The following is a 56458-nucleotide window of genomic DNA, read 5'->3' on the forward strand; positions in this document are numbered from 1 at the left end:
GGGTTCACAAAACTGGCATCAACACGAAAGATGACATCATCTTCCGAAATCAACCAAAGGAATCCCAGACACAACCAACCCAACCACCCGACGGGCAACCAGGCCAGCCATGCCACAGGGACAAAAATTTGGCATTGACTAACAAGCACACTGTTGAGTTCTCAAACAACCGACACACACCAACTCAGCACCACCCGACCGGGCAGAACCTCGCTTGGGGCAACTTCTCTAATCTACCAGATCCTCGGTGTCCCTTCCAACTCGGTGTTCCGAGCTCGGAGGGCCGGCCGTGGAGCCAGCAGCCTCGAACATCCTCAGGGCGCGCGAAGCACCCTGTCGATCTTCGAGGGGACCGCCCGGGGGACCAGCCACCGTCTCGGATGATCGAGACCCGGTGTCCGTTCCTCCCTGCCGGGCGAACGTCGAGAACACTACACGCGCTCCGCGGGAGTGCCAAATCCGCTCCGTGCCGCCCTCGCGGGACCCGACGCAGGAGGGGCCGGCACCGCTCGACGCGGCCCGGCCCCTCCTGTCCCTCGCCCTCCGGATCAGCCGGCGACGGCGACCCCGAGCGTCTTCTTGCCCCGGCGCAGCAGCGCGAACCGTCCGTGCAGCAGGTCGTCCGCCGCGAGCGTCGCGTCCTCACCGGTGACCTTGACGTTGTTGACGTACGCGCCGCCCTCCGCGACCGCCCGGCGTGCCGCCCCCTTCGACGCGACGAGGCCCGACGCCACCAAGAGGTCGACGACCGGGTCGCCGACCTGCGCCGTCGCGCGCGGCAGCTCGGCGACCGCCGCCTCGAGCGTGCGCTCGTCGAGGCCGTCGAGCTCGCCACGCCCGAAGAGCGCCTGGCTCGCCGCGATGACCGCGTCGGTCGCCGCCGCCCCGTGCACGAGCGTCGTCACGTCGGCGGCGAGCGTGCGCTGCGCCTCCCGTGCCCCCGGCCGCTCCCGGACCGCGGCCTCGAGCTCCGCGATCTCCTCGCGCGAGCGGAAGGTGAAGATCTTCAGGAACCGCACGACGTCGTCGTCCGCCGCGTTGAGCCAGAACTGGTAGAACGCGTACGGGCTCATCATGTCGGCGTCGAGCCAGACCGCACCGCCCTCGGTCTTGCCGAACTTCGTGCCGTCGGCCTTCGTGATGAGCGGCGTCGTCATGACGTGTACCGACGCGCCCTCCGTCCGACGGATGAGGTCGACGCCCGAGAGCAGGTTGCCCCACTGGTCGTTCCCGCCCGTCTGCAGCGTGACCCCGTGGCGCAGGTACAGCTCGTGGAAGTCGATGCCCTGGAGGATCTGGTAGCTGAACTCCGTGAAGCTGATGCCCTCGTCCGAGCTCAGGCGGCGCGCCACCGTGTCCTTGGCGAGCATCGTGCCGAGGCGGTAGTGCTTGCCCACGTCGCGCAGGAAGTCGATCGCCGACATCTCCGAGATCCAGTCGAGATTGTTGACGACGCGCGCCGCGTTCTCCCCCTCGAAGTCCAGGAAGCGCGAGACCTGGCCGCGCAGGCGCTCGGTCCAGTCGGCGACCGTCTCCTTCGAGTTGAGCACCCGCTCCCCCGACTGGCGCGGGTCGCCGATCATGCCCGTCGCGCCGCCCACGAGCGCGATCGGCCGGTGGCCGGCGAGCTGGAGGTGGCGCAGCAGGAGGAGCTGGACCAGGTGCCCGTGGTGCAGGCTCGGCGCCGTCGGGTCGAAGCCGCAGTAATAGGTGATCGGGCCCTCGGCCAGCGCGGCGCGCAGCGCGGCCTCGTCGGTGGACTGCGCCACCAGGCCCCGCCATTGCAGCTCGTCGAGAACGTCGCTCACTTCTGCTCCTTCGTCGAGTGCCCGCCGTGCGGGCACGAGGGTGCGGCCCCGTCCGGGCCGCGGGTCCTAGTCTGCCGTGCCGGACGCCGTCGCCCCGCCACCGCCCATGTCGCGGGCGGCGCCGGGCCGTGACGCCGCGGGTCGACCGCCGACCGCCCCGGCTCAGCGGGACCGCGCGCTCACGCGGCGGTAGGCGGACACCGTCGGGTCCCCCGCGAGCCAGTAGCGCCAGGGGAACAGCTCGCCGTCCCCGCCGTCGCCCGACACGCCCACGCGCGGTCCCGTGGCGATCGGCGGCCGGTGCGGCCCGTCCGTCGCCCGGTGCAGCACGAGATCGCCGTCCGGGTCCGTCAGCTCCGCGCCGTAGTGGCGCAGGTCGAGGTCGAGCGCGACCGCGAGACGCGCCGGGCCGCGCGCGATCTGACGGTCCGAGTCGCACCGGCCCGCGGCGACCCGGCGGGACCGGGCGAGCCCGACGCCGTCGGTCACCTCCCCGGCCCTCAGCAGGACGGCGGACGCGCGGCCCACCGGCCCGCACACGACGTTGACGCAGTGGTGCAGACCCAGGTGGCGGTAGACGTAGAGGCGGCCCGGCTCGCCGAACATGGCACGGTTGCGCTCCGTGCGCCCGCGGAACGCGTGGGAGCCCGGGTCGCGCTCGCCGTCGTACGCCTCGACCTCGGTGATCCGCAGCGTGACGTCGCCGTCGGCGCTGCGCCGCGTGAGCAGGGCGCCCAGGAGGTCGCGCGCGACCTCGTGCACGTCACGCGCGTACCAGCCGCGCGCCGGGGCGTCCCACGGCCCGACGACGCGCCCGCCCCCGGCCTCGCTCGTCCCCGTCGGCGCATCCGCCGCAGCGTCCGTCGCAGTGCTCGTCACCATGTCTGCCGCACTGTCCGTCCAGGCCTCCGCCGGCATGCCACCACCTCCCGTCCCGGGCAATCTACGCCTCGCCGCCCACGCCCGTGCGGGGCGCGGTCGGGTCCGGGCCGGGCGCCGTCCGCCCCGTGCGTACGAGGCGTCCCCACCCGTCGAGGACGACGTCCGCGCGCTCGCGCGTGGCGTTGCGGCGGTAGTGCTCGCGCTCCGCGGCCATCCACGCGAGCCAGTGGTCGCGCTGGTCCTCGCCGTCCCGGTCGAGACCGCGCCGGAGCCGGACGTCGTCCGGCGCCTCGACCCACACGCGCAGCGCCGCGACCTCGTCGGCCTCGCGCCGCCCCGCCCCGCAGCCCTCGACCACGAGGTACGGCGCGGCCGGGACGTCGTGCCACTCGGCGAAGCGGTCGAGGTGCCAGTCGTACCGGCGGTACCGCCCGGCACGGCCCGCGGCGAGCGGCGTCAGCACCCACGCGTCGAGCCGCGCCCAGGCGGGCTCGAGCCCGCGCCAGCCCTCGTAGAGGTCGTCCATGTGGAGCACCTGGGCGGGCAGCGCGTCCCCGAGCTGGGCGGCGAGCGTCGTCTTGCCCGAGCCCGCGGGCCCGTCCACCACGACGAGGCGCGTGCCCGACGCCGTCCGCTCCCCCGCGGCGACCGCGCCCGGGCCGGGCGGGCCGAGGCGCGGGACGGCGTCGCGCACCCGGCGGACGAGCTTGGCGAGGACGTCCGGACCGACGCTCACGCCCGCGCCGCCGGGCACGCGTGCCGCACCACGAGCCGGGGCACCGTCAGTCCTGGGCCCAGAAGCGGTACTCGGCCGAGCGCTCCTTCGCGGCCTCGAGCTGCTCGGCGACCCGCACCGGGGCGGTGCCGCCCACGGCGTCGCGCGACGCGAGCGAGCCCTCGACGCTCAGCACGTCGCGCACGCCCGGCGTGAGGTGCTCGGAGATGGACGCGAGGTCGTCGTCCGAGAGGTCCCACAGCTCGATGCCGCGCTCCTCGCACGCGCGCACGCACGCCCCCGCGACCTCGTGCGCGACGCGGAACGGCACGCCCTCGCGCACGAGCCACTCGGCGACGTCCGTCGCGAGCGAGAACCCCTGCGGCGCGAGCGACGCCATCCGGTCGGTGTCGAACTCGAGGGTCGCGACCATGCCGGAGAACGCGGGCAGGAGCACCTCGAGCGTGTCGACCTGGTCGAACACCGGCTCCTTGTCCTCCTGGAGGTCGCGGTTGTACGCGAGCGGCAGGCCCTTGAGCGTCGCGAGCAGGCCCGTCAGGTCGCCGATGAGGCGGCCCGCCTTGCCGCGCGCGAGCTCGGCGACGTCGGGGTTCTTCTTCTGCGGCATGATGCTCGACCCCGTGGAGTAGGAGTCGTGCAGGCGCACGAAGCCGAACTCCTTCGTCGCCCAGAGGACGACCTCCTCCGCGAGGCGCGAGAGGTCGACCCCGAGCATCGCGGCGACGAACGCGAACTCGGCGACGACGTCGCGCGACGCGGTGCCGTCGATCGAGTTCTCGACCGGGCCGTCGAACCCGAGCTCGGCGGCGACCGCCGCCGGGTCCAGGCCCAGCGACGAGCCCGCGAGCGCCCCCGACCCGTACGGCGAGCGCGCGGCGCGCACGTCCCAGTCGATGAGCCGGTCGACGTCGCGCAGCAGCGGCCACGCGTGGGCGAGCAGGTGGTGCGCGAGGAGCACCGGCTGGGCGTGCTGGAGGTGCGTGCGGCCGGGCATGGCCGCGCCCGGGTGCGCGGCGGCCTGCTCGATCAGCGCGTCGACGACGTCGAGCACGAGGCGCGCGATCGTGCGCGCCTCGTCGCGCAGGTACATGCGCGTGAGCGTCGCGATCTGGTCGTTGCGCGACCGGCCCGCGCGGAGCTTGCCCCCGAGCTCGGGCCCGGCCCGCTCGATGAGCCCGCGCTCCAGCGCGGTGTGCACGTCCTCGTCGTCGTCGGCCGCGACGAACGCGCCCGACGCGACGTCCTCGCGCAGGCGCTCGAGCGCGGCGAGCATGCCGTCGAGCTCGTCGTCGTCGAGCAGGCCGGCCGCGTGCAGGACCTTCGCGTGGGCCTTCGAGCCCGCGACGTCCTGGCCCGCGAGGCGCCAGTCGAAGTGCGTGGACTTGCTCAGCGCGGCCAGCGCGTCGGCGGGGCCGCCCGCGAACCGGCCGCCCCACAGGCTGACGCGCGCCGTCTCGGTCGGCTCGACGGCGGTGCCGTCCTGGTCGTCGTGCGTGCTCACAGCGCTCCCGTCCCGAGGTCCACACCGTTGCCGAACTTCTCGTCGCGCGCGGCGGCGAGCTTCGCGGTGAGACCGTAGATCTCGATGAATCCCTTGGCCTGCGACTGGTCGAACGAGTCGCCCTCGTCGTACGTCGCGAGGTTGAAGTCGTAGAGGCTCGCGTCCGAGCGCCGGCCCGTGACGGTCGCGCGCCCGCCGTGCAGCACGAGGCGCACGTCGCCGGACACGTAGCGCTGGGTGTCGTCGACGAACACGTCGAGCGAGCGCTTGAGCGGGCTGAACCACATGCCGTCGTAGACGAGCTCGGTCCAGCGCTGCTCGACGCCGCGCTTGAAGCGGGCCTGCTCGCGCTCGAGCGTGACGTTCTCGAGCTCCTGGTGCGCGGCGATGAGGGCGATCGCGCCCGGCGCCTCGTAGACCTCGCGCGACTTGATGCCCACCAGCCGGTCCTCGACGATGTCGATCCGCCCGACGCCCTGGGCGCCCGCGCGGCGGTTCATCTCCTGGATCGCCTGCAGCGGGGTCACCGCGACGCCGTCGAGCGCGGCCGGGACGCCCTGCTCGAACGTCACGACGACCTCGTCCGCGACGGGCGGGAACGTGGGGTCGTCGGTGTAGTTGTAGACGTCCTTGGTCGGCGCGTTCCAGATGTCCTCGAGGAAGCCGGTCTCGACCGCGCGCCCCCACACGTTCTGGTCGATCGAGAACGGGTTGTGCTTCGTCGTGGCGATGGGCAGCGCGTGCTTCTCCGCGTACTCGATGGCCTTCTCACGCGTCAGCGCGAGGTCGCGCACGGGGGCGATCGTCTTGAGCTCGGGCGCGAGGGACGTCGTCGCGACCTCGAAGCGCACCTGGTCGTTGCCCTTGCCCGTGCACCCGTGCGCGACGGTCGTCGCGCCGAACTGGCGCGCCGCGCGCACGAGGTGCTTGACGATGACGGGGCGCGACAGCGCCGAGACGAGCGGGTACCGGTCGAGGTACAGGGCGTTCGCGCGCAGCGCGGGCATGCAGTACTCCGCCGCGAACTCGTCGCGCGCGTCGGCGACGTACGCCTCGACGGCGCCGCAGTCCAGGGCACGCTGCCGGATGACCTCGAGGTCCTCCCCGCCCTGGCCGACGTCGACCGCGACGGCGACGACCTCGGCGCCCGTGGCCTCGGCGATCCAGCCGATGGCCACCGACGTGTCCAGGCCGCCCGAGTAGGCGAGCACGACGCGTTCAGTCATGACGGTCTCTTTCTGTGACGTGCGGGTGGGGTCCGGGGTCCAGTCTCGCAGGGCGCTGCGGCCGCGCGGGGCGTGGGCCGACGGCGGTCAGTCCGGCGTGCCGGGGACGGGCCCGCCGTGGGGTCCGGAGAGCTCGAGGAAGCGCCGGGCGAGGTCCGCACCGCCGTCGGGGTCGCGCGCGATGACGAGGATCGTGTCGTCGCCCGCGATGCAGCCGAGCACGTGCGGGAGCACGGAGTGGTCGATCGCCGACGCGAGGTAGTTCGCGGCGCCGGGGGGCGTGCGCAGCACGACGAGGTTCGCGGACGCCTCGGCGGACACGAGCATCTCCGAGCACAGGCGCGCGAGCCGGGCCGCGAGGTACTCGGGCGACTCCGCGGTCTGCACGCTGCGGTCCCCGCCCTCCCCCGGCACCGCGTAGACGAGCGCGCCCGAGGCGCCGCGCACCTTCTCCGCGCGCAGTTCGATGAGGTCGCGCGAGAGCGTCGCCTGCGTCACCGACAGGCCCTCGCGCTCGAGCTCGCGCGCGAGCTCCGCCTGGGAGTGGATCTCGGTGCGGCGCACGATCTCGGCGATGCGCGCGTGGCGCGCCGTCTTCGTCGTCGCCGTGCGGGCCTCGGTCACGACCGCTCCAGGAGGAACGTGAGCAGCGCCTTCTGCGCGTGCAGCCGGTTCTCCGCCTCGTCCCACACCGCCGAGCGGGGGCCGTCGATCACCTCGGCGGTGATCTCCTTGCCCCGGTACGCGGGCAGGCAGTGCAGCACGATGGCGTCGGGCTGCGCGTGCGCGAGGAGCTCGTCGTTCACCTGGTACGGCACGAAGGGCAGGGCGCGGTCCTCGGCCTCCGCCTCGTCGCCCATGGACACCCACGTGTCGGTCGCGACGACGTCCGCCCCCGCGACGGCCTCGACCGGGTCGGACGTGACGAGCACCGAGCCGCCGGTCTCGGCCGCGATCCGCTCGGCGTCGGCCACGAAGACCGGGTGCGGCGGGTACCCGTCCGGCGTGCCGACCCGCACGTGCAGGCCCGCGGTCGCGCCGCCGAGCAGGTAGGAGTGCGCCATGTTGTTCGCGCCGTCGCCGACGTACGCGAGCGTCTGGCCCGCGAGCGCCCCCGTCCCGCCGCGGAGCTGGGCGATCGTCAGGAGGTCCGCGAGGATCTGGCACGGGTGGAAGTCGTCGGTGAGCGCGTTGACGACCGGGACCCGGCTGATCGCCGCCATCTCCTCGATCCGGTCCTGGCCGAACGTGCGCCACACGATCGCGGACGCCTGCCGGTCGAGGACGCGCGTGACGTCCGCGACGGACTCGCGCACCCCGACCTGGGCGAGCCGGCCGTCCACGACGACCGGGAAGCCGCCGAGCTCGGCGATGCCCGTCGCGAACGAGAGCTGCGTGCGCAGCGTCGGCTTGTCGAACAGGACGGCGACGCCCTGCGGTCCGGCGAGCGGCTGGCGGAACGTGCGGTCGTCGCGGAACGCGAGGCCGATCTCGAGGACCTGACGCTGCTCGGCGGGCGTGAGGTCGTCGTCGCGCAGGAAGTGCCGGGGGGCCATCAGGAGCTCCTCGTCGTGGGGTCGGTCGTGGGGGCGGACGTGGTGCTCGTCGTGGGGGCGGTGGGTGCGCCGGCCGGGGCGGCGGCGTCGGGGACCGCGACCGCGGCGAAGAACGCGACGACGTCGCGCGCCTGGTCGGGCGTGAGGACGAGCGGCGGCGCGAGCCGGATCGCGTCGGGCGCGACGGCGTTGACGACGAAGCCCGCGTCGAGCGCCGTGCGCGCGACGTCGGCCGCGACGGGCCGCGTGAGCTGCACGGCGAGCAGGAGCCCGCGGCCCCGCACGCCCGCGACGAGCGGGTTCCCGGCCCCGGCGATGCCCTCGCGCAGGAGCGCCCCGACGGCCCGCACGTTCTCGAGGAGCCCGTCGCGCTCGATCACCCCGAGCGTCGCGAGCGCCGCCGCGGCCGCGACGGGGTTGCCGCCGAACGTCGTCCCGTGCTGGCCGCGGCCGAGCAGCGTCGCCGCCCGCTCGCCGTACGCGACCACCGCGCCGACGGGGAACCCGCCGCCGAGGCCCTTGGCGAGCGTGACGACGTCGGGCACGACGCCGCCGCCCACCTCCGGCTGCTGGTAGGCGAACCACGAGCCGGTGCGCCCGACGCCGGTCTGCACCTCGTCGAGGACGAGCAGCGCACCGTGGCGCGCGGTGAGCTCGCGCGCGGCGACGAGGTAGCCCGGCGAGAGCGCGCGCACGCCCGCCTCGCCCTGCACGGGCTCGACGACGAGCGCGGCGACCTCGCCGCGGGCCGCCACCGCCGCGGGCGAGAAGGCCTCCTCGAGCGCGGCGACGTCGTCGAACGCGACGAACTCGACGCCGCCCGGGAGCGGCTCGAACGGCTCGCGGTACGCGGCCTTCGAGGTCAGCGCGAGCGCGCCCATCGTCCGCCCGTGGAAGCCGCCCTGGAGCGCGAGGACCCGCGTCCGACCCGTCCGGCGCGTCATCTTGAACGCCGCCTCGTTCGCCTCGGTGCCCGAGTTCGTGAAGAACACGCGCGACCCCTCGGGCGCCTCCGCGAGCGCGAGCAGGCGCTCGGCGAGCGCGATCTGCGTCGGGGTGCCGAAGAAGTTCGACACGTGCCCGAGCGTGCCGAGCTGGGCCGAGACCGCCGCCGTGAGCGTCGGGTGGGCATGGCCGAGCGCGTTGACCGCGATGCCCGCGAGCAGGTCGAGGTACCGCTTCCCGTCGGCGTCCCACACGTACGCGCCCTCGCCGCGCACCAGGACGCGCTGCGGCGGGCCGAACGTGTCCATGACCGCGTGGGCGTAGCGGTCGGTCCACTGCGCGACGGAACCGTCGGCCGGGGCCGTCACGGTGGTCGTCGGTGCGGGCGCGGGCGCGCCCGTCGGGTGGTCGAGCGCGTTCACGCGGCCCCTCCGGCGGTCGTGGTGAGCACGGGCGCCGGCGCGCCCGCGGCGTCGGGGACGACCATCGTCCCGTTGCCCTGGGTGGTGAAGACCTCGAGCAGCGTCGAGTGCGGCACGCGGCCGTCGATGACCGTCGCCGCGGGGACCCCGCCCTCGACGGCGCGCAGGCACGCCTCCATCTTGGGGACCATGCCCGCCGAGAGCGACGGCAGGAGCGCCGCGAGCTCCGAGCGCGTGATCTGCGCGACGAGCGAGCCGCGGTCCGGCCACGACGTGTACAGGCCCTCGACGTCGGTCAGGACGACGAGCTTCTTCGCGCCGAGCGCGACCGCGAGCGCCGCGGCGGCGGTGTCCGCGTTGACGTTGAGCACCTGGGTCGGGTCCTCGAGGTCGGGGGCGATGGTCGACACGACGGGGATGCGGCCGGCGTCGAGCAGGTCCTGGACCGCGGACGGGTGCACCTCGACGACGTCGCCGACGAGCCCGACGTCGACCGGCTCGCCGTCGACGGTCGCGTGCCGGCGCTGGGCCTGCAGCAGGCCGCCGTCCTCGCCCGAGAGCCCGACGGCGTACGGGCCGTGCGCGTTGATGAGGCCGACGAGCTCGCGCGAGACCTGTCCGGTGAGGACCATGCGCACGACGTCCATCGCCTCCGGCGTCGTGACGCGCAGGCCCCCGCGGAACTCGGACTCGATGCCGAGCCGGTCGAGCATCGCGGAGATCTGCGGGCCCCCGCCGTGCACGACGACCGGGCGCAGCCCGACGCGGCGCAGGAACACCATGTCCTCGGCGAACGCGGCCTTGAGCGTGTCGTCGACCATGGCGTTGCCGCCGTACTTGACGACGACGAGCGCGCCGGCGAACTCCTCGAGCCACGGCAGGGCCTCGACGAGCACCTCGGCCTTCTGCTCGGGGCGCAGGTCGGTGCGGGTGTCGAACGCGGCGTCGTCCGGGTGGGGCGTGGGCGTGGTGGGGGCGCTCATGAGGAGTACGCGCTGTTCTCGTGGACGTAGTCGTGCGTGAGGTCGTTGGTCCAGACGGTCGCGCTCGCGGAGCCGGCGTGCAGGTCGATCTCGACGCGCACCTCGCGCTCGGCCGCGAGGTCGACGAGCTCGCGGGGCTCGCCCACTCCCCCGGCCCGGCAGACCTGGACGCCGTTGACCGTCACGTCGAGCAAGAGCGCGTCGAACGGCGCGACGTCCTCGGGGACGGTCCCGACGGCAGACACGATGCGGCCCCAGTTCGGGTCGTTGCCGAAGATCGCGGCCTTGAACAGGTTGGACCGTGTCACGGCGCGCGCGACGGCGACCGCGGCGTCCTCGCTGGACGCGTTGACAACTGTGACGGCGACGTCGTGGCTCGCGCCCTCGGCGTCGGCGACGAGCTGGCGCGCGAGCGACCCGCACGCCTCCGTGACGGCGTCGGTGAGCGCGTCGAGACCGACCTCGACCCCGGACGCGCCCGAGGCGAGCAGGATCACGGTGTCGTTCGTCGACATGCAGCCGTCGGAGTCGACGCGGTCGAACGTCGTGCGGATCGCGGCCCGCAGCGCGGCGTCGGCCGTCGCGGCGTCGACGACGGCGTCCGTCGTCAGCACGCACAGCATGGTCGCGAGACCCGGCGCGAGCATGCCCGCCCCCTTCGCCATGCCGCCCACGGACCACGTCGCGGCACCGTCCGTCGCGGTGGCGTCCGTGACCTCGCGGACCACGGCGACCGTCTTCGGCACGGTGTCCGTCGTCATGATCGCGAGCGCGGCGTCGCCGCCGCCGTCGACCGCGGCGACCGGGTCCGCGAGCGCCGCCGCGGCGGCGTCGACGCCCGCGAGGAGCGCGTCCATGGGCAGCCGCACGCCGATGAGACCCGTCGAGCAGACGAGCACGTCGCCCGCCGACGTCGCGAGCACGTCGGCGACGTGCTCCGCCGTCCGGTGCGTGTCGGCGAAGCCCTCCGGCCCGGTGCACGCGTTCGCGCCGCCCGAGTTGAGCACGACGGCCGTCGCACGCCCGTCGCGCACGGCCTGGCGCGTCCAGGCGACCGGCGCCGCGAACACCCGGTTCGTCGTGAGGACGGCCGCGGCGACGTCGAGCGGCCCGTCGTTGACGACGAGCGCGACGTCGCGAGCGCCGGTGGACTTGAGCCCGGCGGCGACGCCGGCGGCCCGGAAGCCCTGCGGGGTGGTGACGGTCACGGGGCGACCCCCTCGGTCGTGAGGCCCGCCGTCTGCGGCAGGCCGAGCGCGATGTTCATGGACTGCACCGCGGCGCCCGCGGTGCCCTTGACGAGGTTGTCGATCGCCGTGACGGTGACGACGCGGCCCGCCGCGTGGTCGACCGCGACCTGGACGAGCGCGGTGTTCGCGCCGAGGGTCATCGCCGTCGTCGGCCACTGCCCCGCGGGCAGCACGCGGACGAACGGCTCGCCGACGTACGCGTCCTCCCAGGCCTGGCGGACGCGCGCGTCGAGCGCCGCGGGGTCGAGGCGCGCGGCGTCGTCGGACAGGCGCGCCGTCACCGTGGCGAGGATGCCGCGCGACATGGGCACGAGCGTGGGCGTGAAGGAGATGCTCACGGCCGGGGCCCCCGCGGCCCGCAGGTTCTGCGCGATCTCCGGGATGTGCCGGTGCGACCCGCCGACGGCGTACGGCTGCGCCGACCCGAGCGCCTCGGACGCAAGCAGGTGCGTCTTGAGCGACCTGCCGGCGCCCGAGTACCCGTTGGCGAGCACCGCGACCAGGTCCGTGCTCTCGACGAGCCCGGCGGCGACGCCCGGCTGGATGCCGAGCGTGACGGCCGTGACGTTGCACCCGGGGACGGCCACGCGCCGCGCCCCGGCGAGCCGCTCGCGCTGCCGGGTCTCGGTCGCCGCGGCGCCCGGCGCGTGCGTGAGCAGGAGCTCCGGCAGCCCGTACGGCCACGTGCCCGCGTGCTCGGAGCCGTAGAACGCCGACCAGTCCGCGGCGGACTCGAGCCGGTGGTCCGCGCCGAGGTCGAGCACGAGCACGTCGTCGGGGAGCTGCGCCGCGATCTCGCCCGAGGCACCGTGCGGCAGCGCGAGGACGACGACGTCGTGCCCCACGAGGTGCTCGACCGCCGTCGGCAGGAGCACGCGGTCGGCCAGGGATCGCAGGTGCGGCTGGTGCTCGCCGAGGAGCGTGCCCGCGTTGCTGTGCGCCGTCACGGCGCCGATCTCCACCTCGGGGTGCCCGGCGAGCAGGCGGAGCGTCTCCCCGCCCGCGTACCCGGACGCACCCGCGACCGCGACTCTGATCGTCATATGCATCACTATACATACTTATGCAACGGTCGGGCCCGAGGTCCTGCCCCACGGTACGCGGGGTCGGGTCCGTGCTCGGTGGGTCCACGGCCCGCGGAGTCGGGCCCGCGGTTCGAGATCGGTCGACGGCCCGCGGGGTCGGGTCCGCGGTTCGAGATCGGTCGACGGCCCGCGGGGCCGGGTCCGCGGTGGGGTCGGACCGTGTGCTCGGACTGGCGCACCGTCACCTCGGTCGTGCGGGCGTAGGTTCGAGGAGTGCGCCTCTGACGTCCTTCGCACACGGTCCGACCCCACCGCTCGTCCTGTCCGTCACCGCAAGACCTGCGCTCAGCTTCGGCGGTCCCGTCCGGTCGGGGCTGCCACCTCGGCGGGGAGCGTCTCCACCGAGAGGCGAGAAGTGGCCCCTTCGGGGCCCGCTCGTGGGGCCACTTCTCCCCTCCCGTCACCGCGCGCACGCCTCCGACGAGAGTCCCGAACCCGGCGGCCTCAGGCCGCCGCCGCGCAGACCGCGCGGACGGTCGCTCCCAGGACGGACGCGTCACGACCCACGGTCCAGCGCGGGGTGCCGTCGGGGCCGCGGTGCTCGAGGTAGGTCACCGCGGTCGCGTCGCTCCCGCTGCCGACGGACTGCTGGGTGAGCGAGAGGACCTCGACCGGGCGGCCGAGGCGGGCCAGCGCGTCGACGAGGGCGTCGACCGCGCCGGTGCCCGTCCCGGACGTGGCGACGCGCTCGCCGTCGACCGTGACCTCGAGGTCGAGGTGCTCCGTCCCGTCGTCGGCGCGCCGGCTCGTCCATGCGACGGGCGCGACGGCGCCGGGGCGCGCGTAGGCCGCGTCGAACAGCGCGAGGAGGACGTCGGGCGTCACCTCGGCACCGGTGGCGTCGGCGTGCTCCTGGACGCGGCGCGCGACGTCCACCTGGAGGCCCCGGGGCAGGTCCAGGCCGTGGACGGACTGCAGCACGTACGCGACGCCGCCCTTCCCGGACTGGCTGTTCACGCGTACGAGGGCCTCGTACGACCTCCCGAGGTCCGCGGGGTCGACCGGCAGGTACGGCACGCGCCACGGCGCGGCCGCGGGGTCGAGGCCGGCCGCCGCGGCGTCGGCCCGGTGCCGCGCCATCCCCTTGCGGATCGCGTCCTGGTGGGTGCCGGAGTAGGCGGTGTGCACCAGGTCGCCCACGTACGGGTGGCGCGGGTGGACGTCGATCCGGTTGCACGCCACGACGACGTCGCGGATCGCGTCGAGGTCGGAGAAGTCGACCATCGGGTCGACGCCCTGCGCGTGCAGGTTGAGGCCCAGCGTCACGAGGTCGACGTTCCCGGTGCGCTCGCCGTTGCCGAACAGGCACCCCTCGACGCGCTGCGCACCCGCGAGGACCGCGAGCTCGGCGCACGCGACGCCGGTGCCCCGGTCGTTGTGCGGGTGGACCGAGAGGATCACGCCCTCGCGCCGCGCGAGGTTCCGGTCCATGTACTCGATCTGGTCGGCGTAGACGTTGGGCGTCGCGACCTCGACCGTGGCGGGGAGGTTGAGGACGACGGGCCGCTCGGGCGTCGCGTCCCAGAGCGTCGTCATGCGGTCGCACACGTCGAGCACGTAGTCGGGCTCAGTGAGGTTGAACACCTCGGGCGAGAACTCGAACCGGACGCGCGGGTCGTCGCCGGCGTGGCGCAGCACCTCGGTCCCGGCGTCGGTGATCAGCCGGGCGAGCTCCTCGCGGTCGCGGCCGAGCACCACGTCGCGCCAGACGGGCGCCGTCGCGGCGTACACGTGGACGACGACCGGGTTGCGCAGCCCGCGCACGGACTCGACCGTGCGCGCGATGAGGTCGGCGCGCGCGGCGGTGAACACGACGACGGTCACGTGCTCGGGCGCGAGGTCGGTCTCGGCGAGCAGGCGCACGAAGTCGAAGTCGGTCTGCGACGCCGACGGGTAGCCCACCTCGATCTCGGTGTACCCCATCGCGACGAGCAGCTCGAAGAAGCGGCGCTTGCGCGCCGGGTCCATCGGTTCCGCGAGCGCCTGGTTGCCGTCGCGGAGGTCGACAGGGACCCACAGCGGCGCCTGGGTGAGCCGGCGGTTCGGCCAGCGGCGGTCGGGCAGGTCGGGCACGTCGACACGGGCGTGGACGTCGGCGTAGCGGGACGACGGCATGGGCGACGGGCGCTGCCGGTTCCACGGCGGCGTGGTCCTGGCGGCGGGGCGGTCCGTGCGGGCGGGCGTGGCGGAGACGGTCATGGCGGGCCTTCGGCTGGAGCCCCGGGGTGGCGGGGCGCGGGACGACCGGCGCACGACGGACCCCCACGGCGGGGGGCCGGTCCGGTCAGACCCCGCCGTGGCGCCGAAGGAGGAGCGCCGTCCAGGACATGCGGGGTACGCTAGCGCCGATCAAGTCCTCAGACAACCTGAGAGGTTTCCATGACCGCGCTGCAGCGACGCCCCCTGGCCGACCAGGCCGCCGAGCTCCTGCTCGAACGCGTGCGCTCCGGTGCCTGGCCCCTCGACCACCGGCTGCCCGGGGAGCAGGCGCTCGCCGCCGAGCTCGGCGTGGGCCGATCGACCGTCCGCGAGGCGATCCGCCAGCTCGCGGGCCGCGGCGTCCTCGACAGCAGGCAGGGCTCGGGCGTGTACGTCGTCTCGACGGACACCACCGACGACTGGGACGAGGTGCTGCGCCGCGGCGAGATCGTCGACGTGCTCGAGGTGCGCGCCGCGCTGGAGGCGGAGGCCGCGGGGCTCGCCGCCGCGCGCCGCACGCCCGCGGACCTGCGCACCATGACGACGGCGCTCGCCCGCCGCGGGCAGGTCGCGGCGACGGCGTCGCCCGCCGAGTACGTGGACGCGGACCTCGCGTTCCACCGGGCGGTCGTCGACGCCGCGCACAACGCGGTGCTCGCCGAGCTCTTCGCGACCTTCGTCCCGCGCCTGCGCCGCGCGATGGTCGCCATGGTCGACCTCGACCGCGCAGGCACGTCGCACCGGCACGACCAGGACGCGCACGAGGCGATCCTCGACGCCGTCCGCGACCGGGACACCGGCCGCGCCGCGGCGGCGGCGCGCGAGCACCTCGCGGCCGTGCACGCGAAGGTCGCCGACCGAGGGCGACCGTGACCGCCGCGCGACCCTAGGCTGAGGCCATGCACGCGATCGTGGCCCGCGCGGCGGGCGGTCCCGAGGTCCTCGAGTACACCGAGCTGCCCGACCCGTCGCCGGGCCCGGGGCAGCTCCTCGTCCGCTCCGCGGTGGCGGGCGTGAACTTCATCGACACGTACAAGCGCTCCGGCGTGTACGCGATGGAGTACCCGCACGTCGTCGGGAGCGAGGGGGCCGGGGTCGTCGCCGAGGTGGGCGAGGGGGTCGAGGGGTTCGCCGTCGGCGACCGCGTCGTGTGGACCGAGGCGCCGGGGTCGTACGCGGAGCTCGTCGTGGTGGACGCCGGGCAGGCGCTGCACGTGCCGGACGCCGTCTCGCTCGAGGACGCGACCGCCGTCGCGCTCCAGGGGCTCACGGCGCACTACCTGTGCACGTCGTCGTACCCCGTGCGTCCGGGCGACCGTGTGCTCGTGCACGCGGGCGCGGGCGGCGTCGGGCTGCTCCTGACCCAGATGCTCGTGGCGCGGGGCGCGCACGTGATCTCCACGGTCTCGACCCCCGAGAAGGCGGAGCTGTCCCGCGGCGCGGGCGCCGAGCACGCGATCCAGTACACGGCGTTCGCGGACCTCACCGCCGAGCTGCCCGAGGTCGTGCGCGGGCTCACGGGCGGCGAGGGCGTCGCGGCGGTGTACGACTCGGTCGGCAAGGACACGTTCGACGCGTCGCTCGCGTCGCTGCGCCGCCGCGGCACGCTCGTCCTCTACGGCGGCTCCTCCGGGCAGGTCCCGCCGTTCGACCCGCAGCGCCTCAACGCGGGCGGCTCGCTCTTCCTCACGCGGCCCAAGCTCGCCGACCACACGGCGACGCGTGCCGAGCTCGTCGAGCGCGCGACCGAGGTGCTCGGCGCCGTCGCGGGCGGCACGCTGCACGTGCGCGTCGGCGCGACGTTCCTACTCGCCGACGCCGCCGACGCCCACCGCGCGCTCGAGGGACGGGCGACCACCGGCAAGGTGCTGCTCCGGCCGGCCGGGGCCGACGACGCTCACGCCACGACGACCGGGACCGCGTGAGCTGGGACTGGGTGCCGCCGCGCCCGGGCGAGGAGGACGGCTCCGACGGCGGCCCCTCCCCCGCGCTGCGCCGCACCGTGACGGTGCTCGCCGTGCTGCTCACCGCGGTGTTCGTCGTCTACTACGTGACCGTGGCGGTGCGCCAGCAGGCGGACGCGTGCGTCGCCGACCGGCCCGCGGGCGTCGCGGTGCAGGACGTCGAGGCACGGTGGCGCTGGGTCCCGCCGGGCTACGCGTGCGAGTACGCCACCGCCGACCAGGACGTCGCCCGCGCCTGACCCGCCCGGCATCCCCCACCACCACCGACGAGGACCGATGACCGACCTGCACGACCGCCCCCTGACCCTGCTCGGCGCCTATGCCCTCGCCGGCGTCCCCGACCCGGGCGGCTGGTACGCCGCCCTCGACGAGGACGGCCTCGACGGCCTCGAGCACCCCGTCGACCCGGACGACGCGGACGCGCTCGCGACGACCGCGGCCGCGCTCCCGGCGCACTGGGCGCTGCTGCCGACGACGGTCGCCGCGACGGCCCGCCGCGCCACGGCCGACCGCTCCTACGGCCTCGCGTCCGACGACGAGGAGGGTCGGCGCGAGGCGGTCGACGGCGTCGCGCGCGTCCTCGCGGCCGTGACCCGGCTCGCCGAGGCGGAGGGTCGACGACGCGTCGTCGCGGTCGAGCTCCAGTCCGCGCCCGGTCCCGGCCGCGGCTCCGGCGCAGCGCTCGCGCGCAGCCTCACCGAGCTGGCCGCCGTCGCGCCCGCCGGGCTGCCGCTCGTGGTCGAGCACTGCGACGCGCCACGCCCGTGGGGCGTCGCGGAGAAGGGCTTCCTCGCGCTCGACGACGAGATCGCCGCCGTCGCGCGCGCGGCCCGGGACACCGGCCACCCCCTGCACCTCGGGCTCAACTGGGGCCGGTCCGCCATCGAGGGGCGCAGCGCCGCGACGCCCGTCGAGCACGCGCGGGCGGCCGCCGGCGCAGGCCTCCTCGCGAGCGCGATGCTCTCCGGGGCCGCCGGCCGGCCCGGCCGGTGGGGTGCGCCGTGGGCGGACGCGCACGTGCCGCCCCACGGCCCGGACCCCGCGCTCCCAGGCCCCGACGAGTCGATGCTCGGCCCGGCCGAGGTGCGCGAGTTCCTCGCCGCGGCCGGGCCGGTCCCGCTCGTCGGCGCCAAGGTGACCACGCGGCCCGAGGACGCCCCGCCCGCGCAGCGCCTCGCCGTCGCGCGCGCGACGCTCGCCGTGCTCCGCGACGCGCTGGCCGACCTCGACACCGACCGCGGAGCCGACCGCAGGGCCGACCACGCAGCGAGCGGCCCCACGGCCTGAGTGCGTCCCGCGGCCCGGGCTCGGCACGTCGCAGCAGCCCGGGCTCGCCCGGTCGGCCCGGGCTCAGCCCGGCCGCACGGGCGCCGAGCGGTGCAGATGGTCCACGGGCCCCCGGCCCGTCCCCACCCGCAGCGCGGCGCCGGCACGCAGCGCGCCCGTGAGCCACTCCTTGGCCTCGCGCGCCGCCTCCTCCCAGCTCGCGCGCTGCGGTCGCAGCGCCGCGAGCGCCGCCGAGAGCGAGCACCCCGTGCCGTGGGTGTGGGGCGTGTCGACGCGCTCGGCGTCGAACGTCGTGACGGTGGCCGCCCCCGGCGCGCGGCCCGACGTCGGCCCGGGCGCGGGGACGACGAGCGCGTCGGGCGACGTGCGTCCGGTGAGGTGACCGCCCTTGAGCAGCACGACGGCGTCGCTCGCGGTCGCGTACGACGTCGCCTGGCGCAGGGCGTCGTCCCACGTCGTCGCGGGCTCCCGCCCGCCGAGGACGGCGAGCTCGGGCAGGTTCGGCGTGACGACGTCGGCGCGCGCCGCGAGGTCGCGCACGGCCTGCTCGGCACCCGCGTCGAGCAGGCGGTGGCCGGACGTCGCGACCATCACCGGGTCCAGGACGACCCAGGGCCGCGGAGCACCCGTGGCGGCGCGCGCCGCGGCGAGGTCGTCGAGCCACTCCCCGACGGCGCGGGCGTTCGCCTCGTCCGCCACCATGCCGATCTTCACGGCGTCGACCTCGACGTCGTCGGACACGGCGTCGAGCTGCGCGCGCAGGAACGCCGGCCCGGGGACGTGCACCGACCGCACGCCGTGGGTGTTCTGCGCGACGAGCGCCGTGGTGACGGCCATGCCGTAGGCGCCGTGCGCGCAGAACGCCTTGAGGTCGGCCTGGATCCCGGCGCCGCCGGTCGGGTCGGTCCCCGCGACGGAGAGGACGCGGGGGCGGGACGGGGCCGGGTCGGGCCCACGGCCCGGGTCGGGGCGACGGTCACGGTCCGCGGAAGCGGGGACCGGGTCGGAGGTGTGCCGAGGCAGGGCGAGCGTCATCGCGCGGACATCCCTTCGCTGGTACGAGCCAGATCAGGTTCGACGGGTCTCATCTCAGCCCCGGTGCGGGGCACCCCGTGTCGCGGGCCATGCTACGCGGCGACCCGTGCGCTTTTCACCCGCCCCGAGGCGTGAGACGACGCGCGTGCACGCGTCTTTCCGGGTATGACGCAGCACGTCGCCCCCGCGACCCGCCCCTTCCTGCCGGACGCGCCCGTCCCGGTCCAGGTGCCCGCCCTCTGCACGACGTTCGACCGCGACGGCCGGCGGGTCGTGCTCACGGGCGTCGTCACGCACGACGCGGGCGGCCTCGTGGCGTTCGAGTACGAGCACCCCGAGCGGGGCCTGTGGCACGTGTGGGTCGACCGGGACGCGTGCGTCCCGCTGTGACCCGGTGCCCGGACGCACGGACGCCGCCCGACCGGGGGGTCGGGCGGCGTCGGCCGTGCGGGGCGCGTGCGCTCAGCGGGCGGGGAGCTCCCCCGGCATCGGGTCGTCGGAGCCCCAGCGCGTGACGCGCAGCCGACGGCCGTCGGGACCGGGCAGCACGACGCCCGCGCGGGCGGCCTCCTGGGCCGCCGCGCGGAGCGACCCGGGCGAGTCGTGCGTCACGCGCACGAACGACCCCGAGAACGCGTCGAGCTCGCCGCGGGCGATCGCGACGACCATCTCGACCGTGCGCTCGACGGGCGTCCAGTCCGTGCGGCCCTCGTGCATGACCATGGACGCCGTCATGTCGGTCTGCACGACGCCCGGCGACACCTCGAAGGTCCGCAGCCCGAGCGCGTGGCCCGAGCGGTGGAGGTTCGCCCCGAGGCGCAGCAGCGCCGTCTTGCTCGCGTTGTACGCGCTCGCGCCCTCCATGTCGTGCGAGCCCGCGCCGCTGTTGAGGTCGACGACGCGGCCGCCACCGCGCGCGAGCATCCCGGGGACGACGGCGCGCGCGAGCAGGAACGGCCCGCGCACGTTGGTCTCGAGGACGGCCCACCACTCGTCGGGGTCCGCCTCCCAGAGCGGCACCTCGGCGTCGACCCGGCCCGCGTTGTTGACGAGCAGGTCCACGCTCCCGAGCGTGGCCTCGGCCTCGCGGACGGCCGCGGCCACCGCCGCGGCGTCGGTCACGTCCGCCGTGACGACGACGGCCCGGCCCGCGCCGTCGAGCGCGGCGATCTCGTCAGCCACGCCCGCGAGCCGGCCCGCGTCGCGCGCGAGGAGCGCGACGTCGAGACCGGACGCGGCGAGCCCGACGGCGACCGCGCGGCCGATGCCGCGCGACGCCCCGGTGACGAGCGCGGTGCGCGCGGGCGCCACGTCCGGCGTCGCGCCCTGCCCCGGTGCGCCGCTCATGCGCGCAGCTCCGCCCCGACGCGCTCGCGCGCGGCGGCCACGGCGCCCTCCCGGACCCGCGCCACGTCGTCGGCGGTGAGGGTGCGGTCCGCGGCGCGCAGCCGCAGCGAGAACGCGAGCGACTTGCGCCCGGCGCCCACCTGCTCGCCCGTGAAGACGTCGAACAGCGCGACCTCCTCGGCGAGCTCGCCGGCGCCCTCGACGAGCGCGGCCCGCAGCGCCTCGGCCGGCACGTCGGCGGCGACGACGAACGCGAGGTCCTCCTTCGCCGCCGGGAACCCGGAGACCGGGGTCGCCTGGACGGGCTCGTCGGACGCACCCGCGACGAGCGCCGACAGGTCGAGCTCGAACGCCACGGAGCGGGCGGGCAGGCCGACGTTCTCGAGCACCTTGGGGTGCAGCTCGCCCGCGTGCCCGACGACCGTCCCGTCGGCGAGCTCGAGGCGCGCGCAGCGGCCCGGGTGGAAGGGTGCCCGCGCGGTGTCGGCGACCACGCGCACGGCGTCGTCCCCCCGCAGGCCGGCGCGGTCCGCGACCAGGCGCGCCGCGTCGAGCGCGTCCGTCCAGTCCGCGGGACGTCCGGGGCCCCACCAGCCCGCCCGCTCGCGACGACCGACCAGGACGCCCGCGACGTGGCGCGGCTGCGCCGGGAGCGCGGCCTCGATCGCGGCGAGGTCGTCGTCGGAGGGACGCACCCCGCCGGGCAGCGACGGCGCGGCCGGGGCGCCCGGGCGCGGGTGCGTCACGAGCCCGACCTCGAACACGGCGACGTCCCCGAGCCCGCGGCCCACGTTGCGGCGCGTGGTCTCCAGGAGCGTGCTCAGCACGTCCGTGCGCATCAGGGGGCGGTCGTCGGCCAGCGGGTTGAGCAGGCGCAGCGCCCGGCGGCGCTCGTCGTCCGCGGGGATCCGCAGCGCGTCGAGCTCGCCCTCGCCGACGAACGGGTAGCTCAGCGTCTCGACGAACCCGTGCTCGGCGAGCGCGCGGGCGACCGACCGGCGCACGCGCTGCTCGCGCGTGAGCCCGCGCCCGCCGGGCGCCGCGGGGAGCACCGACGGGATCTCGTCGTACCCGACGAGGCGCGCGACCTCCTCGACCAGCTCGGCCGGCTCGGTGAGGTCGGGGCGCCACGACGGCGGGGTCACGACGACGACGCCCGTCGCTGCGGCGTCGTCCGCGTCGACCGTGCACCCGATCGCCCCGAGCGTCCCGACGACCTGCTCGAGCGTGTACGGCACGCCGACGAGACGCTCGGCCTCGCCGACGGGCAGGTGGATCGGGGTGGGCGCGGTCACGCGGTCGAGGTCGCTGACGGCCGGGTCGGCGGTCCCGCCGCCCAGCTCGACGAGCAGGTCGACGACGCGCTGCGCCGCGACCGCGGGCAGCAGCGGGTCCACGCCGCGCTCGAACCGCTTCGCGGCCTCGCTCGACAGCTTGTGGCGACGCGACGTGCGCGCGACCGTCACGGGGTCGAAGTGGGCGGCCTCGACGAGCACCGCCGTCGTCTCCGGCCCGACCTCCGAGGAGGCACCGCCCATGACGCCGGCGAGACCCAGCACGCGCGCGCCGCGCGCACCGTCGGGGCTGTCGGTGATGAGCAGGTCCTCCGGGTCGAGCGCGCGGTCCACGTCGTCGAGCGTCGTGAGCCGCTCGCCCGGGGCGGCGCGCCGCACCACGACGGGGGCCGCGACCTTCTCGAGGTCGTACGCGTGCAGCGGCTGCCCGAGGTCGAGCATGACGTAGTTCGTCACGTCGACCGCGAGCGAGATGGGCCGCATGCCCGACGCCGTGAGGCGGCGCTGCATCCACGCGGGCGTCTGCGCCGCGGGGTCGAGCCCGCGCACGACGCGCGTGACGAACCGGTCGCACCCGACGACGCCGTGGACCGGAGCCGCGTCGTCGACCTCGACGGGGAAGCCGTCGGGCGTCGCCGCGGGCGGGGGCGTGGGCAGGGAGCCGGGCAGGCCCGGGTCCGTGAAGCGCGCGCCCGTCGAGTGCGAGAACTCGCGCGCGACGCCGCGGTAGGAGAACGCGTACCCGCGGTCGGGCGTCACGTTGATCTCGAGCACCTCGTCGCCGAGCCCGAGCAGCGCGACCGCGTCCTGCCCCGGGGTGAGGTCCTCGGCCGCGTACCCGAGCCGCGGCAGCACGATGATGCCGTCGTGGTCCTCGCCGAGCCCGAGCTCGCGCTGCGAGCAGATCATGCCGTCGGACACGTGCCCGTACGTCTTGCGGCTCGCGATGGGGAACGGACCGGGCAGGACGGAGCCCGGCAGCGCGACGACGACGAGGTCGCCCGGCGCGAAGTTGTGCGCGCCGCACACGATGCCGCGCGCACCGCCCGCCGGCACGTCGGCCGGCTCGACGCCCTTGATCTCGGCGGCGTTGTGCTCCGGCCCGACGTCGACCAGGCACCAGTTGATCGTCTTGCCGTTCTTCTGCGGCTCGGGCGTCATCTCCAGGACGCGCCCGACGACGAGGGGACCCGTCACGGCCGCGCCGTGGATCGCCTCCTCCTCCAGGCCGACGCGGACGAGGTCGGCGGCGAGCCGCTCGGCGGTGAGCCCCGCGGGCAGCTCGACGTGGTCGCCCAGCCAGTCGATGGCGACGTACGGCATCAGATCTCCGTTCCGAACTGGGCGGAGAAGCGCACGTCGCCCTCCACCATGTCGTGCATGTCCGCGATCCCGTGGCGCAGCATGAGCGTGCGCTCGATGCCCATGCCGAACGCGAAGCCCGAGTACTCGTCGGGGTCGACCCCGACGGACCGCAGCACGTTCGGGTTGACCATGCCGCAGCCGCCCCACTCGATCCAGCCCGGCCCGCCCTTCTTCTGGGGGAACCACAGGTCCATCTCGGCGCTCGGCTCGGTGAACGGGAAGTACGCGGGCCGCAGGCGCGTGCGCGCGTCGGGGCCGAACATCGCGCGCGCGAACGCGTCGAGCGTGCCGAGCAGGTGCGCCATGGTCAGGCCCTTGTCGATCGCCAGGCCCTCGACCTGGTGGAAGACGGGCGTGTGCGTCGCGTCGAGCGCGTCCGTGCGGAACGTCTTGCCCGGGCACGCCACGTACAGCGGCACGCCGCGCTCGAGCAGCGAGCGGGCCTGGACCGGCGACGTGTGGGTGCGCAGCACGAGGTTCGACGGCTCCGCGCCGTCCTCGCCGTCCGGGCCGGCGACGTAGAACGTGTCCTGCATCTGGCGCGCGGGGTGGTCCACGCCGAAGTTCAGGGCGTCGAAGTTGAACCACTCCGCCTCGACCTCGGGGCCTTCGGCGATCTCCCAGCCCATGCCGACGAAGAAGTCCGCGACGCGCTCCTGCAGCGTCTCGAGCGGGTGCCGCGCGCCCGCGGGGACGCGGTCCACGGGCAGCGTGACGTCCACGGCCTCTTCGACGAGGACGCGCTCGTCACGCTCGGCCTCGAGCTCGGCCTGGCGCGCGGCGAGGGCCTGGTTGAGCCGGCCGCGCAGCGGGCCGAGGAGCTTGCCCGCGGTCTTCTTGTCCGCGGGGACGAGAGACCCGATCTGGCGGTTCGCGAGCGCGAGCGGGCTGCGGTCGCCCGCGTGCTCGGTGCGCACGCGCTTGAGCGCGTCGAGGTCGCCGGCCGCGGCGACGGCGGCGAGCGCGGCGTCGAGCGCGCGCTGCAGCGCGTCGGCGTCGAGCGGGGAGGGGGCGGAGGGGGTGTCCGGTCCGCCGTCGCCCGCGTGGGGGGTGACGACGTCGGCGTCAGGGCTGGACATGCGTGCCTTCCTGGCGAGGGCGGGACTGCGGGGAGCGGACGACGGCCGGCGTCGACCCGCGGCACGCGCCGCTCGGGGCGGGGCGTGCGGGGCGCGCACGTGCGCGCGTCGCCGTCATTCTAGGGCGCCCGTCCGGGCCAGGACCGTCCCGCCACGAGGCGGGCGGGGAGCACGCGTCAGTCGCGCGGGCCCGTGACGGGCCCGGGAAATCGACGACCACCGCGCAGGCTCATGCGCCCCATCCTCGCACAGGCCGGTCCGGGCGGACCTGGACGACGGCGGCGCTCACCGCGCGGCGGGCCCGAGCGGCAGGGTCCGCAGCGTCCGGTGCACCGGGTGCCCGGACGCGTCGCCGAGGTCGGACTCGACGAGGTGCAGGGCGTCGGCCGTCCACCCCGGGCCGGCGTACACGGCGAGGGCCGCGGCGGGCGCGGCGAGCGGGTCGCCCGCGGTGCGGTCGGGCCGGGTCGCACCGCGACCGCGCGCCCGGCGGTTCGCCTGGCGCGCCCCGGCCGCGGCCCGCGCGACGGTGAGGTGCGCGCGCTGCCGGGGACGGCGGTCCACCCGGACGCCCGCGTCGCCCGCCGCCTCGGCGACCGCGGCGCTCAGCGCCCGCAGGGCGTCGGCGCCGTCCCCGCCGACGCCGACCCACAGGACGCGGCGGTCGAACACGCCCGCGCCGCGCAGCCGGAGGTCGAGCGGCGCGGCCTCGTGCGCGACCGGCTCGAGCGCCGCCGCGAGGTCGGGGACGGCCCCCTCGGGCACGTCGCCGAAGAACGACACCGTGAGGTGCCACAGCTCGGGGGACGTCCAGCGGACGAGCGGTGCGCCGTCGGGCCGGCGGGCCTCCTGGGCGTGCGCGTCCGCGAGGGCGAGCGCGAGGTGGTCGAGCGCCGCGGCGCTCGGGTAGAGCGCGGCGAACAGCCTCACGCGCCGCCCTCCGGGACGGCGCCCGGGCCCCGGGCGGGCCGGTGCGCGCGGCTGGAGGCGTAGAGGCAGACCGTCGCCGCCGTCGCGAGGTTCAGGGACTCGGCCCGGCCGCGGATCGGCACCCGCACGACGGCGTCGGCCAGCGCGCGGTCCTCCGGGGGCAGCCCCCACGCCTCGTTCCCGAAGACCCAGGCGGTGGGTGCGGCGAGGTCGACGGGGCGCTGCGTACCGGCGCCCGCGGTGCCGGCCACGTCGAGCAGGTCGTCGAGGTCGAGGTCCCCCGCGCCGTCGGCGGCGAGTACCGCGAGCCCCGCGCCGCGCAGCGCGGCGACGGCCTCGGCCAGGCTCACGCCCGTGACGACCGGGAGGTGGAAGAGCGACCCGGCCGTCGACCGCACGACCTTCGGGTTGTGCACGTCGACGCTCTCGCCGGCGAGCACGACGGCGTCGGCCCCGGCGGCGTCCGCCGCGCGGACCACGGTCCCCGCGTTGCCCGGGTCCCGGACCGTCGCGAGCACCGCGACGAGCGCCGGGCGGTCGCGCCGCGCGAGCGTCGCGACGACGTCCTCCAGCCGCAGCGCGTCCGCACGCACGACGGCGAGCACGCCCTGCGCGTCGGCGCTCATCGCCGCCAGCACCTCGGGCGTCGCGCCGTGCACGTGCAGCCCGGCCGCGCGCGCGTCGGCGACGATCTCCGGGTGCCGGTCCGCCGCGGCGGGCGTGACGTAGACGTCACGGACCTGGTCGGGGGCGTGCCGGACCGCCTCGCGGACGCCCTGCGGGCCCTCCACGAGGAGCTGTCCGTGCCGTGAACGCGCCGGACGCCCGGCCAGCGCACGGACCGCCTTGACCCGGTCGCTGCGAGGGTTCGTCAGCGTGGGGTCGAGCGGGCCGGGCGCCGGACGGGCGTCCGTGGCCGACGGGCGGCCGGGCGAGGCGCTGGTCAGGCTGCGGCCTTGGGCGCGTTGACGTCCTCGGGGAGCGCGTCCTTCGCGACCTGGACGAGCGCGTTGAACGCCGCCACGTCGTTGACCGCGAGCTCCGCGAGCAGGCGACGGTCGACCTCGACACCCGCGGCCTTGAGGCCCTGGATGAGGCGGTTGTACGTCAGGCCCTGGGCGCGCGACGCAGCGTTGATGCGCTGGATCCACAGCTTGCGGAAGTCGCCCTTGCGCGCCTTGCGGTCACGGTAGGAGTAGACGAGGGAGTGGGTGACCTGCTCCTTCGCCTTGCGGTAGAGGCGCGAGCGCTGGCCGCGGTAGCCGCTGGCGCGCTCGAGGGTCGTACGGCGCTTCTTCTGGGCGTTGACCGCCCGCTTCACGCGTGCCACGTGATGCTCCTTGCAGTTCGGGGCTCAGGGGTGAGCCGGTCGGTGGCGGGTCCCGCCACCTGCCGGGTCACTTGCCGAGCAGCTTCTTGATGGACTTGACGTCGGCGGGCGAGACCACCTGGTCGGCAGCGAGGCGGCGCTTGCGCTTGGTCGCCTTGTGCTCGAGGTAGTGACGGGCGTTGGTCTGCTCGCGCATGACCTTCCCGGAACCCGTGATGCGGAAGCGCTTCTTGGCACCCGAGTGCGTCTTGTTCTTCGGCATGACTGCCGTCTCTCCTTGTGTCCGGTCAGCCACCTCGCGGTGGCCGACGTGTTCGGGTCCGGGCCGGTGGGCCCGGACCCCGAGCAGGGTCCGTCCGTGGTGCCGGTGTCAGCCGGCCTTGCCGCGCGGCGTCGGCTTGGGTGCCGGCTTGGGCGCAGGGCGCGGGGCGCCCGGCTTCGGCGCGGCGGGCCGGGGTGCTGCGGGCTTCGCGCCGTCCGACGACGCGGGCGAGGCCGCGGGCGTCGGGCGCGGCGCCGCCGGCTTCGAGTCCGCGGCCGGTCGAGCCGCCGGACGCGGGGCAGGCGCCGACCGCGGAGCCGGAGCCGACCGCGGAGCCGGAGCCGACCGCGGGGCCGGAGCCGACCGCGGGGCCGGAGCGGAGCGCGGGGCCGGAGCGGCCTGCGCCGGAGCCTCGGCCGGGGCGGGCTCCTCGGCCGGGGCGGGGGCCGGGGCGGCAGCCTCGACCGCGTCCGTGGTCTCCGTCGCCTCGACCGCGTCGGTGGCCTCGACGGTCTGCGTCTCGACCGCCTCGGTCTCGTCGGTCACGTCCGCGTCGTCGCCCGAGCGCGCCGCGGCGCGCTGGGCGGACTTGGTGAGACGCGGCTCGGCCTCCTGCGCGCGCTTGCGCTGCTCGCTCTTGGCGTCGGCCTTCTTCTTCACCGGACCGAGCACCATGGTCATGTTGCGCCCGTCCTGCTTCGGCATGGACTCCACGAAGCCGAGCTCCGCGACGTCGTCCGCGAGGCGCTGGAGCAGGCGGACGCCCATCTCGGGGCGCGACTGCTCACGGCCGCGGAACATGATCATGACCTTGACCTTGTCGCCCGCCGCGAGGAAGCGCTCGACGTGGCCCTTCTTGGTGCCGTAGTCGTGCGGGTCGATCTTCAGGCGGAAACGGATCTCCTTGAGGACCGTGTTCGCCTGGTTGCGCCGCGCCTCACGCGCCTTCATGTCGGACTCGTACTTGAACTTGCCGAAGTCCATGAGCTTGGCGACGGGGGGCCGGGCGTCCGGGGCGACCTCGACGAGGTCGAGGTCCGCGTCCTGGGCAAGGCTCAGGGCAACCTCGGTGCGGACGACGCCGACCTGCTCCCCGCCGGGACCGATGAGTCGGACCTCGGGGACGCGGATCCGATCGTTGATGCGAGGCTCGCTGATGTGATGCTCCTAGGAAGTCGTCGGTAGACCGCCCGGACACGAAGAAGGCCTCCGTCCCTGGCGCAGGGCGGAGGCCATCAGGTCGGGACGTCACGCGAACGCGACGACCACGGCGGAACGGTCCCCGAGGGGCTCGCTCCGGACCAGGACCCGGCCTCTGTCGCGACGTGAGTCGGCGGTCGAAGCCCGGGTGGGATGTCATCCACTTGCGCACCCGCACGCCTTCCCCACCACCCGGAACCGGGCGGTGCGGACACGAACGGGTCGGTCAGCTGTCAAGGATAGCAGAGCAGCCGTGCAGGTCGAGCCGACCGCACGCGTGGAATCTGATCCGCTCCATCATTGGAACTCTTCCAGAATAGGGGGGTACAGTGGGAGCCATGACCACAGGAGCGACGTCGACCGCGGGCACCGGCCTCGAGGACGGGCCCCGCCGCGCACGCCACGAGAGCGAGCTGCGCGACCACGGCCTGCGCGTCACCGCTGCACGCCTCGCCGTGCTCGACGCCGTCGAGGTGCAGCAGCACGCGGACGCCGACGACGTGCTGCGCGCCGCGCGCACGGCGCTGGGCTCCGTCTCCGTCCAGGCGGTGTACGACGTCCTGCACACGCTCACCGACAAGGGGCTCGTGCGCCGCATCGAGCCGGCCGGGCACCCGGCCCGCTACGAGCGCCGGCTCGGTGACAACCACCACCACGTGGTGTGCCGGGGCTGCGGCGCCGTCGCCGACGTGGACTGCACCGTGGGCCACGCCCCGTGCCTCACCCCCAGCAGCACCGCCGGGTTCCGGATCGACACCGCCGAGGTGACGTTCTGGGGACTCTGCCCCGACTGCGCCGACTGACCCCGCACCACCCGCCCCGGGGCCTCGTGTACCCGGAGCGCGTCCGTTTCCTCACGGATGCACTGTTTGAGAACGCCACACGAGCCGTACCCGCGGCTCACGGAAGGAGACCCATGACTGCCCCCTTCACCACGACGAACGCCGGCGCGCCCGTCGCCTCGGACGCCCACTCGCAGTCCGTCGGCGCCGACGGCCCGATCGTCCTGCACGACCACTACCTCGTCGAGAAGCTCGCCCAGTTCAACCGCGAGCGCGTCCCGGAGCGCGTCGTGCACGCCAAGGGCGGCGGTGCGTTCGGCACGTTCACCGTGACCCAGGACGTCAGCGCGTACACCCGCGCGGCGCTGTTCCAGCCCGGCACGACGACCGAGATGCTCGCGCGCTTCTCCTCCGTGGCCGGCGAGCAGGGCTCGCCCGACACCTGGCGCGACCCCCGCGGCTTCGCGCTGAAGTTCTACACGACCGAGGGCAACTACGACCTCGTCGGCAACAACACGCCCGTGTTCTTCCTGCGCGACGGCATCAAGTTCCCCGACTTCATCCGGTCGCAGAAGCGTCTGCCGGGCTCGAACCTGCGCGACAACGACATGCAGTGGGACTTCTGGTCGCTCTCCCCCGAGTCGGCGCACCAGGTGACCTGGCTCATGGGCGACCGCGGCCTCCCGTCGAGCTGGCGCCACATGGACGGGTTCGGCTCGCACACCTACCAGTGGATCAACGCGGCGGGCGAGCGGTTCTGGGTCAAGTACCACTTCAAGACCCAGCAGGGCATCAAGAACCTCACGGCGGACGAGGCCTCGCAGCTCGCCGGGTCGGACTCGGACCACCACATCCGCGACCTGTACGAGCACATCGAGGGGGGCGACTTCCCGCGCTGGACGCTCTCGGTCCAGGTCATGCCGTACGAGGACGCCAAGACCTACCGGTTCAACCCGTTCGACCTCACGAAGGTGTGGCCGCACGCCGACTACCCGCTGATCGAGGTGGGCGTCATGGAGCTGAACCGCAACCCGGAGAACTACTTCGCGCAGATCGAGCAGGCGACGTTCGCGCCGAGCAACTTCGTGCCGGGCATCGCGACGAGCCCGGACAAGATGCTCCTCGCGCGCATCTTCTCCTACGCCGACGCCCACCGGTACCGCGTGGGCACGAACCACGCCCAGCTCCCGGTGAACGCGCCGCACGCCGCGGCCGAGGCCGGTCACTCGTACGCGAAGGACGGGTCGATGCGCTACTCGTTCTCGTCGGCGACCACGCCGGTGTACGCGCCGAACAGCCGGGGCGGCGCGCACGCCGACCCGACCCGCGCGGCGGAGTCCGCCGGCTGGGAGGCCGACGGCGAGCTGACGCGCAGCGCCGCGACGCTGCACCCGGAGGACGACGACTTCGGCCAGGCGGGCACGCTCTACCGCGAGGTCTTCGACGACGCCGCCCGCGCGCGCTTCCTCGAGACGATCACGGGCCACGTCGGCGCCGTGCGCAGCGAGGACATCCGCGAGCGCGCCGTGCAGTACTGGACGTACGTCGACGCGAACCTGGGTCGCGAGCTGCGTGCGGCCCTCGCCGCCGCGGACGCCCCGCTCGAGGGCGGCCAGCCCGGGACGGCCGCGGAGCCGGTCCGCGTCTGACCCCGTCGTGGCCGCCCTGCGGGGCGGTCGCACCCCGTCGGCCGTCGCCCCTCGCCGGGGGCGGCGGCCGACGTCGTCCCCGGCCCGGGGCGTCGGCCGTCCTTCCCGGGCACCGGGCCACCGCTCCCCCCGCCGGATGGAAAGATGGTCGCCATGAGTACCGAGAACGCCGCCGTGCCCGACCCCACCACCGACGCGGTGCGCGACATCGCCGACGTGGCCGCCGTGGAGGTCATCACGTCCGCGGCCGTCCACCTCATGAGCGCCGCCGCCGTCAAGTGCGGCCTCGCCGAGGACGCGCAGGAGCAGGGCCACCTCGACCTGGACGAGGCGCGCAAGCTCATCAACGCGCTCGCCGCGCTCGTGACGGCGAGCGCCCCCGACATCGGCAACCAGCACGCCCGCTCGCTCCGCGACGGGCTGCGCTCGCTCCAGCTGGCCTTCCGCGAGGCGTCGGTCTACCCGGACGCCCCGGGCGAGGGGCCGGGCGAGAAGTACACGGGCGCCGTGAGTTGAGCACGCCCCCGGTCCCGCCCCCGCACGGCGGTCCCGCGGGCCCGCCGCGCCCGCCGCGCCCGCCCGAGAGCGTGCCGCGGGGCACCCCGGCCGACGCGGTCCCGACGGCCCGACCGGGCGCCGTCGGGCCGCCGTCGTTCGCGCCCGCGGCGGCCGGCCCCGGGGGTGGCGCACCCGGGGCGGCGTCCGCCACGGCGACCGCGGCGGGCGACGGCGCGCCGGCGAGCGACGACGCCGCGGCGGCCCGGCCTCGACGGCGTCGCGGGGCCGTGGTCGCGATCGTCGTGCTCGCGCTGGCCCTCGCCGCGGCGCTGGGCGTCGGCGCGTACCTGTGGCTCACCACGACGCGCTGGCAGGAGACGAGCGCCGGGTGGGAGGCGCAGGCGCGCGGGCTCGGGCAGGACGTCGCGCAGCTGCGCACCGAGCTCGACGGCGCGAACGCGGAGCTCGAGTCCGCGCGCACCCAGCTCACCGCCGCCCAGGACCGCATCAGCGACCTCGCCAACGAGAAGGCCCAGCTGGGCGACGAGAACGAGGCGTCTCAGCAGTACCTGGACTACCAGAGCCGGGTCTCGGACGCCGCGGGCAAGGTCGCGGCCGCACTCGGGCAGTGCACGACGGCGCAGACGCAGCTCATCGGGTACCTCAACAACCGGGACGCCTACGACCCCGCCGACATCGACCGGTTCGCCGACCAGGTCGGGGTGCTCTGCCAGGAGGCCACCGACGCGAACGCCCAGCTCCAGCAGGAGCTCGCCGGATGACGCGCCGCCCGTCCCGGCGCGCGGCGGTGCGCGTCCTCGGCGCGCTGCTCGGGCTGTCGCTCGCAGGCGGCTCGCTCGGCGCGTGCGGCGTCCTGCCGGAGCTCCCCGAGCCGGTACCGGGCTCGGTCGTGCCGTCGCTCGTGGCGCCCGACGACCCGGCCGGCTCGGAGAACCTCTCCCCCGACGGGTTCGACGCCGTCCAGCGCATGGCCGTGCGCATCCGCAACGTCCGGTGCGACGGCTTGTCCACCGGGTCGGGGTTCGCCGTCGACTCCCGGACCCTCATCACCAACAAGCACGTGGTCGACTCGTCGCGCTCGCTCCAGCTCCTCACCTACGACGGGCGCGACATCGCCGCCCAGACGGCGAGCGTGGCCGGCCTGGCGGACCTCGCGATCGTCCGGACCGCGGAGGACCTCCCGTCCGCCCCGACCCTGGCCGCCGCCGACCCGGCGCCCGGCGACGCGGTGACGGTCGTCGGGTACCCCGAGGGCGGGCGGCTCACCGTGACGCAGGGGTCGGTCATCGGCACGACGACGGACCCGCTGCACGAGAACCTCGGCGAGGTGCTCGTCACCGACGCCCCCGTCGAGCCGGGCAGCTCCGGGTCCGCCGCGCTCAACGAGGCGGGTGAGGTGATCGGCGTGGTCTACGCGAAGACGTCGACGGAGAAGTCGCTCCTCGTGCCCGTGAGCACCCTCCAGACGATGCTCGGCGACGAGTCCGCGTTCACGGCCCTCCCGGAGTGCGACGCCTGACGCGTCCCGGTGTCCGCGCACCGACGACCTCGACGGCGAGGCGGTGCGCGCGGTTCCCGCGCGCACCGGGGGCCCCAGGTCTACCCTTCGTGCCATGAGCACACACGCGAGCTCGGACACGCCCCCCGTCGACCCGGCGCACATCACCCACGCGGCACGCGACACGCTCACCGTGCGTCGCGTCTTCGGGGAGTCGTACGAGCGGGACGGCACGCTCGTCATCCCCGTCGCGACCGTCTGGGGCGGCACGGGCTCGGGCTGGGGGTCCGGCACCGGCGAGCTCTCCGGCAAGGGCGCGGCGGACTGGCGGCGTCGCGTCGGTGCGGCGGCGCGCGGGGCGGACGCCGGTCCCGACGACGGCACCGCGGACGGCGGCTCGACGTCCGACCCGGGCTCCGGCAACGCCGGGGGCGAGGCGGGCGGCGAGGGCTCGGGCGGTGGCGGCGGGTTCGGGGTGCGCGTCGTCGCGAAGGGCGTCTACGTCGTCGACGACGCGGGCGTGCGCTGGCAGCCCGCCCTCGACCTCAACCGCGTGATCCTCGGCGGGCAGGCCCTGGGCGCGGTCGTGGCATTCTCGGCCGCGCTCGCGTGGGGCCTCAGCCGCCTGCGCCGGCGCTGAGCCCGGACGGGGCGTCCGGCCGACCCGTGCGGCCGACGCGCCCGCGCGGCCGGTCCAGGTCGACCGGTCTCCTCAGTCGGCCCGGCCGACGCGGAGCTCGAGCCCGTCGACGCGCTCGGACACCACGGCGTCCGTGGCGAGCGCGGCGTTGACCTGCCCGAGCACGGCGTCGAGACCGGCGCGGTCGAGACCGGCGTCGATGCGCAGGACCACCGCGACCTCGGCCCGGCGGCCCGGCTCGGCCCAGACGCGCGCGACGTGCGGCACGCCCGCGAGCGAGCCTTGCACGGCGGCGAGCACCTCCGGCACGACGACCCCGTCGACGACCGCGGGCGACCAGTCCTTGCCCTGCGCGAGCGCCCACACGGCCGGGCGCGGCACGAGCGCCGTGACCGGTCCTGCCGGGTCGAGCACGAGCAGCGACCAGTCCTCGCTCACGGCGGACAGCGCCGCGCGGCGCGCGTCCACCGGCACCGGCCGCGCGCTCGCGCGCCACGCCGCCATCGCCGCGACGGACGTGAACACGGGCAGCGCGCGGCGCCCGTCCGGCGCCTCGATGGCGACGACCCCGGCCGACGCCTCCTTGTCCACCGTGTGCCCGTGCTCGCCCTCGCCCGCGCTCTCGAGCTCGGCGAGGATCGGCACGAGCACGCGCGTCTCGCCGAGGCGCGCGACGACGTCGGACAGCGAGGCCGACCCCGCGGCGTAGGCGTCGAGGAGCCCCGCGAGCGCCGGGTCCGCCGACCCGTCGTCGCCCGCGAAGCCGGACGACGGCGGGAGCGCCTTGCCCGGGCCCGCGGGCTCGTGGTCGGTCGTCACGGCCGACCCGCGACGTCGAGCGCCTGCGGGAGCGTGAACGCGCCCGCGTAGAGGGCCTTGCCCACGATCGCGCCCTCGACGCCGGCCGGCACGAGCGAGCGCAGCGCCTCGAGGTCCTCGAGGCTGGAGATGCCGCCGGACGCGACGACGGGCGCCTCGGTGCGCGCCGCGACGTCGCGCAGCAGGTCGAGGTTCGGGCCGCGCAGCGTCCCGTCCTTCGTCACGTCGGTGACGACGTACCGCGCGCACCCGGCCGCCTCCAGGCGGTCGAGGACCTCCCAGAGGTCGCCGCCCTCCTGCGTCCACCCGCGCGCGGCGAGCGTGGTGCCGCGCACGTCGAGCCCGACCGCGATCGCGTCGCCGTGCTCCGCGATGACCTTCGCCGTCCACTCGGGGTTCTCGAGCGCCGCGGTGCCGAGGTTGACGCGGCGCGCGCCGGTGGCGAGCGCGCGCTCGAGCGACGCGTCGTCGCGGATCCCGCCGGAGAGCTCGACCTGGACGTCGAGGCGCGCGACGACGTCGGCGAGCAGCTCCGCGTTGGAGCCGCGGCCGAACGCGGCGTCGAGGTCCACGAGGTGGATCCACTCCGCGCCGCCGGACTGCCAGTCGAGCGCGGCGGCGAGCGGGTCGCCGTACGAGGTCTCGGAGCCCGCCTCGCCCTGGACGAGGCGGACGGCCTGGCCGTCGGCGACGTCGACGGCGGGGAGCAGCACGAGGCGGTCGGTCACGAGGGTCTCCATCGGTGTAGGCGGTGGCGCGTCGCTCGCGCCGGGTGGTGCGCGCCGGGCGTGTGCCGCGTGCGCAGACGGTCAGAGCGAGCGGACCCAGTTCTCCAGCAGGGTCGCGCCGGCGTCGCCCGACTTCTCGGGGTGGAACTGCGTCGCGGACAGCGGGCCGTTCTCGACGGCCGCGACGAAGCGGCCACCGTGCTCGGACCACGTGACGAGCGGTCGGCGGACGGGCGAGTCCGCCGGGAGGTCCTGGCCGGTCGTGAACGATCGGGCCGCGTAGGAGTGCACGAAGTAGAAGCGCTCGTGCTCGACCCCGCGGAACAGCACGCTGCCCTCGGGCACGTCGACGGTGTCCCAGCCCATGTGCGGCACGACGTCGGCCTCGAGACGGTCGACGAGGCCCGCCCACTCCCCGAGCCCGTCGGTGAGCGTCCCGTGCTCGTCGCCCTGCTCGAACATGACCTGCATGCCCACGCAGATCCCGAGGACGGGACGCCCGCCGGCGAGCCGCCGGCCGACGATCTCGTCGCCCCGCACGCCGCGCAGACCGGTCATGACCGCGGCGAACGCGCCGACGCCCGGGACGACGAGCCCGTCCGCGTCCTGCGCGCGCGCCCGGTCCGCCGTCAGCTCGACGTCCGCGCCGACGCGCTCGAGCGCGCGCACGGCCGAGCGGACGTTGCCGAACCCGTAGTCGAGCACGACGACGGACGGGCGGCGGGCGGTAGACGCCGCCGCGGTGGGCTCGGTCATGCGCCGTCCTTCCGTGCGCGCCGCGCCGCCGACGTGAGCAGGCGCATCGCCTTCCAGCGGGAGATCGACGAGCTCGCCACGACGCCGTCCTGGTCGGCGAGCGTCGTCGTGCCGGTGAGCAGGTCCTCGAGCGACTCGGGCGCACCGCCGAGCACGAGGCCCGGCGCGAGGGTGTCGCCCTGCACGCCGTCCGCCCAGCGCGTCATCGTGAGCTGCTCGCCGCTGCGCTCGACGAGCACGAGCGGCACGCCCTTGACGAGGGTCGTCAGGGCGGCGGCCGCGTGCGCGGGTGCGTCGCCCGCGGGGTCGCGCAGCACCGCCACGGCACCGACGTCGGTCGGGACGACGTCCGCCTCGACCTGCGCGAGCGAGCACGCCGCCGCGAGCGGCTCCGCGCCCGCGATCTGCGTGATGAGCGCGACGAGCTCGGGGACCGCCGAGGCCGTCAGCGACGAGAGGTCGTCGGGGATCTCGACGCCGTCCAGCGCGTCGTCGTCGTGCGTGCTCACAGGGCTCCCTTCGTGGACGGGACGCCCTCGACGCGCGGGTCCGGCGCGACGGCGGCGCGCAGCGCCCGGGCGAGCGCCTTGAACTGCGCCTCGACGATGTGGTGCGGGTCGCGGCCCGCGAGGACGCGCACGTGGATGCAGATGCCCGCGTGGTGCGCGATCGACTCGAGCACGTGCCGCGTGAGCGACCCCGTGAAGTGCCCGCCGATGAGGTGGTACTCCTGACCCTCCGGCTCGCCCGAGTGCACGAGGTACGGCCGCCCGGACACGTCGACGACGGCGAGCGCGAGGGCCTCGTCCAGCGGGACCGTCGCGTCGCCGAAGCGCCCGATGCCCACCTTGTCGCCGAGCGCGACGCGCAGCGCCTCGCCGATCGTGATCGCGACGTCCTCCACCGTGTGGTGCGCGTCGATGTGGGTGTCCCCCGTCGCGACGACCTTGAGGTCGATGAGCGAGTGCTTGCCCAGCGCCGTGAGCATGTGGTCGTAGAACGGGACGGTCGTCGAGATCTCGGTCCGTCCGGTCCCGTCGAGGTCGAGCTCGACGAGCACGCTCGACTCGGACGTCGCGCGCTCGATGCGCGCGGTGCGCTTCACAGTCCTGCCACCTCCACGAGGGCCTGACGGAAGGCCCTCATCTCGTCGCCGGTGCCGATCGACACCCGCAGCCAGCCGTCGGGACCAGTCTCCCGGATGAGCACGCCCCGCTCCAACAACGCCGCCCAGACCGCGTGCCGGTCCGCGAACGTGCCGAACAGGACGAAGTTGGCGTCGGACTCCGCGACCTCGACCGGACGACCGTCCGGGTGCCGCAGCGAGCGCAGCCACGCGACGGTCTCGTCGCGGCGCTCGCGCAGCGCGGAGACCTGCGCGAGCAGCTCGCCCGAGTGCGCGAGCGCCGCGCGCGCGACCGCCTGCGTCACGGCCGACAGGTGGTACGGCAGGCGCACGACGCGCAGCGCGTCGACGAGCTCGCGCGACGCCGCGAGGTACCCGACGCGGGCGCCCGCGAGCGCGAACGCCTTCGACATCGTGCGCGTCACCGCGAGGTTCGGGTAGCGCTCGAGCAGCTCGAGCGCCGACGGCGTCCCGGCGCGCCGGAACTCGCCGTACGCCTCGTCGACGACGACGACGGCGGGCGCCTCCTGCCCCCCGGGGAGCGGGACGCGCACCGCGAGCGCCGCCTCGCACACCGCCTCGACGGTCGCGGCGGGCAGCGCCGTGCCGGTCGGGTTGTTCGGGCTCGCGAGCAGGACGACGGACGGCTGCTCGCGCGCGATCACCTCGCGGGCGTGCTCCGGGTCGAGCGTGAAGTCGTCCGCGCGGCGCCCGACGACCCAGTCCGTGTGGGTGTCGCGCGCGTACTCCGGGTACATCGAGTACGTCGGCGCGAAGGAGACGGCCGTGCGCCCCGGGCCGCCGAAGGCCTGCAGCACGTGGAGCATGATCTCGTTCGAGCCGTTCGCCGCCCAGAGCTGGTCCGCGCCCAGCGCGACGCCCGCCTCCGTCCCGAGGTAGGCGGCGAGGTCGGTGCGCAGGCCGAGGAAGTCGCGGTCGGGGTACCGGTTCAGCCCCGTGGCGGCGTCGTGCACCGCGCGCGTGATGGTCGCGACGACGGCCTCGCTCGGCGCGTGCGGGTTCTCGTTGACGTTGAGCAGGACCGGGACGTCGAGCTGCGGCGCGCCGTACGGCTCGACGCCGGCGAGCTCGGGGCGCAGCGGGAGCAGAGGTCGTCCCGCGACGGGGGGTGGGGTCACCCCGACAGTCTACGAAGCGTGGGCGCCCGGCCGCCCGTGACGTCCGGCACGCGGGCACCCGGGACGACCGGCCTCGCCCACGAGAGGCGGAGGTCCCGACCTGGACGGACGTCGGTCGCCGGTCCGGCCGTCCGGGGCGCCAGAGCGGCGTCGCGCGCGTAGCGTCGAGAGGGAAGGGAGGACCGTCGGCAGGGTCCCCCCGGCCCTTCTCCCCGAGAAAACGAGGTGATCTCCGTGCCCGCCATGCGTGCCGCCGTCGTCCGCTCGTTCACCGACCCGCTGGTCGTCGAGGAGCTCGACGTCCCGTCGCCCGGGCCCCACGAGGCCCTGGTCAAGGTCGACTACACCGGCGTCTGCCACACGGACCTGCACGCCGCGCACGGCGACTGGCCGGTCAAGCCCGCTCCCCCGTTCGTGCCGGGCCACGAGGGCGTCGGCACGGTCGTCGCGGTCGGCGACCAGGTGACGCGCGTGCGCGTGGGCGACACGGTCGGCAACGCCTGGCTCTGGAGCGCGTGCGGCGAGTGCGAGTACTGCGAGACGGGGTGGGAGACCCTGTGCCCGAACCAGAAGAACGGCGGCTACTCGGTCGACGGCTCGTTCGGCCAGTACATGCTCGTCGACTCGAGGTACTGCCCGGTGATCCCCGACGGGGTCGACCTCTCCGCCGTCGGGCCGATCCTGTGCGCCGGCGTCACCGTCTACAAGGGGCTCAAGGTCACGGACACCCAGCCCGGCGAGTGGGTGCTGGTCTCCGGGATCGGCGGCCTCGGGCACATCGCGGTGCAGTACGCGGTCGCGATGGGCCGCCGCGTCGCCGCGGTGGACGTCGACGACGAGAAGCTCGCGCTCGCGCGCAAGCACGGCGCGGAGGTGACGGTGAACGCGGCGACGTCGCCCGACGCGGCGGCCGAGATCCGCGAGCGGACGGGCGGCGGCGTCCACGGCGCGCTCGTCACCGCCGTCAACGCGCACGCCTTCCCGCAGGCCGTGGGGGCGCTGCGCCGCGGTGGCACGGTCTCGCTCGTCGGCCTGCCGCCCGAGAAGTTCCCGCTAGACATCTTCACGACCGTCCTCTTCGGCCTGACCGTGCGCGGGTCGATCGTCGGGACGCGCAAGGACATGGCGGAGGCGCTCGACTTCTTCGCGCGCGGCAAGATCACCCCGACGTACACCGTGCGTCCGCTCGACGACATCAACGCGATCTTCGCCGAGATGGAGGAGGGCCGGATCGACGGGCGCGTCGTCATGGACATGCGCTCCTGACGTCGCGCCGCTGCCGCTCGCGTCGTCCCGGCCCGTGACCCCCGACCGGGTCGCGGGCCGGGGCTGTGCACGACGGCCCGAGGGTCGGCGGGTGCGCCTACGATCGTGCGGGTGAGCCCCACCGACCCGTACGCCGACCTGCCCTTCGACCCGGCCGACGAGCCGCCGCTCGACGAGCCGGCCGACCCCTTCGGCGACCCGTGGGCGGGGGCGGCGCCGCAGGTACCGGCGACCGTGGCTCCCGCCGCGCGCACGGCCGGCGGCGAGGTCCCGGGCGCGGGCGCTCGGGGCGGCGACCCCACGCCCGTCCCGGCGGCCGACGGCGGCGAGGCCGCCAAGCGCGCCAAGCTCGCCATGCTGCGCGGCCTCCTCGACGGGCAGTCGCTGCGCGAGGACGCCGAGACCGCGCTGCGCGCCCTCGTGGGGCGCGACGACGCGACGCTGCGCGAGGACCAGTGGCGCGCGATCGAGGCGCTCGTGGCGTTCCGCCGTCGTGCGCTCGTCGTGCAGCGCACCGGGTGGGGCAAGTCGGCCGTGTACTTCGTGGCGACCCGGCTGCTGCGCGACCGCGGCGCCGGCCCGACGGTGATCGTGTCCCCGCTCCTCGCGCTCATGCGCGACCAGATCTCGGCCGCCGCGCGCGCCGGGATCAAGGCGGTGACGATCAACTCCGCGAACGTCACCGAGTGGGACGACGTCCACCGCGCGATCGCGGACGGCGAGGTCGACGTGCTCCTGTGCTCGCCGGAGCGGCTCAACAACCCCGGCTTCCGCGACGAGGTCCTCCCCCGGCTCGCGGCGGACGCCGGCCTCGTCGTCATCGACGAGGCGCACTGCATCTCGGACTGGGGCCATGACTTCCGGCCGGACTACCGGCGCATCCGCACCCTGCTCGCCGACCTGCCGCCCGGCATCCCGGTGCTCGCGACGACCGCGACGGCGAACGAGCGCGTGACCGCCGACGTCGCGGAGCAGCTCGGCGTCACCGCGGCGCACGCCGCGGGCGGGGCGGCCGGCGACGTCGCGGGCGGAGCGGCCCACGAGGACGTCCTGGTCCTGCGCGGCGGCCTCGACCGCGAGTCTCTGCACCTCGCCGTGCTGCGCCTGCCCGACCAGCCGACGCGCGTCGCGTGGCTCGTCGAGGCGCTCCAGGACGTCGACGGCTCGGGGATCGTGTACTGCCTCACCGTCTCCGCCGCCGAGCAGGTCGCGAGCCAGCTCCGCGCCGCCGGTCTCGCCGTGGCGTCGTACACGGGCCAGACGGACCCCGCCGAGCGCGAGCGGCTCGAGGAGGACCTCAAGGAGAACCGCGTCAAGGCGCTCGTCGCGACCTCCGCGCTCGGGATGGGCTTCGACAAGCCGGACCTGGCCTTCGTCGTCCACCTCGGGGCGCCGAGCTCGCCGATCGCGTACTACCAGCAGGTCGGGCGCGCGGGCCGTGGCGTGGACTCGGCCGTCGTGGTGCTCCTGCCGGGCGAGGAGGACCGCCGCATCTGGGAGTGGTTCGCGTCCACCGCGTTCCCGCCGCAGGACCAGGTGCGCGCGACCCTCGACGCCCTCGGCGCGGGCGGCACGCAGTCCGTCGCGCAGCTCGAGACGCAGGTCGACCTCAAGCGGTCACGCCTCGAGGGCATGCTCAAGGTGCTCGACGTCGACGGCGCGGTCCGGCGCGTCAAGGGCGGCTGGGAGGCCACGGGCGAGCCCTGGACGTACGACGCCGAGCGCTACGCACGCGTCGACGCCACGCGCTCGGCCGAGCAGCAGGCGATGCTCGACTACGAGGCCACCGACGGGTGCCGCATGGCGTTCCTGCGCGCCGCGCTCGACGACCCGGAGCTCGAGGACGGGTGGCGGTGCGGCCGCTGCGACACGTGCGGCGGCGTGACGCTGCCCGCGCTCCCCGACGCGGAGGCCGTCGCCGCCGCGCGCGCCGACATGGACCGCCCCGGCGTCGAGGTCGTGGCCCGTCGGCAGTGGCCGAGCGGCATGGACCGCCTGGGGCTCGACCTGCGCGGGCGCCTGGGTGCGGACGAGCTCGCGGAGACCGGGCGCGCGGTCGCGCGCCTCGACGGGCTCGGCTGGTCCGCGCCGCTGCGTGAGCTCTTCGCGGTCACGACGCCCGACGGCGACACCCCCGTCGCGCTCCGGCGCGCCGCCGCGCGCGTCCTCGACGACTGGGCGGAGCTCTACGAGTCCGCCCCGCAGCCGGACCCGGAGACCGGGGCCGACGACGACACCCGTGACGGCACGGCCCCGGCCGAGCGGCGGCTCCTCGTGGACGGCGTCGTCGCGGTCCGCTCCGCGACGCGTCCGCGGCTCACGTTCCACCTGGCGAACGGGCTCGCGAGCTACCTCGGCAAGCCGCTCATCGGCGCGGTCGGGCCGGTCCCGGGCCGCGAGGAGCCGGGCCGGCACGACGTGAACTCCGCGACGCGCCTCGCGGGCGTCGCGGGCCGCCTCCAGCTCGAGCTGTCGGACGCCGCGCGCGCGGGTCTCGCCGGTCGCCGCGTGCTGCTCGTCGACGACTACACCGAGTCGGGGTGGACGCTCACCGTCGCGGCGCGCCTGCTGCGCCGCGCCGGGGCGGCGGCGGTGCACCCGTTCGTGCTCGGGGTGCGCTGACGCGGACGCGCCAGACACCGGGCCGCGTCACCAGCGCAGGCGCAGCTCGGTGTACGTCGTGTCCACGAAGCCGAACGAGCGGTAGAGGGGCTCGCCCTCCGGCGTCGCGTGCAGGGACACGGAGTCCGCGCCCGCCGTGCGGGCCCAGTCGAGGGCCGCTCCGACGCACGCACGCCCGAACCCCCGGCCGCGGTCGGCCGGGTGCGTGCAGACGTTCGACAGGTGCGCCGTCGTGCCGCGTGGGTTGCGCGCCGACGGCGCGGAGCGGTGCAGCTCGACGAGCGCGCACGCCGCGAGGCGTCCCGGTGCGTCGACGACGAACGCGACGACGTCGGGAGTCCCCAGACCCGCGGCGAACCACGCGCGCGCCCGGCCCTGCCACGTCGGGTCCTCCGCGTCGGGCTCGCCCATCGCGCGCATGAGGTGCACGCGCAACGACACGAGGTCGGCCGCGTCGCGCGGGACGGCACGCCGCACCCGCACGACGGCGTCCCGCGCGGAGACCCCGTGCAGGCCGCCGTCGTGCGGCACGCCGGACCGACCGGCGGTCACAGGAACCGCGCCCGCACCGCCTCGCCGTGCGCCGGGAGGTCCTCGTCGTTCGCCACGGCGACGATCCGGTCCGCGAGGTCCTCGAGGGCGTCGCGGTCGTACTCGACCACCTGGACGGCCTTGACGTAGCTGTGCACGCCGAGCCCGCTGGAGAAGTGCGCGCAGCCGCCCGTCGGCAGGACGTGGTTCGAGCCGGCCATGTAGTCGCCGAGCGAGACCGGCGACCAGGGCCCGACGAAGATCGCCCCCGCGCTCGTGACGCGCTCGGCGAGCTCGGCCGCCCCCGCGGCCTGGATCTCCAGGTGCTCCGCGCCGTAGGCGTCCACCACCTGCAGCCCGTGCTCGAGGTCGTCGACGAGCACGATCGCGGACTGCGGGCCCGCGAGCGACTGCGCGACGCGCTGCGCGTGCTTCGTCGCGGTCACGAGGTCCGCGAGGCGCGCCTCGACCGCGGCGGCGAGCTCGACCGACGGGGTGACGAGCACCGCGGCGGCCAGCGGGTCGTGCTCCGCCTGGCTGATGAGGTCGGCCGCGACGTGCCCCGGGTCCGCCGAGGCGTCGGCGAGGACCGCGATCTCGGTGGGGCCCGCCTCCGCGTCGATGCCCACGACGCCTCGCACGAGCCGCTTGGCCGCCGCGACGAAGACGTTGCCGGGGCCGGTCACCACGTCGACCGGCTCGCACAGCACGTCGCCGTCCTGCGGCTCGCTGCCGGCCGCGCCGTACGCGAACATCGCGACCGCCTGCGCCCCGCCGACGGCGTACACCTCGTCGACGCCGAGCAGCGCGCACGCCGCGAGGATCGTCGGGTGCGGCAGGCCGCCGCTGTCCCGCTGCGGCGGCGACGCGACGGCGAGGCTCGGCACGCCCGCCTCCTGCGCCGCGACGACGTTCATCACGACGGACGACGGGTAGACGGCCAGGCCACCGGGCGCGTAGAGCCCGACGCGGCGCACGGGCACCCACCGCTGGCGGACCTGGGCGCCCGGCGCGACCTGGACCGTGAAGTCCTGCGGGCGCTGCGCCGCGTGCACGAGCCGGACCCGGCGGATCGACTCCTCGAGCCCTGCCCGGACCTGCGGGTCGAGCGCCGCGAGCGCCGCGGCGATCTCGTCGGCCGGGACCCGCAGGTGCTCCGGCCGCACGCCGTCGAAGCGCTCGGCGTACTCGCGCAGGGCCTCGGCCCCGCGCGTCCGCACCGCCTCGAGGATCGGCGCGACCCGATGCGCCGCGTCCTCCACGCCGACCTCTGCGCGCGGCAGGGCCTCGGCGAGCTCGCGTGCGGACAGGGAACGCCCTCGGAGATCGATGCGGGAGATCATGCGACGAGTCTAGGAGCCCGGGAGGTCCGCGACGAGCGCGTTTCGCCCACCGGTCGTCCTGGCGGCCGCCCTGCGCCGGCGCGTACTCGTCGGGAGTCGTGTCGTCGCGGCACGCGGCGCCGGGGAGAATGGCGTCATGAACGCCTCCGACGACGCCCGCCCGGTCGAGATCTCCGACGACGTCATCCGCCTCGGCCAGTTCCTCAAGCTCGCCGGGCTCGCCGAGTCCGGCGCGGAGGCGCGCGAGCTCGTCACCGAGGGCGAGGTGCGCGTGAACGGCGAGGTGGACACGCGCCGGGGACGCCAGCTGCACCGGGGCGACGTCGTCACGGTGGACCGGCCGCAGGGCGGGGAGAGCGCGACCGTCGCCTGAGCGGCGGGTACGACTCGTCGGGCACGGTCAGGCCATGTACGTCGAGGCCATCACCTTGTCCGGCGTGAGGCGCAGCACCACGCGCTCCGGCTTGGGCGTCAGCGGGCGGTAGCGGCGGGCGTAGCGCGCGACGGCGTCCGCCACCTCCTCCGCGTCCTCGACGACCTCGATCGTCCCCTCGAGCGTGAGCCACCGCCCGCCGTCGACCTGGCACACCGCGGCGCGCGGGTGCGCCCCGTCCTGCCCGGTCCGGCGGGCGTTGCGCGCCTTCACCGACCCACGGTTCGTCGTGATCCGCACGACACCCGCGTCCGGGTCCCAGGTGAACGCCACCGGGACGACGTGCGGGCTCCCGTCCTCGCGCAGGGTCGTGAGCGTAGCCAGGTGCCGCTCGGTGACGAAGACGCGCTGCTCGGGGTTGAGTCGGATCACGCTCGCGAGTCTAGGCGCGGCCCGCCCGGCACCGGCCGGAGCCGTCTCGTGCCGGTGGTCACACGCCGCCGACGAGCCGCCGTGGGTGCGCCGCAGCGTGGGCAGGACGGCACCGCCCGGGCGGTGGCACCGTCTGCACGGCGGGACCGTGCGCAGTGCCGGACCGGGGGCGTCGGCGTGTCAGAGCAGGCAGGACGGCCCGAGCAGCGCCTTGAGGTCGCCGAACAGCGCCGGCGACTTCTCGACCCGCAACCCGTCGCCCGCGCGGACGACCGTGGTCTTGCCGGGCTCGAGGACCTGGACGTGCACCTCGGCCGAGCCGGGGTGCGTCGCGAGGACCTCGCGCAGGCGCAGGATGATCGGCTCGACGCAGCGCGTGTGCGAGACCTTCACGGCGAGCGGCGACTCCGCGCCCACGGTGATGTCCGGGAGCGAGACCTCCATCGCCTGGAGCTGCATCGTGTCGTCGCGCCGACGCACGCGCCCGCGCAGGACCACGACCTGGTCCTCGGCGAGGACCGTCGAGTACGCGAGGTACGTCTCGCCGAAGAACATGACCTCGACGGCGCCCTCGAGGTCCTCGATGGTCACCGCGGCCCACGGGTTGCCGTTCTTGCTCATCTTGCGCTGGAGCGACGTCACGAGGCCGGCGATCGTCACGGTGGAGCCGTCGGGCCGGCCCTCGTCGGCGAGGAGGTTCGCGATCCCGGTGTCCGCCGCACGCGTCAGCACGTGCTCGAGCCCGGACAGCGGGTGGTCGGACACGTACAGGCCGAGCATCTCGCGCTCGAACGCGAGGCGCTGCTTCTTGTCCCAGTCCGGGAGGTCGGGCACGTCGACGGAGAACGACATGCCGTCCTCGGCGTCGGCGCCCCCGAAGTCGGCGAAGAGGTCGAACTGGCCCTCCGCCTCCTTGCGCTTGACGCTGATGACCGAGTCGACGGCCTGCTCGTGCACGACGAGCAGGGCGCGCCGCGCGTGGCCGAGCGAGTCGAACGCGCCTGCCTTGATCAGCGACTCGATGGTGCGCTTGTTGCACACCACGGCCGGCACCTTGTCGAGGAAGTCGGTGAACGACGTGAACGCGCCCTTCTCCTCGCGCGTGCGGATGATCGCGTCGACGACGTTCGCGCCGACGTTGCGCACGCCCGTGAGACCGAAGCGGATGTCGCCGCCCACCGCGGTGAACTTCGCCGCCGAGTCGTTCACGTCCGGCGGGAGCACGGTGATGTGCATGCGGCGGCACTCGTTGAGGTAGAGGGCCAGCTTGTCCTTGTCGTCGCGCACGCTCTGCAGGAGCGCCGCCATGTACTCCGTCGGGTAGTTCGCCTTGAGGAACGCCGTCCAGTACGCCACGAGGCCGTACCCGGCGGAGTGCGCCTTGTTGAAGGCGTAGCCCGCGAACGGGACCAGCGTGTCCCAGACCGCCTGGATCGCGGCGTCGGAGTACCCGCGCTCCCGGCAGCCCGCCTGGAACGGCACGAACTCCTTGTCGAGGATCTCCTTCTTCTTCTTGCCCATAGCGCGCCGCAGCAGGTCTGCCTGTCCGAGCGAGTACCCGGCGAGGATCTGCGCGGCCCTCTGGACCTGCTCCTGGTAGACGATGAGGCCGTAGGTCTCGTCGAGGATCTCCGCGAGGGGCTGCTCGAGCTCCGGGTGGATGGGCTCGATCTTCTGCAGCCCGTTCTTGCGCAGCGCGTAGTTCGTGTGCGAGTTCATGCCCATCGGGCCCGGGCGGTACAGCGCGATGACGGCCGAGAGGTCGTCGAACTTGTCCGGCTTCATCTGGCGCAGGAGCGCGCGCATGGGGCCGCCGTCGAGCTGGAACACGCCGAGCGTGTCACCGCGCGCGAGCAGCTCGTACGACGCCTTGTCGTCGAGCGTGAGCGACTCGATCTCGATCGGCTCCTTGCCGTTCATCTCGATGTTCTCGAGCGCGTCGTCGAGGATCGTGAGGTTCCGCAGCCCGAGGAAGTCCATCTTGATGAGGCCGAGGCCCTCGGACGTCGGGTAGTCGAACTGCGTGATGACCGCGCCGTCCTGAGGACGGCGCATGATCGGGATGATGTCGATGAGCGGGTCGCTCGACATGATGACGCCCGCCGCGTGCACGCCCCACTGCCGCTTCAGACCCTCGATACCCCTCGCGAGCTCGACGACGCGCTGCGCCTCCGGGTCGGTGTCGTGGAGCTGGCGGAACTCCGCCGCCTCGGAGTACCGCTCGTGCTTGGGGTCGAAGATCCCCGACAGGGGGATGTCCTTGCCCATGACCGCCGGCGGCATCGCCTTGGTGAGCTTCTCCCCCATCGCGAAGGGGAAGCCGAGGAGCCGCGCCGAGTCCTTGAGCGCCTGCTTGGCCTTGATGGTGCCGTAGGTGACGATCTGGGCGACGCGGTCGTCGCCGTACTTCTCCGTGACGTACCGGATGACCTCCCCGCGCCGACGCTCGTCGAAGTCGACGTCGACGTCGGGCATGGAGACGCGCTCGGGGTTGAGGAACCGCTCGAAGATCAGCCCGTGCTCCAGCGGGTCGAGCTCAGTGATGCCCATGAGGTAGGAGGCCATGGAGCCCGCCGCCGAGCCACGGCCCGGTCCGACGCGGATGCCCTGGTCCTTGGCCCAGTTGATGAAGTCGGCGACCACGAGGAAGTACCCCGGGAAGCCCATCTGGATGATGACCTCGGTCTCGTACTGCGCCTGCTTGCGCGCCGCGTCCGGGATGCCGTTCGGGTACCGGCGGTGCAGCCCGCGCTCCACCTCCTTGACGAACCAGCTCGTCTCGTCCTCGCCCTCGGGGACGGGGAACCGCGGCATGTAGTTCGCCTTCGTGTTGAACGACACCTCGCACTGCTCGGCGATGAGCAGCGTGTTGTCGCACGCCTCGGGGAGCTCCGCGAAGACCCGGCGCATCTCGGCCGCCGACTTCACGTAGTAGCCGGTGCCGTCGAACTTGAACCGGTCCGGGTCGTCGAGCGTCGAGCCGGAGTTGATCGCGAGCAACGCCTCCTGGCTGGAGGCGTCCTCCTCGCGCACGTAGTGGAGGTCGTTCGTCGCGACGAGGCGCGCGCCGATGGTCTCCGCGAGGCGCAGGAGGTCCTTCGTGACCCGCGTCTCGATGTCGATCCCGTGGTCCATGAGCTCGACGAAGAAGTTCTCGCGGCCGAAGATGTCCTGGAGCTCGCCCGCCGTCCGCACCGCCTCGTCCCACTGGCCGAGGCGCAGGCGCGTCTGGATCTCGCCCGACGGGCACCCGCTCGTCGCGACGAGGCCCTTGCCGTAGCGCTGGAGGAGGTCGCGGTCCATGCGCGGCCACTTGCCCATCTGCCCCTCGAGCGACGCGAGCGACGACGCCCGGAACAGGTTGTGCAGACCCTCGTTGTCCTTCGCGAGCAGCGTCATGTGCGTGTACGCACCGCGCGCCGAGACGTCGTCGGACTCCTGCCCCTGCTGCCCGAACCGCACGCGCGTCTGGTCGAACCGGCTCGTGCCCGGCGTGACGTACGCCTCGACGCCGATGATCGGCTTGATGCCCTTCGCCTGCGCCCGCGACCAGAACTCGAACGCCCCGAACACGTAGCCGTGGTCCGTCGTCGCGATGGCCTTCTGCCCCAGGCGCTCGACCTCGTCGAACAGGTCCCCGATCCGGGCCGCGCCGTCCAGCATCGAGTACTCGGTGTGGACGTGGAGGTGGACGAAGTCCTCAGTCGCGGTTGGCATGCACCGATCTTAGGCGTGCACCACCGACACTCCCGCGAGGTCGCGGCGGGTCGTGCGGCACGTCACGCGGACGACCCGCGGCGCCCCGCCGAGACCGGTCAGACGTCGGTCGTGAGGGTCTTGGCGGCGTCGCGGTGGTCGATGCCCGCGTCGAGGTAGACGGGCCCGGACACGGCGTACCCGAGCCGCTCGTAGAAGCCGATCGCCTGGACCTGGGCGGAGAGGAGCACGCGCACGGCGCGGCGTCCGTCCGGTCCGGGGGCCGCGTGCTCGGCGAGCGCGACCTCCTCCAGCGCACGCATCACCGCGGCGCCCGCGCCGGTGCCGCGCGCGACCGCGGCGACCGCGACCCGGCCGACGTGCACCTCTCCCGGGTGCGCGGGGTCTGTGAGGAGCCGGCCCGTGCCGACGACCTCCCCGCCCCGCTCGCGGTCCCGGACGAGCACGTGCGTGGTCGTCCCCGCGGTGTCCAGGTCGTCGATCTCTTCCTCGACCGGGACGCCCTGCTCGTCGACGAACACCGCGAGCCGCAGCGCGTGCGCGGCGGCCAGCCCGGCGTCGTCGACCACGCGCTCCACGGCGAGCCGGGCGTCGCCCGACCCCGAGGCGGCGACGGTCACGCGTACGCCCCGCGCAGCACCTCGAGCGCGTGCGCGAGGTCGTCCGGGTACTCGCTCGTCAGCTCGAGCCACTGCCCGGTCGTGGGGTGCTCGAACCCGAGGCGCATCGCGTGCAGCCACTGGCGCGTCAGGGACACGCGCGAGGCCAGCACCGGGTCGGCGCCGTACGTGAGGTCGCCGACGCACGGGTGCCGCAGCGCGGAGAAGTGCACCCGGATCTGGTGCGTGCGACCCGTCTCGAGGTGCACCTCGACGAGGGACGCGGCGGGCAGCATCTCGAGCACCTCGTAGTGCGTGACCGAGGGCTTGCCCTCCGCCGTGACGGCGAACTTCCAGTCCGCGCTGGGGTGCCGCCCGATCGGCGCGTCGATCGTCCCGGTGGTGGGCTCGGGGTGGCCCTGGACGAGCGCGTGGTAGACCTTCTCGACCGTGCGCTCCTTGAAGGCGCGCTTGAGCGCGGTGTACGCGACCTCGCTCTTCGCGACGACCATGAGCCCCGACGTCCCGGCGTCGAGGCGGTGCACGATGCCCTGGCGCTCCGCGGCGCCCGACGTCGAGATCCGGTACCCCGCGGCCGCGAGGGCGCCGACGACGGTCGGGCCCGTCCAGCCCGGCGACGGGTGGGCCGCGACGCCGACGGGCTTGTCGACGACCACCAGGTCGTCGTCGTCGTGCACGATGCCCATGCCCGGCACGGGTTCCGCGACGACCTCGACGGCGGGCGCGGCGTCGGGCACGTCGACCTCGAGCCACCCGCCCGGGACGAGCCGGTCGGACTTGCCGACCTCGCGTCCGTCGAGGCGGACGGCGCCGCCCGCGGCGAGCTCGGCGGCCCGCGTCCGCGAGAGGCCGAGGAGCCGGGACAGCCCGGCGTCGACCCGCTCGCCCGCGAGGCCGTCGGGCACCGGGAGCGACCGGAGGCTCACCGCGCCCCCTCGTCGTCGGTCCGCGTGGCGGTCGGCTCGGGTGCGGGCCCGGACGTCGGCTCGACGGCGTCGTCCGCGCTCGTCCCGGGGTCCGCGTCGTCGCCGCCGTGGCGCGTCCCGTCCAGCCCGATCCCGAGCACCGACAGGACGGCGATCATCACGGCCGCGGCCACGATCGCGATGTCCGCGACGTTGCCCACGAACCAGTTCGCGTAGGCGATGAAGTCGACGACGTGCCCGCGCGCGAAGCCGGGCTCCCGGAAGAAGCGGTCGACGAGGTTCCCGAGCGCGCCGCCCAGCAGGAGGCCCAGCGCGACGGCCCACGCGCGCGAGCCGATGCGGCTCACCATGCGCACGACCACGACCACGACCGCGACCACGACGATCGTCAGGAGCCACGTCATACCGGTCGCGATGGAGAGCGCCGCACCCGGGTTGTAGATGAGCCGCAGGCCGAGCAGCGACCCCACGAGCGGGATCGTGTCGTCGCCCAGCGTGAGGCTCGACTCCGCCCACCACTTGGTGAGCTGGTCGAGCACGAGGACGAGGACGGCGAGGACGACGGTCCACACGACGAGGACGCGCCGCGGACCGCGCCGGACGGCTCCTGCGGAGGGGTCGGCGGTCGCCTGCGGGGAGACGTCGGCGGGATCGGTGGGCTCGGGGCGCGCGGAGGTGGACATCGGCGGCAAGTCTGCCACGTCGTCGCCCCGGTCGACGCGGCCCCGCGACGGCCCGGTGCTCAGCGCCGCTCGGCGCGCTGCTTGGCCTCGACGGAGAGGTTCGCGCGCGGGAACGCCTGCAGGCGCGCCTTGCCGATCGGCAGCCCGGTCTCCTCGCACGTCGCGTACGTGCCGGCCGCGATGCGGTCGAGCGCGTGCGACGTCTGCGCGAGGAGGTCGCGCACGTTGTTGACGAGCGTCAGCTCCTGCTCGCGCTCGAGGGCGCTGGACCCCGAGTCGGCCTGGTCGTCGCCGGCGCCGTCACCGGAGTGGCGCAGGAGGTTCGACAGCTCCTCGTCCGCGACGGCGAGCTCCCCCTCCAGCCGCTCCTTCTCGGCGAGCAGCTCCGCGGCGAGCTCCTCGGCCTCCCGCAGGGTCCAGGGCTCCTCCCCGTCGCGCACGGGGAAGGACTTGACGTCCTTCGCGAGGTTCGGGAAACGGTCGCGCACGGCCGAACGGGCCGCGGTGGTGAGCTTGGTCATGTCGCCCCTCCAAGTTCGAGTCACGCGAGAGTAGACGCAGCGGCCGGTACGCACAACACACCACGCCGGTCCGCCGAGGCGGGAGTGAAGGCGCAGGTGCGAGGCGTACCGGCCGCTGCCGGACGGTCGACGCAGGTGCTAGATGCCGGGAGCGAGGTCGCTCGTGCGGCTCGCCCCGCCGACGTTGCTGCGCGGCGGGAGGGCGCTGCCCCGGTTGTCCAGGTCGCCCAGCAGGTTCTGCAGGTAGCTCTTGAGACGCGTGCGGTAGTCGCGCTCGAAGATCCGCAGCTCGTCGATCTTGCGCTCGAGGAGCGAACGCTCCTGCTCGAGCTGCGAGAGCGTGCGGTGCGAGGTCTCCTCGGCCTCGCGCACGATGCGCGAGCCCTCCTCCTTGGCCTCCGCGATGAGGCGGTCGCCTTCCTCCTGGCCGGAGCGCACGTAGTCGTCGTGCAGCTTCTGGGCCAGCTGGAGCATGCCCGTCGCCGACTCGGGCTCCGCCGCGTTCTTCGTGACGACGGCCTGCGAGATCGGGGCGGGGCGCACGGGCTCCGGCTCCGGCTCGGGCGCCTTCGGCGTCTCGACGACGGGGGGCTGCACCGCAGCGCTGGACGCGTCGGCCCGGCTGAGCTCGGCGAGACGACGCTCCGCCGCAGCGAGCTTCGACTTGAGGTCCTCGTTCTCCTCCTGCACGGAGTTGAGGGTCCTCACCACCTCGTCCAAGAAGTCGTCGACCTCTTCGACGTCGTAGCCCTCGCGGAACTTCGTCGCCGAGAACTTCTTGTTCAGGATGTCCTCTGCAGTGAGCAGTGCCATCGGTTCACCTCATAGCGTTTGCGTGTCGGTCCGGGCGACCTCGCGATCACCAGACTCCAAAGTAGCGGACATTGCCCTCAGGGGCGGGTGCAGCCGCGCCGTCGCGCGCCGTCGAAACCGTGCCGACGGCGTGCAGCGTGCGCGGGCGTGCGGTGGGGGTCGGGGCGAACCGGACGTAGCGGCCCGGTCCGGGCCGTCCGGACACCCCGATCGGGTGACGTGCGTCTCAGAGCGAGGACACGATCTGCGCCGCGATCGTCACCGCGAAGAACAGGATGATGAACGCGAGGTCGAGGCGCACCTGACCCAGCGAGAGCGGCGGGATGAGCCGGCGCAGCGCGCGCAGGGGCGGGTCCGTCGCCGAGTAGATCACCTCGGCGAGCACCAGCAGGACCCCCCGGGGCCTCCAGTCGCGCGCGAAGAACTGCACCCAGTCGAACACGAGCCGACCGATGAGCAGCAGCAGGTAGAGCCAGAGCAGGAATCCGACGATGCCTGTGATGAGGTCCCAGATCACGGGTCAACTGTGCCAGACGCACCGCCCCCGGCCCCGCCGGGGACACGCGCTACGCCCAGGGCGGACGCGCAGGAGGGACGGGCGCGTCACCGCGTCCGTCCCTCCGTGCGTGCGGCGCGTGCTCGGCGGGTGCACCGCGCCGCGCGCACGCTCAGCTCTGGTTGTAGAAGCCCGCGCGACCGGGGGCCGGCGCGGCGGCCTGCTCCTCGCCGGTGATCTCGACATGCTCGGGCGAGAGCAGGAACACCTTGTTGGTGACGCGCTCGATGGCCCCGTGCAGCCCGAAGATGAGGCCCGCGGAGAAGTCGACGAGGCGCTTCGCGTCCGCGTCGTCCATGTCCGAGAGGTTCATGATCACGGGGGTGCCGCCGCGGAACGCCTCGCCGATCACGCGCGCGTCGTTGTACGACCGCGGGTGCACCGTCGTGATCCGCCGCAGCTCGGCCGCCGACATGCTCGTCTGCGGCACCTCGCGCGGCCCGAGCGCGCGGTGCAGCGGCGTCACCGGTGCCTGGTAGTCGTGCGCCACGTCCGCCCCCGTCTCGTCGAGCTCGTCGACGTACTCGTCCTGCTCGTCCTCGCCGCGATCATCAGCGAGGCCCAGATACAGCATGGTCTTGCGCAGCGCTCCCGCCATGGGCCTTGCTCCGTCCTCGATCGATCCTCGGTCCACCGGCCGTCGGACCGGTGCGTTCACGCTAACCGAGGGTGCGCGGCGAGCCCCGGACGACACGCCCGGCGTGCGCAACCTCGTGCGGAGGTCGGACCGAGCCGTCTCACGCGCCGGTGAGCGCCACGAGCCCGGCGAACCGGCCGGTCGTCGTGCCGCGGCGCGCCGCCCGACGGTGCGAGAAGAACCGCTCGTCCTCGATCGTGCACGCCGGGACGCGCACGACGTCCGCCACGCCCGCCGCGACGAGGTCGGCGACGACCCCGGCGGGCAGGTCGAGCGCCGGCGTCCCCCAGGACGTCGTCGACCACGTGGCCGGACGTGCGAGCGCGACGTCGTCGCGCATCCACGCGGGCACCTCGTAGCACCGCCCGCACGCGCTCGGCCCGACGGCGGCCCGCACCCGGTCGACCCGCGCGCCGGCGGCGACGAGGGCGGCCAGCGCCGCGTCGACCACCCCGTGCGCGAGGCCGCGGCGCCCGGCGTGCGCGACGCCGACGACGCCCGCCTCGGCGTCCGCGAGGAGGACGGGCACGCAGTCGGCCACGAGGACGCCCAGGCCCGCGCCGCGGGACGGGGCGACGAGGGCGTCCGCCTCCCCCACCGTGTCGACGGGGTCCGCACCGCGCGGCGCAGGCTGCACCGTCGCGACGCGGGTGCCGTGCACCTGCGTCGCGAAGGACGCCGGCACGCCGAGCCACGCCGCCGCGCGCGCACGGTTGGCGCGCACCCGGTCGGCGTCGTCGGTCACGTTCAGCCCGAGGTTGAGCGTGTCCCACGGCGCCGGCGAGAGCCCGCCGTCGCGCGTCGTGAAGCCGGCGCGCACCCCCGGCCCGAGGTCCACCTCGAGCACGACGGGAGGGGCGGCGCCGTCGGCACCACCCCTCCCGTCCTGCACGGTCCCGGCGCTCACGCGGCCCCGCACCGCGCCACGCGGTCGCGCACCGTCACTTGAGGAAGTCGGGCACGTCGAGCTCCTCGACCTTGCGGCGCGGGGGCTCCTCGTCGAAGATCCGCGGGGGCACGTCGACGCCCTCGTTCTGACCGCCCGGCACCGCCTCCGCGTTGTGGTTCCCGGCGTCGCCGGAACCGACCACGGTGAACGGCGCGGGGGCGACCGGCTGCACCGGCACCGGGCCGTGACCGCCGTCGAGCGTGACGGGGACGTCGTCGGCCTCCGGCTGGATCGGCACGACCGGCCGCGGCAGCGTGTGCGCGCCCGTCGTCGGAGCCGGCGGCACGGCCCGCGCGGCGGGCACGACCGGGATCGCGCTCGTCGCGGGGCGCTGCGCGCCCGCCACCTGGCCGAGCGCGCGCGCGTCGCCCCGCACCTGCGGGGCACCGCCGTCGAAGCCGGCCGCGATGACGGTGACACGGACCTCGTCGCCCAGCGCGTCGTCGATCACGGCGCCGAAGATGATGTTCGCCTCGGTGTGCGCGGCCTCGTGGACCAGGCGCGCCGCCTCGTTGATCTCGAACAGGCCGAGGTCGGAACCACCCTGGATGGAGAGCAGCACGCCGTGGGCGCCGTCGATGCTCGCCTCGAGGAGCGGCGACGAGATCGCCATCTCGGCGGCCTGCACGGCGCGGTCGTCGCCCCGCGCGTTGCCGATGCCCATGAGGGCGCTGCCCGCGCCCTGCATGACCGACTTGACGTCCGCGAAGTCGAGGTTGATGAGACCGGGGGTCGTGATGAGGTCGGTGATGCCCTGGACACCGGACAGCAGCACCTGGTCCGCCTGGTGGAACGCCTGCAGCGCGCTGACGTTGCGGTCCGACATCGACAGGAGGCGGTCGTTCGGGATGACGATGAGGGTGTCGACCTCGTTGCGCAGGTTCTCGATGCCCTGGTCCGCCTGGACCGAGCGGCGGCGGCCCTCGAACGTGAAGGGCCGCGTCACGACGCCGACGGTCAGCGCGCCGAGCGAGCGCGCGATGCGGGCGACGACCGGTGCGCCGCCCGTGCCGGTGCCGCCGCCCTCGCCCGCCGTGACGAAGACCATGTCCGCGCCGCGCAGCACGTCCTCGATCTCCTCGGCGTGGTCCTCGGCCGCCTTCTTGCCGACCTCCGGGTCGGCGCCGGCGCCGAGACCGCGCGTGAGCTCGCGGCCGACGTCGAGCTTGACGTCCGCGTCGGACATGAGGAGCGCCTGGGCGTCCGTGTTGATGGCGATGAACTCGACACCCTTGAGGCCGACCTCGATCATCCGGTTGACGGCGTTCACGCCCCCACCGCCGATGCCGACCACCTTGATCACTGCTAGGTAGTTCTGCGGAGTTGCCACGTCAATGCCTCTCGATCGGTCAGCCCTGAACCTTCACCCTCAAGTAGAGGGTTATAGTTATGTCAGGTCGTTCATGGGTCGACCGTAGGTGTCGACGTGCCCATCATCAACGACCGCCTCGCGCGTGTCGGGGATCGCCACGCGCGCTTTCACCGCGTCACCGGGAGCCGCGGGGCCGAGACGTCATACACGGTGACCCCCGCGTTCTCCGGGACGGCCCGGAGCGTCTGCAGGACGCGCACCTTCAGCGCCGCCTCCTCGGAGCTCCCCCACTCGACGACGACCCCGTCCCGCAGCGTCATGCGGACCGCGTCGCGCGTCGGCGCCGAGACCTCCGCGACCTGCGCGTGGAGGTCCGCCGGGAGCGCGTTGAGCAGCACGAGCGCGGCGTCGAGCGCCCGCGCCCCCTGGTCGTCGAGCGGCGCGTCGATCTCCGGCAGCCCCTCGGGCACGACCGGGTCGGTGCGCACGTGGACGCCGTCCGCGTCGAGCAGCGCGAAGCCGTCGTCCACGGGCACCGCCACGACGGGCTCGCGCGACTCGAGGAGCACGGCCAGCCCCGAGGGCCACGCACGCCGGATCTCGACGTCGCGCACGCCGTTGAGGTCGAGCACCTGCTCGCGCAGCGCGACCGTGTCGAGCCGCGGCAGCGGCACGCCGTCCGCGGCGGCGACCACGTCGCGGACCTGCTGCGGGTCGATCACCGTGCCCTCGCCGGAGACCGTGACCTTGTCGAGGTCGAGGCCGAGCACGGGCGAGAAGAACGCCACCCACGCGAGACCGGCGACGACGAGGAGCCCCGCGGCCCAGCCGAGGACGCGCGTGCGGACCCGGTGGCGGCGCATCGCGTCGCGCTCGGCGAGCCGCTCGGCCATGCCGTGCGAGACGACCCCGATCGGGGCGGCCGACGCGCCGCGCGGGACCGACGTCGTCGTGCCGGCGCCCCGGCTGCCGCCACCGCGCGCGGCCGGAGGACGACCGGTGCCGGGTCGGCCGCCCGACGAGCGCACGAGCTCGGAGCCCGGCGCCGCGACGCGGCGCACCGGTCGCGTCGCCGTGTCCTCGACCGGCGCCCGGCGCGCGCCGGCGGGCGGGGCCGGTTTCGCGGAGCTCGGGGCCGGCTTCGCGGGGTCCGGGGCCGCGGGCCGTCCGGCCCGCTCGCCCGCGCCCGACCGGCCCGGCCGCGGCGCGGCGGGACGAGGCTGGGGCGGCGGACGCATCAGGCCTCGCCTCCTCCGGGCGCCGGGGCACCGTCGCGACGCGCGCGGAGGCGCTCGAGGACGACGGCACCCAGCTCCGTGACGTCCCCCGCTCCGACCGTGAGCACGAGGTCGCCCGGGCGGGCGGCGTCCGCGACGCGGTGGGCCGCCTCGACGCGGTCCTCGACCGCGGCGACGACCACGCCGGGAGCGTCGACCAGGTCGGTGATCGTGCGCGCGCTCACGGCCGGGTCCGGCTCCTCGCGCGCCGCGTAGACGCCCGTGACCACGACCTCGTCCGCGCCCGCGAGCGCCTGCGCGAACTCGCGCGCGAACGTCGCGGTGCGCGAGTACAGGTGCGGCTGGAACAGCACGAGCACCCGGCCGCCGGCCGCGACGGGCCGGGCGGCGGCGAGCAGCGCGGCGACCTCGGTCGGGTGGTGCGCGTAGTCGTCGACGACCCGCACGCCGCCCGCCTCGCCGCGAGCCTCGAAACGACGGCCGGTGCCGAGGAAGCCGTGCGCGGCCGCGACCGCCGCCGCCGGGTCGACGCCGAGCACGACCGCCGTCACGACGGCCGCGGTCGCGTTGAGCGCG

General features: G+C 75.0%; 56 protein-coding genes and 1 riboswitch (1 of these 57 cut by a window edge). Of the genes, 14 read left to right on the plus strand and 42 right to left on the minus strand.

The genetic code is table 11. From position 1 onward, the window contains the following. Nucleotides 1-548: 548 nt before the first annotated feature. The 12 genes from tyrS to B9L22_RS16965 form a co-directional block, all read right to left on the minus strand. Nucleotides 549-1808: a tyrosine--tRNA ligase gene (gene tyrS, locus B9L22_RS16910; protein WP_086151256.1), complete on the minus strand. Its 1260-nt coding sequence runs from the start codon at nucleotides 1806-1808 to the stop codon at nucleotides 549-551. Nucleotides 1809-1970: 162 nt separating this feature from the next. Continuing rightward, the gene (locus B9L22_RS16915; protein ID WP_086151257.1) at nucleotides 1971-2690 is read right to left on the minus strand and encodes a DNA-3-methyladenine glycosylase; all 720 of its coding nucleotides are present in this window, start codon (nucleotides 2688-2690) and stop codon (nucleotides 1971-1973) included. A 61-nt stretch (nucleotides 2691-2751) separates the two neighbouring features. Beyond that, nucleotides 2752-3426, minus strand: a complete 675-nt coding sequence (locus B9L22_RS16920; protein ID WP_198947333.1) for a uridine kinase — start codon at nucleotides 3424-3426, stop codon at nucleotides 2752-2754. Nucleotides 3427-3472: 46 nt separating this feature from the next. Next, a complete protein-coding gene (gene argH / locus B9L22_RS16925) occupies nucleotides 3473-4927 on the minus strand; it encodes an argininosuccinate lyase (protein WP_086151258.1) in 1455 nt (484 codons plus the stop codon). After that, a complete protein-coding gene (locus B9L22_RS16930) occupies nucleotides 4924-6153 on the minus strand; it encodes an argininosuccinate synthase (protein WP_086151259.1) in 1230 nt (409 codons plus the stop codon). Before B9L22_RS16930 ends, argH begins: the two co-directional genes overlap by 4 nt. Nucleotides 6154-6240: 87 nt before the next feature. Beyond that, the gene (locus B9L22_RS16935) at nucleotides 6241-6777 is read right to left on the minus strand and encodes an arginine repressor (protein ID WP_043655538.1); all 537 of its coding nucleotides are present in this window, start codon (nucleotides 6775-6777) and stop codon (nucleotides 6241-6243) included. Continuing rightward, nucleotides 6774-7709, minus strand: a complete 936-nt coding sequence (gene argF / locus B9L22_RS16940) for an ornithine carbamoyltransferase (RefSeq protein ID WP_043655535.1) — start codon at nucleotides 7707-7709, stop codon at nucleotides 6774-6776. Before argF ends, B9L22_RS16935 begins: the two co-directional genes overlap by 4 nt. Next, entirely contained in the window at nucleotides 7709-9022 is a 1314-nt protein-coding gene (locus B9L22_RS16945; protein WP_233140224.1) for an acetylornithine transaminase, read from the minus strand. The genes argF and B9L22_RS16945 overlap by 1 nt, the downstream gene beginning before the upstream one ends. Before the next feature lie 50 nt (nucleotides 9023-9072). Then, a complete protein-coding gene (gene argB / locus B9L22_RS16950; protein ID WP_043655532.1) occupies nucleotides 9073-10059 on the minus strand; it encodes an acetylglutamate kinase in 987 nt (328 codons plus the stop codon). Continuing rightward, on the minus strand, nucleotides 10056-11267 hold the full coding sequence (argJ, locus tag B9L22_RS16955; protein ID WP_086151260.1) for a bifunctional glutamate N-acetyltransferase/amino-acid acetyltransferase ArgJ: 1212 nt from the start codon (nucleotides 11265-11267) through the stop codon (nucleotides 10056-10058). The genes argB and argJ overlap by 4 nt, the downstream gene beginning before the upstream one ends. Further along, nucleotides 11264-12358: an N-acetyl-gamma-glutamyl-phosphate reductase gene (gene argC, locus B9L22_RS16960; RefSeq protein WP_086151374.1), complete on the minus strand. Its 1095-nt coding sequence runs from the start codon at nucleotides 12356-12358 to the stop codon at nucleotides 11264-11266. Before argC ends, argJ begins: the two co-directional genes overlap by 4 nt. Nucleotides 12359-12838: 480 nt before the next feature. Continuing rightward, entirely contained in the window at nucleotides 12839-14593 is a 1755-nt protein-coding gene (locus B9L22_RS16965; protein ID WP_233140210.1) for a 2-isopropylmalate synthase, read from the minus strand. A gap of 180 nt (nucleotides 14594-14773) precedes the next feature. Between B9L22_RS16965 and B9L22_RS16975 the strand changes: the two genes are divergently transcribed. From B9L22_RS16975 to B9L22_RS16990, 4 genes are read left to right on the plus strand one after another with little or no spacing between them, the layout of a single operon-like run. Beyond that, the gene (locus tag B9L22_RS16975) at nucleotides 14774-15466 is read left to right on the plus strand and encodes a FadR/GntR family transcriptional regulator (protein WP_086151263.1); all 693 of its coding nucleotides are present in this window, start codon (nucleotides 14774-14776) and stop codon (nucleotides 15464-15466) included. 26 nt (nucleotides 15467-15492) lie between these two features. Next, the gene (locus tag B9L22_RS16980) at nucleotides 15493-16518 is read left to right on the plus strand and encodes a quinone oxidoreductase (protein ID WP_086151264.1); all 1026 of its coding nucleotides are present in this window, start codon (nucleotides 15493-15495) and stop codon (nucleotides 16516-16518) included. Next, on the plus strand, nucleotides 16515-16796 hold the full coding sequence (locus B9L22_RS16985) for a hypothetical protein (protein ID WP_076406572.1): 282 nt from the start codon (nucleotides 16515-16517) through the stop codon (nucleotides 16794-16796). The genes B9L22_RS16980 and B9L22_RS16985 overlap by 4 nt, the downstream gene beginning before the upstream one ends. A 37-nt stretch (nucleotides 16797-16833) precedes the next feature. Continuing rightward, a complete protein-coding gene (locus B9L22_RS16990) occupies nucleotides 16834-17844 on the plus strand; it encodes a DUF4862 family protein (RefSeq protein ID WP_086151265.1) in 1011 nt (336 codons plus the stop codon). 63 nt (nucleotides 17845-17907) lie between these two features. Here B9L22_RS16990 and thiD read toward each other — a convergent pair whose 3' ends face one another. After that, a complete protein-coding gene (gene thiD, locus B9L22_RS16995) occupies nucleotides 17908-18879 on the minus strand; it encodes a bifunctional hydroxymethylpyrimidine kinase/phosphomethylpyrimidine kinase (protein ID WP_086151266.1) in 972 nt (323 codons plus the stop codon). Continuing rightward, a riboswitch (TPP riboswitch) is annotated at nucleotides 18873-18967 on the minus strand. Its footprint overlaps the gene before it by 7 nt. 77 nt (nucleotides 18968-19044) lie before the next feature. Here thiD and B9L22_RS17000 point away from each other — a divergent pair. Then, nucleotides 19045-19269: a hypothetical protein gene (locus B9L22_RS17000; protein ID WP_086151267.1), complete on the plus strand. Its 225-nt coding sequence runs from the start codon at nucleotides 19045-19047 to the stop codon at nucleotides 19267-19269. Nucleotides 19270-19341: 72 nt separating this feature from the next. On the opposite strand, the gene B9L22_RS17005 is transcribed toward B9L22_RS17000, so the two are convergent. From B9L22_RS17005 to infC, 8 genes are all read right to left on the minus strand, one after another. Continuing rightward, complete coding sequence (locus B9L22_RS17005; protein ID WP_086151268.1) at nucleotides 19342-20226, minus strand: SDR family oxidoreductase; 885 nt, start codon at nucleotides 20224-20226, stop codon at nucleotides 19342-19344. Further along, entirely contained in the window at nucleotides 20223-22844 is a 2622-nt protein-coding gene (gene pheT, locus B9L22_RS17010; RefSeq protein WP_086151269.1) for a phenylalanine--tRNA ligase subunit beta, read from the minus strand. Before pheT ends, B9L22_RS17005 begins: the two co-directional genes overlap by 4 nt. Further along, entirely contained in the window at nucleotides 22844-23965 is a 1122-nt protein-coding gene (pheS, locus tag B9L22_RS17015) for a phenylalanine--tRNA ligase subunit alpha (RefSeq protein ID WP_086151270.1), read from the minus strand. The genes pheT and pheS overlap by 1 nt, the downstream gene beginning before the upstream one ends. Nucleotides 23966-24250: 285 nt before the next feature. Beyond that, nucleotides 24251-24895 (minus strand): RNA 2',3'-cyclic phosphodiesterase, encoded by a 645-nt coding sequence (gene thpR, locus B9L22_RS17020; RefSeq protein ID WP_158097225.1) that lies wholly within the window; start codon nucleotides 24893-24895, stop codon nucleotides 24251-24253. Further along, nucleotides 24892-25770 (minus strand): RNA methyltransferase, encoded by an 879-nt coding sequence (locus B9L22_RS17025; RefSeq protein ID WP_086151375.1) that lies wholly within the window; start codon nucleotides 25768-25770, stop codon nucleotides 24892-24894. Before B9L22_RS17025 ends, thpR begins: the two co-directional genes overlap by 4 nt. Before the next feature lie 68 nt (nucleotides 25771-25838). After that, on the minus strand, nucleotides 25839-26225 hold the full coding sequence (rplT, locus tag B9L22_RS17030) for a 50S ribosomal protein L20 (RefSeq protein WP_024840664.1): 387 nt from the start codon (nucleotides 26223-26225) through the stop codon (nucleotides 25839-25841). 67 nt (nucleotides 26226-26292) lie between these two features. Continuing rightward, on the minus strand, nucleotides 26293-26487 hold the full coding sequence (gene rpmI, locus B9L22_RS17035; RefSeq protein ID WP_034653792.1) for a 50S ribosomal protein L35: 195 nt from the start codon (nucleotides 26485-26487) through the stop codon (nucleotides 26293-26295). A 108-nt stretch (nucleotides 26488-26595) separates the two neighbouring features. Further along, on the minus strand, nucleotides 26596-27645 hold the full coding sequence (infC, locus tag B9L22_RS17040; protein ID WP_086151272.1) for a translation initiation factor IF-3: 1050 nt from the start codon (nucleotides 27643-27645) through the stop codon (nucleotides 26596-26598). A 380-nt stretch (nucleotides 27646-28025) separates the two neighbouring features. On the opposite strand from infC, the gene B9L22_RS17045 reads away from it, so the two are divergent. From B9L22_RS17045 to B9L22_RS17070, 6 genes are all read left to right on the plus strand, one after another. Then, nucleotides 28026-28490: a Fur family transcriptional regulator gene (locus tag B9L22_RS17045; protein ID WP_081600341.1), complete on the plus strand. Its 465-nt coding sequence runs from the start codon at nucleotides 28026-28028 to the stop codon at nucleotides 28488-28490. Between the two features lie 113 nt (nucleotides 28491-28603). Beyond that, a complete protein-coding gene (locus B9L22_RS17050; protein WP_043659858.1) occupies nucleotides 28604-30118 on the plus strand; it encodes a catalase in 1515 nt (504 codons plus the stop codon). 153 nt (nucleotides 30119-30271) lie between these two features. Further along, the gene (locus B9L22_RS17055; RefSeq protein WP_043659864.1) at nucleotides 30272-30634 is read left to right on the plus strand and encodes a DUF1844 domain-containing protein; all 363 of its coding nucleotides are present in this window, start codon (nucleotides 30272-30274) and stop codon (nucleotides 30632-30634) included. Further along, entirely contained in the window at nucleotides 30631-31398 is a 768-nt protein-coding gene (locus B9L22_RS20590) for a hypothetical protein (protein ID WP_233140211.1), read from the plus strand. Before B9L22_RS17055 ends, B9L22_RS20590 begins: the two co-directional genes overlap by 4 nt. Continuing rightward, nucleotides 31395-32156: a serine protease gene (locus B9L22_RS17065; RefSeq protein WP_086151273.1), complete on the plus strand. Its 762-nt coding sequence runs from the start codon at nucleotides 31395-31397 to the stop codon at nucleotides 32154-32156. Before B9L22_RS20590 ends, B9L22_RS17065 begins: the two co-directional genes overlap by 4 nt. A 94-nt stretch (nucleotides 32157-32250) precedes the next feature. After that, on the plus strand, nucleotides 32251-32775 hold the full coding sequence (locus B9L22_RS17070; RefSeq protein WP_086151274.1) for a hypothetical protein: 525 nt from the start codon (nucleotides 32251-32253) through the stop codon (nucleotides 32773-32775). A gap of 72 nt (nucleotides 32776-32847) precedes the next feature. Here the strand turns inward: B9L22_RS17070 and B9L22_RS17075 are convergent, their stop codons facing one another. The 6 genes from B9L22_RS17075 to B9L22_RS17100 form a co-directional block, all read right to left on the minus strand. Further along, nucleotides 32848-33594: an SseB family protein gene (locus B9L22_RS17075; RefSeq protein WP_076406558.1), complete on the minus strand. Its 747-nt coding sequence runs from the start codon at nucleotides 33592-33594 to the stop codon at nucleotides 32848-32850. Further along, entirely contained in the window at nucleotides 33591-34322 is a 732-nt protein-coding gene (priA, locus tag B9L22_RS17080; protein WP_024840654.1) for a bifunctional 1-(5-phosphoribosyl)-5-((5-phosphoribosylamino)methylideneamino)imidazole-4-carboxamide isomerase/phosphoribosylanthranilate isomerase PriA, read from the minus strand. Before priA ends, B9L22_RS17075 begins: the two co-directional genes overlap by 4 nt. A gap of 81 nt (nucleotides 34323-34403) precedes the next feature. Continuing rightward, nucleotides 34404-35078, minus strand: coding sequence for an imidazole glycerol phosphate synthase subunit HisH (gene hisH / locus B9L22_RS17085; protein ID WP_086151276.1), 675 nt, complete (start codon nucleotides 35076-35078; stop codon nucleotides 34404-34406). After that, nucleotides 35075-35587, minus strand: coding sequence for a hypothetical protein (locus tag B9L22_RS17090; protein WP_086151277.1), 513 nt, complete (start codon nucleotides 35585-35587; stop codon nucleotides 35075-35077). Before B9L22_RS17090 ends, hisH begins: the two co-directional genes overlap by 4 nt. Next, nucleotides 35584-36183 (minus strand): imidazoleglycerol-phosphate dehydratase HisB, encoded by a 600-nt coding sequence (gene hisB / locus B9L22_RS17095; RefSeq protein WP_021482124.1) that lies wholly within the window; start codon nucleotides 36181-36183, stop codon nucleotides 35584-35586. Before hisB ends, B9L22_RS17090 begins: the two co-directional genes overlap by 4 nt. Continuing rightward, nucleotides 36180-37343 carry a histidinol-phosphate transaminase gene (locus tag B9L22_RS17100; RefSeq protein WP_086151278.1) on the minus strand — a complete coding sequence of 388 codons (1164 nt, stop codon included), beginning with the start codon at nucleotides 37341-37343 and terminating at the stop codon, nucleotides 36180-36182. The genes hisB and B9L22_RS17100 overlap by 4 nt, the downstream gene beginning before the upstream one ends. A gap of 243 nt (nucleotides 37344-37586) precedes the next feature. On the opposite strand from B9L22_RS17100, the gene adhP reads away from it, so the two are divergent. Next, nucleotides 37587-38609 (plus strand): alcohol dehydrogenase AdhP, encoded by a 1023-nt coding sequence (gene adhP, locus B9L22_RS17105; protein ID WP_086151376.1) that lies wholly within the window; start codon nucleotides 37587-37589, stop codon nucleotides 38607-38609. Nucleotides 38610-38963: 354 nt separating this feature from the next. Then, entirely contained in the window at nucleotides 38964-41231 is a 2268-nt protein-coding gene (locus tag B9L22_RS17110; RefSeq protein ID WP_086151377.1) for a RecQ family ATP-dependent DNA helicase, read from the plus strand. A 27-nt stretch (nucleotides 41232-41258) separates the two neighbouring features. On the opposite strand, the gene B9L22_RS17115 is transcribed toward B9L22_RS17110, so the two are convergent. Further along, a complete protein-coding gene (locus B9L22_RS17115) occupies nucleotides 41259-41783 on the minus strand; it encodes a GNAT family N-acetyltransferase (RefSeq protein WP_086151279.1) in 525 nt (174 codons plus the stop codon). Then, nucleotides 41780-43105 carry a histidinol dehydrogenase gene (gene hisD / locus B9L22_RS17120; RefSeq protein WP_034652906.1) on the minus strand — a complete coding sequence of 442 codons (1326 nt, stop codon included), beginning with the start codon at nucleotides 43103-43105 and terminating at the stop codon, nucleotides 41780-41782. Before hisD ends, B9L22_RS17115 begins: the two co-directional genes overlap by 4 nt. 136 nt (nucleotides 43106-43241) lie before the next feature. Between hisD and B9L22_RS17125 the strand changes: the two genes are divergently transcribed. After that, nucleotides 43242-43478, plus strand: a complete 237-nt coding sequence (locus B9L22_RS17125) for an RNA-binding S4 domain-containing protein (protein WP_034652908.1) — start codon at nucleotides 43242-43244, stop codon at nucleotides 43476-43478. 27 nt (nucleotides 43479-43505) lie between these two features. Here B9L22_RS17125 and B9L22_RS17130 read toward each other — a convergent pair whose 3' ends face one another. The 13 genes from B9L22_RS17130 to murC form a co-directional block, all read right to left on the minus strand. Next, the gene (locus B9L22_RS17130) at nucleotides 43506-43910 is read right to left on the minus strand and encodes a pyridoxamine 5'-phosphate oxidase family protein (RefSeq protein WP_086151280.1); all 405 of its coding nucleotides are present in this window, start codon (nucleotides 43908-43910) and stop codon (nucleotides 43506-43508) included. A 180-nt stretch (nucleotides 43911-44090) separates the two neighbouring features. Further along, entirely contained in the window at nucleotides 44091-47627 is a 3537-nt protein-coding gene (gene dnaE / locus B9L22_RS17135) for a DNA polymerase III subunit alpha (protein WP_021481777.1), read from the minus strand. 98 nt (nucleotides 47628-47725) lie between these two features. Then, entirely contained in the window at nucleotides 47726-48247 is a 522-nt protein-coding gene (locus tag B9L22_RS17140; protein WP_233140212.1) for a GNAT family N-acetyltransferase, read from the minus strand. Further along, nucleotides 48244-49173 carry an RluA family pseudouridine synthase gene (locus B9L22_RS17145; RefSeq protein WP_043655591.1) on the minus strand — a complete coding sequence of 310 codons (930 nt, stop codon included), beginning with the start codon at nucleotides 49171-49173 and terminating at the stop codon, nucleotides 48244-48246. The genes B9L22_RS17140 and B9L22_RS17145 overlap by 4 nt, the downstream gene beginning before the upstream one ends. After that, nucleotides 49170-49856: a signal peptidase II gene (locus B9L22_RS17150; protein ID WP_086151281.1), complete on the minus strand. Its 687-nt coding sequence runs from the start codon at nucleotides 49854-49856 to the stop codon at nucleotides 49170-49172. The genes B9L22_RS17145 and B9L22_RS17150 overlap by 4 nt, the downstream gene beginning before the upstream one ends. Before the next feature lie 59 nt (nucleotides 49857-49915). Then, nucleotides 49916-50377, minus strand: a complete 462-nt coding sequence (locus tag B9L22_RS17155) for a TraR/DksA C4-type zinc finger protein (protein ID WP_021482712.1) — start codon at nucleotides 50375-50377, stop codon at nucleotides 49916-49918. A gap of 138 nt (nucleotides 50378-50515) precedes the next feature. Continuing rightward, nucleotides 50516-51190 carry a DivIVA domain-containing protein gene (locus tag B9L22_RS17160; protein ID WP_034652912.1) on the minus strand — a complete coding sequence of 225 codons (675 nt, stop codon included), beginning with the start codon at nucleotides 51188-51190 and terminating at the stop codon, nucleotides 50516-50518. A 226-nt stretch (nucleotides 51191-51416) separates the two neighbouring features. After that, nucleotides 51417-51707 (minus strand): YggT family protein, encoded by a 291-nt coding sequence (locus B9L22_RS17165; protein WP_021482710.1) that lies wholly within the window; start codon nucleotides 51705-51707, stop codon nucleotides 51417-51419. A gap of 151 nt (nucleotides 51708-51858) precedes the next feature. Beyond that, nucleotides 51859-52344: a cell division protein SepF gene (locus B9L22_RS17170; protein ID WP_034652914.1), complete on the minus strand. Its 486-nt coding sequence runs from the start codon at nucleotides 52342-52344 to the stop codon at nucleotides 51859-51861. A 139-nt stretch (nucleotides 52345-52483) separates the two neighbouring features. Continuing rightward, nucleotides 52484-53290, minus strand: a complete 807-nt coding sequence (locus B9L22_RS17175; protein WP_233140213.1) for a polyphenol oxidase family protein — start codon at nucleotides 53288-53290, stop codon at nucleotides 52484-52486. 34 nt (nucleotides 53291-53324) lie between these two features. Continuing rightward, nucleotides 53325-54662, minus strand: coding sequence for a cell division protein FtsZ (gene ftsZ / locus B9L22_RS17180; protein WP_076406550.1), 1338 nt, complete (start codon nucleotides 54660-54662; stop codon nucleotides 53325-53327). A gap of 149 nt (nucleotides 54663-54811) precedes the next feature. Beyond that, nucleotides 54812-55882: a cell division protein FtsQ/DivIB gene (locus B9L22_RS17185; protein ID WP_086151282.1), complete on the minus strand. Its 1071-nt coding sequence runs from the start codon at nucleotides 55880-55882 to the stop codon at nucleotides 54812-54814. Beyond that, on the minus strand, nucleotides 55882-56458 hold the 3' end of the coding sequence (murC, locus tag B9L22_RS17190; RefSeq protein ID WP_369824861.1) for a UDP-N-acetylmuramate--L-alanine ligase. The gene runs 902 nt beyond the window's last position; 577 of the gene's 1479 nt are visible here — the last part of the coding sequence; the start codon falls outside the window, past its right edge — the gene reads right to left on this strand; it ends in the stop codon at nucleotides 55882-55884. The genes B9L22_RS17185 and murC overlap by 1 nt, the downstream gene beginning before the upstream one ends.

It is taken from the genome of Cellulosimicrobium sp. KWT-B (assembly GCF_002127155.1).
Taxonomy (GTDB): domain Bacteria; phylum Actinomycetota; class Actinomycetes; order Actinomycetales; family Cellulomonadaceae; genus Cellulosimicrobium; species Cellulosimicrobium funkei.

Coding starts and splice junctions, on each gene's coding strand:
- B9L22_RS16990 (WP_086151265.1), top strand. CDS start 16,834: ATGACCGACCTGCACGACCGCCCCCTGACCCTGCTCGGCGCCTATGCC.
- B9L22_RS16915 (WP_086151257.1), bottom strand. CDS start 2,690: ATGGTGACGAGCACTGCGACGGACGCTGCGGCGGATGCGCCGACGGGG.
- B9L22_RS16980 (WP_086151264.1), top strand. CDS start 15,493: ATGCACGCGATCGTGGCCCGCGCGGCGGGCGGTCCCGAGGTCCTCGAG.
- B9L22_RS17070 (WP_086151274.1), top strand. CDS start 32,251: ATGAGCACACACGCGAGCTCGGACACGCCCCCCGTCGACCCGGCGCAC.
- B9L22_RS17110 (WP_086151377.1), top strand. CDS start 38,964: ATGCTGCGCGGCCTCCTCGACGGGCAGTCGCTGCGCGAGGACGCCGAG.
- B9L22_RS17005 (WP_086151268.1), bottom strand. CDS start 20,226: ATGAGCGGCGCACCGGGGCAGGGCGCGACGCCGGACGTGGCGCCCGCG.
- B9L22_RS17000 (WP_086151267.1), top strand. CDS start 19,045: ATGACGCAGCACGTCGCCCCCGCGACCCGCCCCTTCCTGCCGGACGCG.
- B9L22_RS17160 (WP_034652912.1), bottom strand. CDS start 51,190: ATGGCACTGCTCACTGCAGAGGACATCCTGAACAAGAAGTTCTCGGCG.
- pheS (WP_086151270.1), bottom strand. CDS start 23,965: ATGTCCAGCCCTGACGCCGACGTCGTCACCCCCCACGCGGGCGACGGC.
- hisH (WP_086151276.1), bottom strand. CDS start 35,078: ATGACCGAGCCCACCGCGGCGGCGTCTACCGCCCGCCGCCCGTCCGTC.
- argF (WP_043655535.1), bottom strand. CDS start 7,709: ATGGCCCCCCGGCACTTCCTGCGCGACGACGACCTCACGCCCGCCGAG.
- B9L22_RS16930 (WP_086151259.1), bottom strand. CDS start 6,153: ATGACTGAACGCGTCGTGCTCGCCTACTCGGGCGGCCTGGACACGTCG.
- B9L22_RS17155 (WP_021482712.1), bottom strand. CDS start 50,377: ATGACCAAGCTCACCACCGCGGCCCGTTCGGCCGTGCGCGACCGTTTC.
- B9L22_RS16965 (WP_233140210.1), bottom strand. CDS start 14,593: ATGACCGTCTCCGCCACGCCCGCCCGCACGGACCGCCCCGCCGCCAGG.
- argC (WP_086151374.1), bottom strand. CDS start 12,358: ATGCATATGACGATCAGAGTCGCGGTCGCGGGTGCGTCCGGGTACGCG.
- B9L22_RS17055 (WP_043659864.1), top strand. CDS start 30,272: ATGAGTACCGAGAACGCCGCCGTGCCCGACCCCACCACCGACGCGGTG.
- B9L22_RS17050 (WP_043659858.1), top strand. CDS start 28,604: ATGACTGCCCCCTTCACCACGACGAACGCCGGCGCGCCCGTCGCCTCG.
- argB (WP_043655532.1), bottom strand. CDS start 10,059: ATGAGCGCCCCCACCACGCCCACGCCCCACCCGGACGACGCCGCGTTC.
- B9L22_RS16975 (WP_086151263.1), top strand. CDS start 14,774: ATGACCGCGCTGCAGCGACGCCCCCTGGCCGACCAGGCCGCCGAGCTC.
- B9L22_RS17185 (WP_086151282.1), bottom strand. CDS start 55,882: ATGCGTCCGCCGCCCCAGCCTCGTCCCGCCGCGCCGCGGCCGGGCCGG.
- B9L22_RS17170 (WP_034652914.1), bottom strand. CDS start 52,344: ATGGCGGGAGCGCTGCGCAAGACCATGCTGTATCTGGGCCTCGCTGAT.
- dnaE (WP_021481777.1), bottom strand. CDS start 47,627: ATGCCAACCGCGACTGAGGACTTCGTCCACCTCCACGTCCACACCGAG.
- B9L22_RS17150 (WP_086151281.1), bottom strand. CDS start 49,856: ATGTCCACCTCCGCGCGCCCCGAGCCCACCGATCCCGCCGACGTCTCC.
- thiD (WP_086151266.1), bottom strand. CDS start 18,879: ATGACGCTCGCCCTGCCTCGGCACACCTCCGACCCGGTCCCCGCTTCC.
- pheT (WP_086151269.1), bottom strand. CDS start 22,844: ATGCCGTACGTCGCCATCGACTGGCTGGGCGACCACGTCGAGCTGCCC.
- hisD (WP_034652906.1), bottom strand. CDS start 43,105: ATGATCTCCCGCATCGATCTCCGAGGGCGTTCCCTGTCCGCACGCGAG.
- B9L22_RS17065 (WP_086151273.1), top strand. CDS start 31,395: ATGACGCGCCGCCCGTCCCGGCGCGCGGCGGTGCGCGTCCTCGGCGCG.
- adhP (WP_086151376.1), top strand. CDS start 37,587: ATGCGTGCCGCCGTCGTCCGCTCGTTCACCGACCCGCTGGTCGTCGAG.
- B9L22_RS17125 (WP_034652908.1), top strand. CDS start 43,242: ATGAACGCCTCCGACGACGCCCGCCCGGTCGAGATCTCCGACGACGTC.
- B9L22_RS17045 (WP_081600341.1), top strand. CDS start 28,026: ATGACCACAGGAGCGACGTCGACCGCGGGCACCGGCCTCGAGGACGGG.
- rpmI (WP_034653792.1), bottom strand. CDS start 26,487: ATGCCGAAGAACAAGACGCACTCGGGTGCCAAGAAGCGCTTCCGCATC.